This window comes from Rhodococcus sp. Eu-32 (assembly GCF_003336925.1).
Classification (GTDB): Bacteria; Actinomycetota; Actinomycetes; order Mycobacteriales; family Mycobacteriaceae; genus Rhodococcoides; species Rhodococcoides kyotonensis_B.
The window spans coordinates 1-57,671 of the sequence record NZ_QGNK01000013.1; the positions used below are offsets into that span (position 1 = coordinate 1).

The 57,671-nt window shown below is 66.0% G+C and carries 54 protein-coding genes (1 of these 54 running past the window's edge); 21 read left to right on the forward strand and 33 right to left on the reverse strand.

What is annotated here, in order from left to right; genetic code table 11:
- The 4 genes from DK926_RS16310 to phoU all read left to right on the forward strand — a co-directional run.
- A partial coding sequence (locus tag DK926_RS16310) for an acyl-ACP desaturase (protein ID WP_165839594.1) occupies positions 1 to 443 on the forward strand: 443 nt, incomplete at its 5' end.
- 102 nt (positions 444 to 545) lie between these two features.
- On the forward strand, positions 546 to 1,685 hold the full coding sequence (gene dusB / locus DK926_RS16315; RefSeq protein ID WP_068424846.1) for a tRNA dihydrouridine synthase DusB: 1,140 nt from the start codon (positions 546 to 548) through the stop codon (positions 1,683 to 1,685).
- Positions 1,686 to 1,803: 118 nt separating this feature from the next.
- Positions 1,804 to 3,765 carry an LCP family protein gene (locus DK926_RS16320; protein ID WP_114331290.1) on the forward strand — a complete coding sequence of 654 codons (1,962 nt, stop codon included), beginning with the start codon at positions 1,804 to 1,806 and terminating at the stop codon, positions 3,763 to 3,765.
- Between the two features lie 74 nt (positions 3,766 to 3,839).
- Positions 3,840 to 4,514 carry a phosphate signaling complex protein PhoU gene (gene phoU, locus DK926_RS16325; RefSeq protein WP_114331291.1) on the forward strand — a complete coding sequence of 225 codons (675 nt, stop codon included), beginning with the start codon at positions 3,840 to 3,842 and terminating at the stop codon, positions 4,512 to 4,514.
- Positions 4,515 to 4,741: 227 nt separating this feature from the next.
- On the opposite strand, the gene pstB is transcribed toward phoU, so the two are convergent.
- The 6 genes from pstB to DK926_RS16355 all read right to left on the reverse strand — a co-directional run bounded on the left by pstB (position 4,742) and on the right by DK926_RS16355 (position 10,591).
- A complete protein-coding gene (pstB, locus tag DK926_RS16330) occupies positions 4,742 to 5,518 on the reverse strand; it encodes a phosphate ABC transporter ATP-binding protein PstB (protein WP_114331292.1) in 777 nt (258 codons plus the stop codon).
- Between the two features lie 34 nt (positions 5,519 to 5,552).
- Entirely contained in the window at positions 5,553 to 6,461 is a 909-nt protein-coding gene (pstA, locus tag DK926_RS16335) for a phosphate ABC transporter permease PstA (protein ID WP_068424860.1), read from the reverse strand.
- Positions 6,462 to 6,464: 3 nt separating this feature from the next.
- Positions 6,465 to 7,505, reverse strand: coding sequence for a phosphate ABC transporter permease subunit PstC (gene pstC / locus DK926_RS16340; RefSeq protein WP_068424862.1), 1,041 nt, complete (start codon positions 7,503 to 7,505; stop codon positions 6,465 to 6,467).
- 101 nt (positions 7,506 to 7,606) lie between these two features.
- The gene (gene pstS / locus DK926_RS16345) at positions 7,607 to 8,704 is read right to left on the reverse strand and encodes a phosphate ABC transporter substrate-binding protein PstS (protein ID WP_068424865.1); all 1,098 of its coding nucleotides are present in this window, start codon (positions 8,702 to 8,704) and stop codon (positions 7,607 to 7,609) included.
- A 196-nt stretch (positions 8,705 to 8,900) separates the two neighbouring features.
- Complete coding sequence (mshD, locus tag DK926_RS16350) at positions 8,901 to 9,818, reverse strand: mycothiol synthase (protein ID WP_114331293.1); 918 nt, start codon at positions 9,816 to 9,818, stop codon at positions 8,901 to 8,903.
- Between the two features lie 5 nt (positions 9,819 to 9,823).
- Positions 9,824 to 10,591, reverse strand: coding sequence for a response regulator transcription factor (locus DK926_RS16355; protein ID WP_068426095.1), 768 nt, complete (start codon positions 10,589 to 10,591; stop codon positions 9,824 to 9,826).
- Positions 10,592 to 10,757: 166 nt separating this feature from the next.
- On the opposite strand from DK926_RS16355, the gene DK926_RS16360 reads away from it, so the two are divergent.
- The 5 genes from DK926_RS16360 (at position 10,758) to DK926_RS16380 (ending at position 13,858) form a co-directional block, all read left to right on the forward strand.
- The gene (locus DK926_RS16360; protein ID WP_114331294.1) at positions 10,758 to 11,537 is read left to right on the forward strand and encodes an LmeA family phospholipid-binding protein; all 780 of its coding nucleotides are present in this window, start codon (positions 10,758 to 10,760) and stop codon (positions 11,535 to 11,537) included.
- Positions 11,534 to 11,950, forward strand: coding sequence for a thioredoxin family protein (locus tag DK926_RS16365; RefSeq protein ID WP_114331295.1), 417 nt, complete (start codon positions 11,534 to 11,536; stop codon positions 11,948 to 11,950). Before DK926_RS16360 ends, DK926_RS16365 begins: the two co-directional genes overlap by 4 nt.
- A gap of 246 nt (positions 11,951 to 12,196) precedes the next feature.
- Positions 12,197 to 12,664, forward strand: a complete 468-nt coding sequence (locus DK926_RS16370) for a DUF4395 domain-containing protein (RefSeq protein ID WP_114331296.1) — start codon at positions 12,197 to 12,199, stop codon at positions 12,662 to 12,664.
- Between the two features lie 49 nt (positions 12,665 to 12,713).
- Positions 12,714 to 13,550 (forward strand): sulfurtransferase, encoded by an 837-nt coding sequence (locus DK926_RS16375; protein WP_068424880.1) that lies wholly within the window; start codon positions 12,714 to 12,716, stop codon positions 13,548 to 13,550.
- Positions 13,551 to 13,552: 2 nt separating this feature from the next.
- Positions 13,553 to 13,858 (forward strand): DUF1416 domain-containing protein, encoded by a 306-nt coding sequence (locus DK926_RS16380; RefSeq protein WP_068424883.1) that lies wholly within the window; start codon positions 13,553 to 13,555, stop codon positions 13,856 to 13,858.
- 64 nt (positions 13,859 to 13,922) lie between these two features.
- Here DK926_RS16380 and DK926_RS16385 read toward each other — a convergent pair whose 3' ends face one another.
- Entirely contained in the window at positions 13,923 to 15,401 is a 1,479-nt protein-coding gene (locus tag DK926_RS16385; protein ID WP_114331297.1) for a cutinase family protein, read from the reverse strand.
- Between the two features lie 328 nt (positions 15,402 to 15,729).
- On the opposite strand from DK926_RS16385, the gene DK926_RS16390 reads away from it, so the two are divergent.
- On the forward strand, positions 15,730 to 16,404 hold the full coding sequence (locus tag DK926_RS16390; RefSeq protein WP_114331298.1) for an FABP family protein: 675 nt from the start codon (positions 15,730 to 15,732) through the stop codon (positions 16,402 to 16,404).
- Between the two features lie 311 nt (positions 16,405 to 16,715).
- Here DK926_RS16390 and DK926_RS16395 read toward each other — a convergent pair whose 3' ends face one another.
- From DK926_RS16395 to DK926_RS16415, 5 genes are all read right to left on the reverse strand, one after another.
- Positions 16,716 to 18,494: a thiol reductant ABC exporter subunit CydC gene (locus DK926_RS16395; protein WP_114331299.1), complete on the reverse strand. Its 1,779-nt coding sequence runs from the start codon at positions 18,492 to 18,494 to the stop codon at positions 16,716 to 16,718.
- Positions 18,481 to 20,151 carry a thiol reductant ABC exporter subunit CydD gene (cydD, locus tag DK926_RS16400; RefSeq protein WP_114331300.1) on the reverse strand — a complete coding sequence of 557 codons (1,671 nt, stop codon included), beginning with the start codon at positions 20,149 to 20,151 and terminating at the stop codon, positions 18,481 to 18,483. Before cydD ends, DK926_RS16395 begins: the two co-directional genes overlap by 14 nt.
- Complete coding sequence (gene cydB, locus DK926_RS16405; protein WP_114331301.1) at positions 20,148 to 21,188, reverse strand: cytochrome d ubiquinol oxidase subunit II; 1,041 nt, start codon at positions 21,186 to 21,188, stop codon at positions 20,148 to 20,150. Before cydB ends, cydD begins: the two co-directional genes overlap by 4 nt.
- Positions 21,189 to 21,198: 10 nt before the next feature.
- A complete protein-coding gene (locus tag DK926_RS16410) occupies positions 21,199 to 22,656 on the reverse strand; it encodes a cytochrome ubiquinol oxidase subunit I (protein WP_114331302.1) in 1,458 nt (485 codons plus the stop codon).
- Positions 22,657 to 22,754: 98 nt separating this feature from the next.
- Entirely contained in the window at positions 22,755 to 23,633 is an 879-nt protein-coding gene (locus DK926_RS16415) for an aminodeoxychorismate lyase (protein WP_114331303.1), read from the reverse strand.
- 44 nt (positions 23,634 to 23,677) lie between these two features.
- On the opposite strand from DK926_RS16415, the gene DK926_RS16420 reads away from it, so the two are divergent.
- The 3 genes from DK926_RS16420 to DK926_RS16430 all read left to right on the forward strand — a co-directional run bounded on the left by DK926_RS16420 (position 23,678) and on the right by DK926_RS16430 (position 25,833).
- Complete coding sequence (locus DK926_RS16420; protein ID WP_207890847.1) at positions 23,678 to 24,799, forward strand: folate-binding protein YgfZ; 1,122 nt, start codon at positions 23,678 to 23,680, stop codon at positions 24,797 to 24,799.
- Positions 24,796 to 25,434: an MOSC domain-containing protein gene (locus DK926_RS16425; protein ID WP_114331305.1), complete on the forward strand. Its 639-nt coding sequence runs from the start codon at positions 24,796 to 24,798 to the stop codon at positions 25,432 to 25,434. The genes DK926_RS16420 and DK926_RS16425 overlap by 4 nt, the downstream gene beginning before the upstream one ends.
- A gap of 201 nt (positions 25,435 to 25,635) precedes the next feature.
- Positions 25,636 to 25,833: a DUF3073 domain-containing protein gene (locus DK926_RS16430; protein WP_084423698.1), complete on the forward strand. Its 198-nt coding sequence runs from the start codon at positions 25,636 to 25,638 to the stop codon at positions 25,831 to 25,833.
- Between the two features lie 66 nt (positions 25,834 to 25,899).
- Here the strand turns inward: DK926_RS16430 and purM are convergent, their stop codons facing one another.
- Positions 25,900 to 27,000 (reverse strand): phosphoribosylformylglycinamidine cyclo-ligase, encoded by a 1,101-nt coding sequence (gene purM / locus DK926_RS16435; RefSeq protein WP_068424914.1) that lies wholly within the window; start codon positions 26,998 to 27,000, stop codon positions 25,900 to 25,902.
- A 181-nt stretch (positions 27,001 to 27,181) separates the two neighbouring features.
- Between purM and asnB the strand changes: the two genes are divergently transcribed.
- Positions 27,182 to 28,999: an asparagine synthase (glutamine-hydrolyzing) gene (gene asnB, locus DK926_RS16440; RefSeq protein WP_114331306.1), complete on the forward strand. Its 1,818-nt coding sequence runs from the start codon at positions 27,182 to 27,184 to the stop codon at positions 28,997 to 28,999.
- Positions 29,000 to 29,098: 99 nt separating this feature from the next.
- Here the strand turns inward: asnB and purF are convergent, their stop codons facing one another.
- The 5 genes from purF to purL form a co-directional block, all read right to left on the reverse strand.
- Entirely contained in the window at positions 29,099 to 30,664 is a 1,566-nt protein-coding gene (gene purF / locus DK926_RS16445) for an amidophosphoribosyltransferase (protein WP_068424917.1), read from the reverse strand.
- A 137-nt stretch (positions 30,665 to 30,801) separates the two neighbouring features.
- Positions 30,802 to 31,188 (reverse strand): sterol carrier family protein, encoded by a 387-nt coding sequence (locus tag DK926_RS16450; protein ID WP_068424920.1) that lies wholly within the window; start codon positions 31,186 to 31,188, stop codon positions 30,802 to 30,804.
- Between the two features lie 5 nt (positions 31,189 to 31,193).
- Complete coding sequence (locus tag DK926_RS16455; RefSeq protein WP_114331307.1) at positions 31,194 to 31,772, reverse strand: CPBP family intramembrane glutamic endopeptidase; 579 nt, start codon at positions 31,770 to 31,772, stop codon at positions 31,194 to 31,196.
- Entirely contained in the window at positions 31,769 to 33,559 is a 1,791-nt protein-coding gene (locus tag DK926_RS16460; protein WP_114331308.1) for an alpha/beta hydrolase, read from the reverse strand. Before DK926_RS16460 ends, DK926_RS16455 begins: the two co-directional genes overlap by 4 nt.
- A gap of 3 nt (positions 33,560 to 33,562) precedes the next feature.
- Entirely contained in the window at positions 33,563 to 35,854 is a 2,292-nt protein-coding gene (gene purL, locus DK926_RS16465; protein ID WP_114331309.1) for a phosphoribosylformylglycinamidine synthase subunit PurL, read from the reverse strand.
- A gap of 100 nt (positions 35,855 to 35,954) precedes the next feature.
- Between purL and DK926_RS16470 the strand changes: the two genes are divergently transcribed.
- On the forward strand, positions 35,955 to 36,743 hold the full coding sequence (locus DK926_RS16470) for a nucleoside phosphorylase (RefSeq protein ID WP_243636853.1): 789 nt from the start codon (positions 35,955 to 35,957) through the stop codon (positions 36,741 to 36,743).
- Positions 36,744 to 36,878: 135 nt separating this feature from the next.
- Here the strand turns inward: DK926_RS16470 and DK926_RS16475 are convergent, their stop codons facing one another.
- Complete coding sequence (locus DK926_RS16475; RefSeq protein WP_114331310.1) at positions 36,879 to 38,156, reverse strand: M18 family aminopeptidase; 1,278 nt, start codon at positions 38,154 to 38,156, stop codon at positions 36,879 to 36,881.
- Between the two features lie 109 nt (positions 38,157 to 38,265).
- Here DK926_RS16475 and DK926_RS16480 point away from each other — a divergent pair, with 109 nt between their 5' ends.
- Entirely contained in the window at positions 38,266 to 39,099 is an 834-nt protein-coding gene (locus tag DK926_RS16480; protein WP_207890848.1) for a hypothetical protein, read from the forward strand.
- Positions 39,100 to 39,127: 28 nt separating this feature from the next.
- Here DK926_RS16480 and purQ read toward each other — a convergent pair whose 3' ends face one another.
- Positions 39,128 to 39,805, reverse strand: a complete 678-nt coding sequence (gene purQ / locus DK926_RS16485) for a phosphoribosylformylglycinamidine synthase subunit PurQ (protein ID WP_068424940.1) — start codon at positions 39,803 to 39,805, stop codon at positions 39,128 to 39,130.
- The gene (purS, locus tag DK926_RS16490; protein ID WP_068424943.1) at positions 39,802 to 40,038 is read right to left on the reverse strand and encodes a phosphoribosylformylglycinamidine synthase subunit PurS; all 237 of its coding nucleotides are present in this window, start codon (positions 40,036 to 40,038) and stop codon (positions 39,802 to 39,804) included. The genes purQ and purS overlap by 4 nt, the downstream gene beginning before the upstream one ends.
- 89 nt (positions 40,039 to 40,127) lie before the next feature.
- Here purS and DK926_RS16495 point away from each other — a divergent pair, with 89 nt between their 5' ends.
- The gene (locus DK926_RS16495) at positions 40,128 to 40,772 is read left to right on the forward strand and encodes an MBL fold metallo-hydrolase (protein WP_068424945.1); all 645 of its coding nucleotides are present in this window, start codon (positions 40,128 to 40,130) and stop codon (positions 40,770 to 40,772) included.
- A gap of 52 nt (positions 40,773 to 40,824) precedes the next feature.
- On the opposite strand, the gene DK926_RS16500 is transcribed toward DK926_RS16495, so the two are convergent.
- The 3 genes from DK926_RS16500 to DK926_RS16510 all read right to left on the reverse strand — a co-directional run bounded on the left by DK926_RS16500 (position 40,825) and on the right by DK926_RS16510 (position 43,587).
- Positions 40,825 to 41,523: a DUF2334 domain-containing protein gene (locus DK926_RS16500; protein WP_114331311.1), complete on the reverse strand. Its 699-nt coding sequence runs from the start codon at positions 41,521 to 41,523 to the stop codon at positions 40,825 to 40,827.
- Positions 41,524 to 41,578: 55 nt separating this feature from the next.
- Complete coding sequence (locus DK926_RS16505) at positions 41,579 to 42,085, reverse strand: glutathione peroxidase (RefSeq protein WP_068424957.1); 507 nt, start codon at positions 42,083 to 42,085, stop codon at positions 41,579 to 41,581.
- 116 nt (positions 42,086 to 42,201) lie between these two features.
- Positions 42,202 to 43,587 (reverse strand): cation:dicarboxylase symporter family transporter, encoded by a 1,386-nt coding sequence (locus tag DK926_RS16510; RefSeq protein ID WP_114331312.1) that lies wholly within the window; start codon positions 43,585 to 43,587, stop codon positions 42,202 to 42,204.
- Positions 43,588 to 43,779: 192 nt separating this feature from the next.
- Here DK926_RS16510 and DK926_RS16515 point away from each other — a divergent pair, with 192 nt between their 5' ends.
- Positions 43,780 to 45,264, forward strand: coding sequence for a sensor histidine kinase (locus DK926_RS16515; protein ID WP_114331393.1), 1,485 nt, complete (start codon positions 43,780 to 43,782; stop codon positions 45,262 to 45,264).
- Positions 45,261 to 45,941 (forward strand): response regulator, encoded by a 681-nt coding sequence (locus DK926_RS16520; RefSeq protein ID WP_068424965.1) that lies wholly within the window; start codon positions 45,261 to 45,263, stop codon positions 45,939 to 45,941. Before DK926_RS16515 ends, DK926_RS16520 begins: the two co-directional genes overlap by 4 nt.
- 43 nt (positions 45,942 to 45,984) lie before the next feature.
- On the opposite strand, the gene DK926_RS16525 is transcribed toward DK926_RS16520, so the two are convergent.
- A complete protein-coding gene (locus DK926_RS16525) occupies positions 45,985 to 48,108 on the reverse strand; it encodes a S9 family peptidase (protein ID WP_114331313.1) in 2,124 nt (707 codons plus the stop codon).
- A complete protein-coding gene (locus DK926_RS16530) occupies positions 48,105 to 48,989 on the reverse strand; it encodes a phosphoribosylaminoimidazolesuccinocarboxamide synthase (RefSeq protein WP_114331314.1) in 885 nt (294 codons plus the stop codon). Before DK926_RS16530 ends, DK926_RS16525 begins: the two co-directional genes overlap by 4 nt.
- Positions 48,990 to 49,051: 62 nt before the next feature.
- On the opposite strand from DK926_RS16530, the gene DK926_RS16535 reads away from it, so the two are divergent.
- Complete coding sequence (locus tag DK926_RS16535; RefSeq protein ID WP_114331315.1) at positions 49,052 to 50,473, forward strand: MDR family MFS transporter; 1,422 nt, start codon at positions 49,052 to 49,054, stop codon at positions 50,471 to 50,473.
- A gap of 51 nt (positions 50,474 to 50,524) precedes the next feature.
- On the opposite strand, the gene DK926_RS16540 is transcribed toward DK926_RS16535, so the two are convergent.
- The 3 genes from DK926_RS16540 to DK926_RS16550 are packed head-to-tail and all read right to left on the reverse strand — an operon-like array spanning position 50,525 to position 52,823.
- Positions 50,525 to 51,268 (reverse strand): ABC transporter permease, encoded by a 744-nt coding sequence (locus DK926_RS16540; RefSeq protein ID WP_114331316.1) that lies wholly within the window; start codon positions 51,266 to 51,268, stop codon positions 50,525 to 50,527.
- A 26-nt stretch (positions 51,269 to 51,294) separates the two neighbouring features.
- Positions 51,295 to 52,182, reverse strand: coding sequence for a siderophore-interacting protein (locus DK926_RS16545; protein ID WP_114331317.1), 888 nt, complete (start codon positions 52,180 to 52,182; stop codon positions 51,295 to 51,297).
- Complete coding sequence (locus DK926_RS16550) at positions 52,179 to 52,823, reverse strand: AMP-binding protein (RefSeq protein WP_114331318.1); 645 nt, start codon at positions 52,821 to 52,823, stop codon at positions 52,179 to 52,181. Before DK926_RS16550 ends, DK926_RS16545 begins: the two co-directional genes overlap by 4 nt.
- A 186-nt stretch (positions 52,824 to 53,009) precedes the next feature.
- Here DK926_RS16550 and DK926_RS16555 point away from each other — a divergent pair, with 186 nt between their 5' ends.
- Positions 53,010 to 54,482 carry a hypothetical protein gene (locus DK926_RS16555; RefSeq protein WP_114331319.1) on the forward strand — a complete coding sequence of 491 codons (1,473 nt, stop codon included), beginning with the start codon at positions 53,010 to 53,012 and terminating at the stop codon, positions 54,480 to 54,482.
- Here DK926_RS16555 and DK926_RS16560 read toward each other — a convergent pair.
- The 4 genes in view from DK926_RS16560 to DK926_RS16575 are tightly spaced (at most 50 nt apart) and all read right to left on the reverse strand, a layout consistent with a single transcriptional unit that may run on beyond the window.
- Entirely contained in the window at positions 54,469 to 56,265 is a 1,797-nt protein-coding gene (locus DK926_RS16560; protein ID WP_114331320.1) for a siderophore-interacting protein, read from the reverse strand. The two genes, DK926_RS16555 and DK926_RS16560, sit on opposite strands and share 14 nt — an antisense overlap.
- 21 nt (positions 56,266 to 56,286) lie before the next feature.
- Entirely contained in the window at positions 56,287 to 56,514 is a 228-nt protein-coding gene (locus tag DK926_RS16565; protein WP_114331321.1) for a phosphopantetheine-binding protein, read from the reverse strand.
- Positions 56,515 to 56,553: 39 nt separating this feature from the next.
- The gene (locus tag DK926_RS16570; RefSeq protein ID WP_114331322.1) at positions 56,554 to 57,567 is read right to left on the reverse strand and encodes an ABC transporter substrate-binding protein; all 1,014 of its coding nucleotides are present in this window, start codon (positions 57,565 to 57,567) and stop codon (positions 56,554 to 56,556) included.
- A 50-nt stretch (positions 57,568 to 57,617) separates the two neighbouring features.
- On the reverse strand, positions 57,618 to 57,671 hold the 3' portion of the coding sequence (locus tag DK926_RS16575; RefSeq protein ID WP_243636854.1) for a non-ribosomal peptide synthetase. It continues 13,065 nt past the right edge of the window; only the last 54 of its 13,119 coding nucleotides appear in the window; the start codon falls outside the window, past its right edge — the gene reads right to left on this strand; the stop codon is at positions 57,618 to 57,620.

Genomic DNA, 57,671 nt, shown 5'->3' on the forward strand with positions numbered 1-57,671 from the left:
CCGGCAAGGTGTGCGACGACCCGATCGCCGACCGCATGCTCCAGCGCATCGCCGCCGACGAGAACCTGCACATGATGTTCTACCGCAACATCAGCGCCGCAGCCCTCGACATCGCACCCGACCAGACACTCGACGCGGTGTGCGACATCGTCATGAACTTTCAGATGCCCGGCGCCGGAATGCCCAACTTCCGCCGCAACGGTGTCCTGATGGCCAAGCACGGCATCTACGACCTGCGTCAGCACCTCGAAGAGGTCGTCTGGCCGGTCCTGCGCAAGTGGAAGATCTTCGAGCGCGAGGACTTCACCGGCCGCGGCGAGACCCGTCGGGAAGAACTCGCCGCATTCCTCGAAGACCTGGAGAAGCAGGCCACCAAGTTCGAAGAAATGCGCGACCGTTCGCTCGCCCGCGACGCCGCGAAGGCGGCAAAGCAGGCGTCCTGACCTGCGCAGAAACCGCTCCACCTCGATCGTGCCCGGTACCGTGGTCGGTGCCGGGCACCGCTCGTTTGCTCCACACACCCAAGAAATAACGAGGCTCTTTCGATGACATTGCAGATCGGTTCACTCGAACTGCACAGCCCTGTTGTGCTGGCCCCGATGGCAGGGGTCACCAACGTGGCGTTCCGCACGCTGTGCCGTGAGCAGGAGATCGCACGCGCAGGCAGCACCTCCGGGCTCTACGTCTGCGAGATGGTCACCGCCCGCGCGCTCGTCGAGCGTCAGCCCGCGACGATGCACATGACCACCTTCGGGCCCACCGAGACACCCAGGTCGCTGCAGCTCTACACCGTGGATCCGGACACCACCTACGCGGCCGCGAAGATGATCGTCGACGAGAACATGGCCGATCACATCGACATGAACTTCGGTTGCCCCGTGCCGAAGGTCACCAAGAAGGGCGGAGGCGCCGCGCTGCCGTACAAGCGCGCCCTGTTCCGACGCATCGTCGCTGCCGCCGTCAAGGCCACCGAGGGCACGTCGGTACCCGTCACCGTGAAGTTTCGTGTCGGCATCGACGCCGAACACCACACGCATCTCGACGCGGGCCGCATCGCGGCCGAGGAGGGTGCTGCGGCCGTCGCGCTGCATGCTCGCACCGCGTCACAGCGTTACTCCGGCACCGCGGACTGGAACGAGATCGCCCGACTGAAGGAACACGTGACCGACGTCCCGGTCCTCGGCAACGGTGACATCTTCTCCGCGTCCGACGCGGTACGCATGATGAACGAGACCGGTTGCGACGGCGTCGTCGTCGGGCGCGGATGTCTCGGTCGCCCATGGCTGTTCGCGGAGCTGAGTGCACGCTTCGCCGGCCGTCCGGAGCCGACGCCTCCCACCCTCGGCGAGGTCACCACGATCATCCGCCGCCACGCCGAGCTGCTGGCCGATCACCACGGCGAGGACAAGGGCCTGCGCGAGCTCCGCAAGCACGTCGCGTGGTACCTGCGAGGATTCCCCGCGGGTTCCGACGTACGAGTGCAGATGTCGCTGGTCAAGTCTCTCGCCGAGCTCGACGACCTGTTGGCCCTCCTCGACCCGACCGTGCCGTTCCCGAAGGACGCGGAAGGCCCGCGTGGGCGCCAGGGATCGCCCGGCGCAGTGTCACTTCCCGAGGGCTGGCTCGACGATCCCGAGGACGACCGTGTTCCCGTCGGCGCCGACCTGATGCATTCCGGAGGCTGACCTGCGTCGACGGTTCGGCGCCATGATCGAAGTGGACCGCGCCCGTCTCCTCGGTATCATGGCTGGGATCGCCTGACTCGGCGAGCACGATATTTCGCCAGGAAGGCCAGGAGAACACGTGGGTGACGATCGGGACCCGAACGCGCCCGTGCCTGAGGGCAGGGCTCCGTGGGAGCGCCCGATCTCTCGTGTTCGGCCGCAGTCTTCGGGCGCGCCCGAGGCCACACCGCCGCGTCAGGACACGTCCCCGCCGAAGCCACCGATCGCGCCGACGGCACCCGCCGCACCCCGCGTCGAACAGCCCACGAGCGACGACTCCTCGCGCGACGGCGGCCGACTGAGCCGTCTCGTCAAACGAACCCCTCGCTCGGCCGAGGGAGTATCCGTCGCCGAGTTGACGGCCAAGATGGCCGACGGTGACTCCTCCCAGGAATCGGCGGCTCAGGCCGACCGTCCCGACGTCGAGGCCCCGACGGAGAAGATCGACCCCGTCACCGACGCGACGCCCCGCCCGAAGACAGCCCAGCCGGAAGCCGTCGGAGCTCCCGCCGACGAACGGCCCGCGCTCACGCGCCTCGCGATGAGCAAGGTGCGTCGCCGCAAGCGTGCGAGGAACGTCGCGCGCGGATTCGTCTCGATCCTCGCGATTCTGTCCGTGGCCCTGACGGGCGTCGTCTGGGGCTATCTGCGCAGCACCGACCGCGGCTTCGCCCAGGTCGCGGCCCTCGATCCCGATTCCACCGACGTCGTCGACGCCGCAGGCCAGTACGGCGACGAGACGTATCTGATCGTCGGCACCGACACCCGTGCCGGCGCGAGCGGCGAGATCGGCGCCGGAACCGTCGACGACGCCGAAGGCGCGCGGTCCGACACGGTCATGCTCGTCAACATTCCTGCCGACCGCAGCCGCGTGGTCGCCGTGTCGTTCCCGCGTGACCTCGACGTCACCCGCCCTGCGTGCGAGGGCTTCGACAACGACTCGAACACGTACACCGGCGAGATGTATCCCGCAGCCGACGGCGACAAACTCAACGCCACCTATGCACTCGGTGGTCCCAAGTGCCTCGTCAAGACGATCCAGAAGATCTCGGGTCTGAAGATCGGTCACTTCGTCGGCATGGACTTCGCCGGCTTCGAATCGATGGTCGACGAGATCGGTGGCGTCGAGGTCTGCACGCCGCAGCCCCTCGTCGACGGCGAACTCGGAACCGTCCTCGCGAATCCAGGCGAGCAACGCGTCGACGGTCGTACCGCGCTGAACTACGTCCGCGCACGCCACGTCGATTCGGAAGGCAACGGCGACTACGGACGCATCAAGCGGCAGCAACGTTTCCTGTCGTCGCTTCTTCGTTCGGCGCTCTCCAACAAGGTATTGCTCGATCCGGGCAAGCTGAACGGCTTCGTGAACGCCTTCACCAGTGACACGTTCGTCGAGAACGTCAAGACTCAGGATCTCGTCACGCTGGGCCGATCGCTGCAGAACGTCGATGCGGGCGCCGTCACGTTCCTCACGCTCCCCACGTCGGGCACGAACGACTGGGGCAACGAGATCCCCATGGACGACGCCATCTCCGCGATCTTCAGCGCCATCATCAACGACGACCCGCTGCCCGGTGAAGAGCGTCAGACGCCGACCGAAACGTCGGTCGCTCCCCCGGAGCAGGCGGCACCCGTCCTCGCGGTGGATCCGATGACGGTGTCGATCCAGGTCTCCAACGCGTCGGAGATGCCGGGCATGGCGGCAACGGCGTCCGAGGAGCTCTCGACCTACGGCTTCCAGATCGTCGGCGTCGGCAACTTCGTCGGGACCGCCGCACAGACCGTCGTCCGCTACTCGCCCGGGCAGGAATCCGAGGCAGCGACCGTGGCGTCGGCCATTCCGGGTGCCGTCGTCGAGGAGGGCCAGGGTCTCGACAGTCTCGTGGAAGTGGTGCTCGGAGCCGACTACCCCGGCTACACCACCGCCCCCACGACGTTCGGCCAGCCGATCGACGTCACGCGGGTTCAGGGCAGCACCGGATCCGCGCCGCTGCCGACGGATCTGGCGTTCACCAACGCTGCAGACGACACCTGCGCCTAGCCACCGATCCATTCACACCCCGTTCACTCCGGCGTCCATGACTCGGTGCATGTGAGCTACTAAACTCCGAGGTTATGCGCGTCGCCTACAACGAACAGATGAACGAGTTGGCCGATCTCCTCGGCGAGATGGCCACTCTGGCCGGATCAGCCATGGACACGGCCACCCAGTCCCTCCTCCAAGCCGACCTGGTTCTCGCCGAACAGGTCATCTCCGACCACGACAAGATCACCGATCTCAGCGCCCAGTGCGAAGAGAAGGCTTTCTCCCTTCTCGCCCTGCAGGCTCCGGTCGCCGGCGATCTGCGTTCGGTCGTCTCCGGCATTCAGATCGTTGCCGACATCGATCGCATGGGCGCACTGGCACTGCACGTCGCGAAGATCACCCGTCGTCGTCACCCCAACCACACGCTGCCCGAAGAGGTCAACGGCTACTTCGCCGAGATGGGTCGCATCGCCGTCCAGCTCGGTGCGTCGGCACGCGAGGTCCTCGAGACTCGCGACCCCGAGCGGGCCGCCAAGCTCCGCGAAGAAGACGAGGCAATGGACGACCTGCACCGCCACCTGTTCACCGTCCTGATGGACCGTGAATGGAAGCACGGTGTGGCTGCTGCCGTCGACATCACGCTGCTCGGCCGCTACTACGAGCGTTTCGCCGATCACGCCGTCGAGGTCGGACGCCGAATCATCTTCCTCGCCACCGGGGAACTGCCCAACGAGCTGAGCGCCACCCACCTGCCCAGCGCCTGACCTTCCATGGACCGAATGTCCCATTCGGTCACTGAAGGGGCTCGACAGCCCTCGGTGACCGAATGGGGCCATCCGGTCACCTGAAGTGACCGAATGTGGCATTCGCTCCGGTCGCCGTCGCCTTTCGCGCACGAGAAAACCCCCGAACCCAGTGGGCTCGGGGGTTTTCTCGTGTTCGAGTGTGGGCGGTCTGCGGGCGTGGAGCCCGCAGCAACGACCAGGCGGTTCTAGCCGAAGCGGCCCGAGATGTAGTCCTCGGTTGCCTTCTGCGACGGGTTGGAGAAGATCTTCTCGGTGTCGTCGAGCTCGATGAGCTTGCCCGGCTTGCCGGTGGCCTCGAGGTTGAAGAATCCGGTCTGATCGCTGACGCGCGCGGCCTGCTGCATGTTGTGCGTCACGATGACGATCGTGAAGTCCTTCTTCAGCTCGCCGATCAGGTCCTCGATCGCGAGGGTCGAGATCGGGTCGAGGGCCGAGCAGGGCTCGTCCATGAGCAGGACGTCGGGCTGCACGGCGATGGCGCGTGCGATGCAGAGACGCTGCTGCTGACCACCGGACAGTCCGCCGCCCGGCTTGTCGAGACGATCCTTGACCTCGTTCCAGAGGTTGGCGCCCTTGAGGGACCGCTCGGCGACCTCGTCGAGCTCCTTCTTGCTCTTGCCGCCCTGCAGCTTCAGGCCGGCGACGACGTTGTCGCGGATGGACATCGTCGGGAACGGGTTCGGCCGCTGGAAGACCATGCCGATGGTCCGCCGCACACCGACGGGGTCGACGCCCGCACCGTAGATGTCCTCGCCGTCGAGCAGGACCGAGCCTTCGACGCGGGCACCCGGGGTGACCTCGTGCATGCGGTTGAGCGAACGGAGCACGGTCGACTTGCCGCAGCCGGACGGTCCGATGAACGCGGTGACGCCGCGAGGCGGAACAGCGAGGGTGACGTTCTGGACGGCGTGGAACTTGCCGTAGTAGATGTTGACGTCTTTGAGGTCGAGACGTTTTGCCATGGTCGGCTCCTGAAGTTTCTGTGAGGCTCGGCGGTCAGACGTTCTTGGGCGAGAAGAACTTGGAGACCAGCTTCGCGCCGATGTTGAGCAGGGCAATGATCAGGATCAGCGTCAGCGCTGCTCCCCACATGCGCTCGGAGGTGAGCGCGCCGGTTCCTGCCTTCTGCAGGTCGACCATCATGAGCGGCAGCGACGTCTGCGGCCCCGAGAACAAGTTGAAGTTGATCGCCGTCGCGGATCCGACGAGGATCAGCACCGGCGCCGTCTCACCCATGACGCGGGCGAGGGCGAGCATGATGCCGGTGACGATGCCGGACAGGGCCGTCGGAACGACGATCTTGGCGATCGTCTTCCACTTCGGCACACCGAGCGCGTAGGACGCCTCACGCAGATCCTGCGGGACGATGCGCAGCATCTCCTCCGCGGATCGAACGATGACGGGAATCATCAGCAGCACGAGAGCGAAAGCCACCGCCAGGCCGGAGCGTTCGAAGCCGAACGTGGCGATCCAGAGCGCGTAGATGAACAGCGCGGCGACGATGGACGGGACACCGGTCAGGATGTCGACCATGAACGTCGTGGCGCGGGCCAGGCGGGTTCCTGCGCCGTACTCGACCAGGTAGATCGCGACGAAGATGCCGATCGGGATCGAGATCAGCGCGCAGAACAGTCCTTGCGTGAGCGTGCCGACGATGGCGTGATACGCACCGCCACCCTCGATGAACTGGGTGATACCGGCCTGCGACTTCTGCCACCAGTTCGGGTTCACGACGGCCGAGAGACCACGCGAGACCACCGTGTACAGCACCCACACCAGGGGCACGAGGGCGATCAGAACGGCCAGGCTGACCAATGCCGTCGCCGTGGCGTTCGAGAACTTGCGACGCGCACTGACACCCTTGAAGGTCGGTTCCTTGACCGGGCGATCCATGGTTGCGGTCATGGCCTAGTCCTTCTTTCCTGCGATCGCGGCGCGGGCGCCTGCGTTGACCACGAAGGTGAGCACGAACAGCACCAGGCCGGCGGCGATGTAGGCGCCTGCCTGCAGCTGGTTGTTGAACTCACCCGCGGCGAGAGCGATCTTGGTCGCGAACGTGCTACCACCGTCGAACAGGGTCCATCCGAACGTGGACTGCACACTGCGGATGATGATGTACAGCGCGATGGTCTCACCGAGTGCGCGACCGAGACCCAGCATCGAGCCGCTGACGAAGCCGGACTTGCCGAACGGGATGACGGTCGTGCGCACGACCTCCCAGCGCGTGGCGCCGAGGGCGAGTGCCGCTTCGATCTGGCCACGGGGGGTCTGCACGAACACCTCGCGGGTGACCGCGGCGATGATCGGAAGAATCATGACGGCGAGCACGATGCCGCCGGTGAAGATGGTGCCGCCGCCTGCGATCGAGACCGAGCCGGTCGCGAAGAGCGGGAACCAGCTCAGGTTCTCGTTGAGCCATTCGGCGAACGGGCTGATGGCCGGCGCCAGAACGTAGAGACCCCACAGACCGAAGACGATGGACGGCACCGCCGCGAGGAGGTCGATGACGTAGCCCAGCGGGCCCGCGACCCTCTTCGGTGCGTAGTGAGTCAGGTAGATGGCAATGCCCAATGCGACGGGCATCGCGAGGATCAGCGCGAAGATCGACACCGTCGCCGTCACCAGGAACAGGTCCCGAATACCGAAGACCATCGCCGACGTGTCGGAGGTGTTCCACTGACCGTTGTAGGTGAGGAAGTTGACGGTGTTGTTCGACAACGCCGGTATGGCACGCCACAGCAGGAACACGCCGATAGCGGCGATGAGCGCGATGATGAAGACACCCGAGCCCGTGGCGAGGGTGGAGAAGATCCGGTCACCAGGGCGAACGACGGCGCCCTTGGCTTTCTTGTCCGACAATTGCTTGGGTTCTTCCGTATTCCGCGGCGCACCGCCTGCTGTGATGCTCGCCGCAGACGGACCGCCGGTGATCGATGTGGTGTCGCTCATACCGCTCACGTCTCTCGTGTAGTGGCCAGACGACGGGGTCCTACCCGACGCCACGGCACAGGATGTGCCGTGGCGTCGAAGCAGGCTCTCGTCTCATTGAATCAGGCGATGGCGTTGATCGCAGTGACCAGACGCTCCTTGAAGGACTCGGGCAGCGGAACGTATCCGGCGGCTTCGAGGCCTTCCTGTCCTTCGTTGGCTGCGCTGAGCAGGAACGACTTGACTGCGGCCGAGGTGTCGGCGTCGTAGCCCGCGGAGCAGACGATCTCGTAGGTTGCCAGAACCAGCGGGTAGCTGTCGGCAGCGTCACTCGCGTACAGAGCGTCGATGTCGATGGCGAGGTCGTTGCCCTCACCGGAGAAGGTGGCGGTGTCGATGGCCGCGCCTGCGGTCTCGCTGCTCAGCTCGACCGGTCCGTTGCCGAAGTCGACCGACGCCATTCCCAGGCTCTCCTGCTCGGCGAAGCCCTTCTCGACGTAGGTGATCGAGCCGGGGGTTGCCGCGACGGCCTGTGCGACGCCCGACGAACCGTTCGCGCCCTCACCGACGCCACCCGCCCAGTCGGAGCTGTGGTCGAGGGTCCATGCCTCGGGAGCAGCGGCGGACAGGAATCGCTGGAAGTTGTCGCTGGTGCCCGACGAGTCGGAGCGGTAGATCGGCGTGATCGGGGTGGACGGCAGGGTCGCGCCCTCATTCGCCGCCGCGATGGCCGGGTCGTTCCACGTGGTGATCTGGCCGTTGAAGATGCGAGCCGCGATCTCCGGGGTGACGACCAGGTTGTCGACACCGTCGAGGTTGTAGGCGACGGCGATCGGGCCGAACACGAGCGGAAGGTTCCACGCCGGGTTGCCTTCGCAACGCTCGGCAGCCTGTGCGGCCTGCTCGTCCTTGATGGTCGAGTCGGAGCCGGCGAAGTCGACGAGGCCTGCGACGAACTGGGTGCGGCCGTTACCGGAACCGCTGGTCGTGTACTCGACGGCCTGTCCGGAGCAGACGCCGGAGTAGATCGACGTGAAGTTGGACATTGCGTTCTGCTGAGCGGACGAGCCTTCACCCGTCAGCGGGGACTTGCCCTCGCACGTTGCTGCCGAATCCGTGCCTGCGGCCGATTCGACGTTCGCGTCGCTGCCGCATGCAGTCAGCAGCATGGCGCCGACTGCGACTGCGCCTACGAGAGACGCGCTGCGCTTGAGCTTCACCTGTTTCCTCCGAGGATCTCGAGCCGTTCCACGCCAGAGGTCGGGCCGACCTCTACGTGATGGGAAGGTGCCGGCCACGTGGAACCTCGCACCGGGCCGCTCCGGGGCGGCCCAGATGAGAAGGTAGGGGGAGACGGTGGACGGTTACCCCCAGCTCGGTGAACGGAAGATGAACAGCTGGGCCGAATGTCCGGTTCTACCCGCGTGCGTAAGCCGCGTCGACGTGAAATCGGTCGAAACCGAGGCGCTCGTAGGTGTGCACGGCCGCCGCGTTGTCCGCTTCGACGTACAGCAGCACGTCGTCGAGTTGCCGGTTCTCGAGATAGTGCAGTCCGGCGAGCGTCAGGACGCGTCCGAGACCGCGACCCTGCGCGGCGGGGTCGATGCCGACGACGTAGACCTCGCCGATCTCGGCCTCGTCACCCTCGGCGGGATGAACCTTGGTCCAGTGGAATCCGAGGAGGGTGTCGGTACCTTCCTCGAACGCGAGAAACACGCCCGCCGGATCGAACCACGACTCGTCACGGCGCTCGGCGATGTCCTTGTCGGTCCAGCCACCTTGTTCGGGGTGCCACGAGAACGCCGCATTGTTGACGCGAAGGAGCTCCGCGTCGTCCTGATGGCCACGATAGGTGCGCAGCGAAACCCCTTCGGGCACAACGACATCGGGCAATTCTGGGGTAGCGAGCGAGCGACGCATCTGCAGCAGCTCCCTCGCCACCTCCAGCCCGAGGTTCGACGCGACGGCGCGCGCGGGCGCCAGATTGCCGTGCGCCCAGACCCGTGCGTCGTCGCCACCTTCGGTGAGGGCACGTTCGACGAGCATGCGACCGATCCCCCGACCTCGGAACGTCGGGTCGACGACGACCTCCGCCATCGCGGGCGCATTCTCGTTCGACGGGACGACACCCGCGTAGCCGACGACCGTCGCTCCGTCCGTCGCGACGAGGTGGACGGAATCGCCGTCGGCCGTGACGGCCTTGACCGCCTGCTCCGAGATCGGAGCGGTGCCGTCGGCCACCGTTGCGCGGGAGACGATCGCGAGGATGTCCTCGGCCATGGCCTCGGTGATCGACGCGAACTCGGCCTTGGCGATGTCGAACGACACAGTCATGTTCTCTACGCAGTACTTCCGTTGGTGGAGCTGAATTCGATGTCGTCACCGTCGGCGAAATCGTCGCCGGTGGTGTCGGCGTCCGGCGCGACCGGCCCGCCTTTCCTGCTCGGCCGGACGGCCTTGTATCCCACGTTCCGGACGGTCCCGATGAGCGACTCGTACTCGCTACCGAGTTTGGCGCGGAGGCGTCGCACATGCACGTCGACGGTTCGGGTGCCGCCGAAGAAGTCGTAGCCCCAGACCTCCTGCAGCAGCTGCGCGCGCGTGAAGACGCGACCCGCATGTTGCGCCAGGTACTTGAGCAGCTCGAACTCCTTGTACGTGAGATCGAGCGGACGCCCGCGCAGGCGGGCGGTGTAGGTGCCCTCGTCGATGACGAGCTCACCGAGGGTGATCTTGCCCGACGCTTCCGGGCTCGCGACGCCACCGGATCGACCGGCCAGCAGCCGGAGCCGGGCGTCGAGTTCCGCCGGTCCCGTACCGGGGAGCAGGATGTCGTCGAGACCCCATTCCGAGTTGACCGCGACGAGGCCGCCTTCGGTCAGCACCGCGACGACCGGGATCGCGGAGCCGGTGCTGCCGAGCAGCCTGCACAGCCCGCGCGCCGCCGCGAGATCGGTCCGCGCGTCGACGACCGCGATGTCCGCCGAGCCTGCCTCGAGAAGCGACGACACCTCGGTGGGGGCGGGCCGCACGTGATGCGCCAGAAGCGCGAGCGACGGTAGAACAGCCTCCGGATTGGGATCGGAGGTCAGAAGCAGAAGCTCCACACCGCCTCCATTCTTGCCGCTGTCGTGCCGAGATCGCATCGAGTCGACGTGTCAGGTCACCAGCTCACCCAAGACGGAGTGAGCTGCTTGTTCAGGGGTTCAGACTAGCGTGCCCGCGGCTACCTCCGTTCGACGCACCGACCGATTCGTCGGTCACAATGGTCGAATGCGGAAACTCATCATCGGTCTCGTGAGCCTCGTGGCGCTCGCCCTCGTGGTCGACTTCGGGGTGGCCGCCTATTCGGAGTATCGAGTCTCGCGTGCCATCCGCCAGGGCGGCGACCTGCCGTCGGATCCACAGGTGACCGTGCACGGATTCCCGTTCCTGACGCAGGCCGTCGACGGCCACTATCGAAACGTCGAGATCAGGGCACAGGACGTACCGAACGACTACGTGCGCGCGACGACCATCGAGGCGAACCTGCGCGGCGTCTCGATTCCGCTGTCGGACCTGTTCGACGGCTCGGTCCGCACTGTCCCGGTCGACGAACTGGACGGGCGGGTCCGCATCGAGGCGACCGACCTCGGCCGGTTCCTGGGCATCGTCGACCTGCAGGTATCCGCTCCCCCGGCCGACAAGTCGGATGGAACGGGCGGTTCGGGCGGCTCCGGTATGACGACCAACGGCGGTGTCGTTCTTACCGGCACCGTGCCCGTCGGGCCGATCGAGACGGAGGTCAGCGTCCAGGCGGACCTCATCCTCGACGGCGACAGCGTCGACATCGTCGCGAGCGACTTCTACTTCGGACCCGAAGGCAGCGCCGACTTCTCCATCCCCGATGTCGTCAAGCCTGCCGTGCTCGGTCTGTTCACCAAGACCATCGATCGCCAGACCCTGCCGTTCGGAGTGCTGCCGACCGACGTGTACGCCGAAGGCTCGCAGATCGTCATCGAGGGCACCGCGGAGAACACGACGATCGACCTCGACCAGATCGACGCACCATGACGGGAATCACAGTCCTCGTCATCGCGGTGATCGTTGCGGTGTCGCTCGGACTGGCGATTCGCCACCGGTCCGGACGCGTGATCGACACGTCCGGCGCCACCGTCCCTCAGGAGCTGCACACTCTCCTCGAGAGCGCAGGTGCCAGGCCTGGCGCACCGACGGTCCTGCACTTCTCCGCGGAGTGGTGCGGGCCGTGCGCCGCGGTGCGCCGCGTCGTCGGGCAAGTTCTCGCGGACACGGACGGGCCGGTGGATCTCGAGGTCGATATCGACGACCACCCCGAGCTCGCGCGAGAGCTCGGGGTGCTGTCGCTGCCGACGACGTTCGTGCTGGATCGCGAACTGGCGCAACGCGCCCGCATTCCCGGCGTCCCGACGGCGGCATCGCTGCGATCCGCCCTGCTCGACCTGTAGTTTCGACCGGTCGCGTTCTCCGCTAGAATCCTCTCCTGTGTCCCACCGCCAGGAGCTGTTGCTCACCAGTCGACGCACGGTAGATCTGTGCCGACTGGGCGGTTGTTGCTGTCGCTGCCGCTGATCGTCCGAACCCTGGGGCGCCGTCGCGCCCTGGCCCGAAGTTCGAGATGACCACTGCGAACCGTCGTTCGCGGGTCCTGCAGATCGTCCGTTTGTCAACGAACGCTGGAGCACGCACACACCATGTCTTCCGATACCCGTTCCACCGTCGACCAGGTCGACGTTCGTGGTCCACGGTTCGCCGCCTGGATCACCACGGTGGTTCTCGCCGCTGTCCTCGTCCTGTCCACCGTCGACGTGACGGTCGCTGCGATCCTGCTCGCAGCGCAAGCCGTCGTCTTCGCGATCGGGGCCGCTGTCGGTCCGCGCCGTAGTCCGTACGGCCGCGTGTTCGCCGCTGCGATCGCGCCACGCCTCTCACCCACCACCGAGCGCGAGCCCGTTGCGCCGCTGAAGTTCGCACAGCTCGTCGGCTTCGTCTTCGCAGCCGTCGGCGTCGTCGGCTTCGTTGCCGGCGTGCCCGTACTCGGTACCGTCGCAACCGGATTCGCTCTCGTCGCCGCCTTGTTGAACGCGGCGTTCGCGATCTGCCTCGGCTGTCAGATCTACCCCTTCGTGGCACGACTGCGGACACAATCCTCCAGTGCCTGACCGCTCGACCCCCCACCGACCGAAGTAAAGAAAGATCGAAAGGAAACCCATGGCTCGCTCCGACGTCCTGGTCTCTGCCGACTGGGCCGAGCAGAACCTGAACGCCCCGAAGACCGTCTTCGTCGAGGTCGACGAAGACGCAAGCGCCTACGACGGCGGTCACATCGAGGGCGCAGTGAAGCTCGACTGGCGCAAGGACCTCCAGGATGCCGTTCGCCGCGACTTCCTGAACCAGGACCAGTTCTCCGACCTGCTGTCGGCCAAGGGCATCTCGAACGACGACACCGTCGTTCTGTACGGCGGTAACAACAACTGGTTCGCCGCCTACGCCTACTGGTACTTCAAGCTGTACGGCCACAAGGACGTCAAGCTGATCGACGGCGGTCGCAAGAAGTGGGAACTCGACGGTCGTCCCCTGTCGAAGGACGTCGTCACCCGCGAGACCACGCAGTACCGCGCCGAGGCTCCCGACCTGTCGATCCGCGCATTCCGCGACGAGGTCATCGACGCCATCGGTAACAAGAACCTCGTCGACGTGCGTTCGCCCGACGAGTTCTCCGGCAAGATCCTCGCTCCCGCACACCTTCCGCAGGAGCAGGCGCAGCAGCGTGGACACGTCCCCGGCGCCATCAACATCCCGTGGAGCACCACCGCGAACGAGGACGGCACCTTCAAGGACGACGACGCCCTCGAAGCCCTCTACAAGGAAAAGGGCTACGACGAGGACAAGGCGACCATCGCCTACTGCCGCATCGGCGAGCGTTCGAGCCACACCTGGTTCGTGCTCAAGGAGCTGCTCGGAAAGTCGGACGTCAAGAACTACGACGGAAGCTGGGTCGAATACGGCTCGCTCGTCGGAGCACCCATCGAGTTGGAGGTTCACTGATCATGTGTGGAGCACCCGTACAGGGCCAGACCATTCCCGCAGGCGTCGACGTCGAGAAGGAGACGGTCATCACCGGCCGCGTTCTCGCGTCCGACGGTGAGCCCGTCGGCGGCGCGTTCGTGCGTCTGCTCGACGGCACCGGAGAGTTCACGGCCGAGGTCGTGGCATCCGGAACCGGCGACTTTCGCTTCTTCGCGGCTCCCGGCAACTGGACGCTGCGCGCGCTGTCCTCGTCCGGCAACGGACAGGCAGACATCGCCCCCGAGAGCGCAGGCATCCACTCGGCGAACGTGACCGTCGGAGTCTGATCCTCGAAACATCAAAAGCCCCACACCTTTTCGAAAGGTGTGGGGCTTTTGCGGCTTCGCCGTCCTACTCCGGGGTCCGGGCGTTGTGCGGCGGGAAGATCCCCTCCGGTACGACGACACCGAGCGAATCGAGAAACGCTCCGAGATCGCTGTCCCGGGTGACCGTGCCGGGCTCGGGAACGAGCGCGGGCACGGGCGCGGGCATGGGCGCAGGCACAGGGGTTGCCTCCGGTCGTGGTTCGGGGGCTGCATCGGCCGGTGCAGCGCTCTCCGCTGCCTTCCGATCCCGCTCGGTCTTCGCCAGATCGGTCACCCACGCGACGATCTTCTCGCTCTCCCACTCGCGTCCGTCGTTCGGATTGTTGTTCCAGTAGAGGAGGTGCTGGAGGAAGCCGATGAAGATGTACGGCTCGACGACGACGTCGACGATTCCCTTGTTGTTCTCGACGAGGCCTTCACCTTCCGCCCGCAGCTTGTTCCTGACCGTCTCGGCTCCGGGCCCTATGGCCCAATTCAGGTCCGCGAGAAGCTGATCCGGGCTGAGCGCGTCGACGGCAGCGCCTTCGTCGACACGGTAGGTCTGGTCGGAGACCTTCAGCAGAACTTCGAGCAGTGTCTCGTCAGATTCGAGCCAGTTCTTGTTCGTGGCGATGTCGATGATGGCCCTGGTCGCGATGTTCGCGACCGTGCGTCCGAAGTCCGCGACGGTCTGGACGGGGTTCAGGACGGTGAACCGCATTTGGCCGAGCACTCCGAGAGCGAGATTCAACGCCAGGATGTTGTCCGGGGCGTCGCATGCGAGGTCGTACGGACGGCACGACCACGTCACCTTGTCCCGAAGAGTGCCGTAGTCCCTCGGCGCCTGCGCCTGGAAGCCGCCACCGGACGGGCCGGGTTCGTCGAAGTTGGGCGCGCCCGCAGGACGGTACGGCGCGCCGATCATCACGACGCCTGCGATGTCGTCGCCGGTCACCGACGCGTTCGAATCACGGTGTCCGAGTTCGACGGCCACCCGTTCGACGACCTCGCCGCCGACGCTGTAGCCGAGCAGCACGAACTTCGTCGCGTCGCCGCACTTGGTCTTGTACTCGTCGAGCAGCCGGTTGGTCGACGCCACCCCGTCGGCGACGGACTGCTGGTACGTCTCGACGTCGTTCAGCACCCCGAGCCCGTACGTCGACGGGTACGGCACGTAGAGCCAGCCGACGCTGCCGGGACTCCCCGCATTGACCTGGCCGACAGGGAGTGTGACGTTTCCCACCCAGTTCGACGCCACCGATCGGGGCTCCTCGTTGAGCGGATCACGGTCGGAGTCCGAGTCCGTGGCGCCGGACACCGCGAGCATCAGCACGTCCGGGCAGTCCTGCGCGTAGTTGTTCGGGTCGATGTTCGGTTCGTCCGAGGAACCGGTGCCGGACGAACCGCTGTCGGCCGAACCCGAGTCCGGAGCAGCCGAAACTGCTGGTGGGGCCACTAGAAGCACAACCGCGGCAAGTGCCACGGACGCAGACAGCAACGAGCCTGCACGCAATCGGCGACGCATGGATTGAAGGTCCTTCCCCAGAATTCGAAACACTCGAACACACCAGTAGCGCCGGGCATTTCACACCCCGGGCCCGACGCCACGAGGGAAAGGTACCGTGCCGAACGAGATAACGAGCTAATCGAGGGCCAACCGATAAACCGCGCGGCCGATCGTTGGGAAAAGACACTATTGCGTGTGGCCGCCCGGGACCGCTCTGCGACCGAGAAGAACCCTGGGTCTAAACTGGCGTCGTGGTCATCTTCTTCGAGGTCCTCCTGGCGCTCGCCGCAGTCGCCATCATCGCGTTCTCGCTGTACGTCGTCTACCGCCTGGTCACCGACGAATCGTGAGTGATCGCGCCGCCGACCAGCCGGACGAGACTCGGTCGGGCAACGAGGCGATCGCCGAGGCAGCCGAGAAGTTCGCGTCGACGTCGGCGCGCAACATCCCGACGCTGCCCGATCTGCCGCACCCGGACGACACCGCCAACCTACGGTTGGGCCCGGATCTGAACCCTGCGCTGCTCGCGCTGCTCCCGCTCGTCGGTGTGTGGCGCGGCGAGGGCGAGGGTCGCGATCCGGAATCCGGCGTCGAGTACGCGTTCGGTCAGCAGATCGTCGTCTCGCACGACGGTGGCCCGTACCTGGGCTGGGAATCACGCTCCTGGCGGCTCGACTCCGACGGCAACTACGCCCATCCCGACCTTCGTGAGGCCGGATTCTGGCGCGTGAGCGGCGGCGACGGCGTCAAGGGCAGCGAGAACGAGGAAGTTCTCGAACTGCTGCTGACGCACAGCACCGGCGTCGTCGAGCTGTACTACGGCCACGCACTCAACCAGTCGTCGTGGGAACTGGCCACCGATGTGGTCATTCGCTCGACGTCCGGCGCACTCGTCGGCGGCGCCAAGCGTCTGTACGGCATCGTCGAGGGTGCCGATCTCGCCTACGTCGAAGAGCGCATCGGCGCCGACGGCGAACTCACGCCGCGCCTCTCCGCTCGCCTCTCCCGGTACATCGGCTGACTTCGTACAACACTGCCGCGCGTTCACACCGAAGATGTCGGTTGTGAGCGCGCGGCAGTGTTGTGTGTCGGCCTTCGAAACGGAACAGCCCCCGAGCCGTACCTGCTGGTGCAGGTCCCGGTCGGACGGACCGGGGGCTCGGGGGCCGGGTAACTGCCGTGGATTCGCTCGCCGCGTGCGCGGGGGTGAATCCGTCAGCGACAGCGGCTAGCTGGCAGCCACCTCACGCGTCCTAGAGTTCTTCAACTTCAGACCACCTCCTCTCTCGTGTACTCAACAAAGTACGCGGAGATTCGTTGCTCGGCAAAGGATTATTCGAGCGCCGGATCCTGCGCGGCGTCGGACAGGTCGACGACCAGGTCAGCGCCGGTTCTCTCGGGCAACTGGTGCGTGACCAGCACCACGGTGCGTTCCGGATCGACGAGCCCGGATCGCGCGTCCAGCAACGCCCGCAGCAGCTGTGCCCCGCCTTGGTCGTCGAGGTGCTCGGTGGGCTCGTCGAGCAGCAGGACCGGGGCCTCGGACAACAGAGCCCTCGCCAGCAGGATGCGACGACGTTGGCCACCGGAGACTGCGTCGGCGCCTCCGGCGAGCACCGTATCGACGCCGTCGGGCACGCTGTCGATCCACTGTCCCAGTCCGACCTTGTCCAGCACCGCACGTGCAGTGTCCGCGTCGACGTCCCCTCGAACGACCCTCAGGTTCTCCAGGATGGTCGTCTCGAACAGGTGCGCGTCTTCGGCGAAGAACACGGCACCCGCGGCGTCGACGCTTCCCGCGACGGGTGAGAGGAGTCCCGCCAGCGTCATCAGCAGCGTCGTCTTACCCGAGCCGCTCGGACCGACGACGGCGACGCGGCTGCCCGCGGGAGGGTCGAGATCGATCTGTCGCGTGACGACGGTCGATCCTGGCCAGCCGCAGTGCAGCCCGACGGCACCGACGCGGTTCTGCGGCCCATCGAGCTTGCGCGGCGGGAGTGGAGCCTGCAGGAACGACCCGGTTGGCGCGAGTGGAGCCTGCAGGAACGACCCGGTTGGCGGGAGTGGAGCCTGCAGGAACGACCCGGTTGGCGGGAGTGGAGCCTGAAGGAACGACCCGGTTGGCGGGGCGGGCTGGCCTGCCTCGTCGAGCAGCGCCACGATGCGCGACGCCGACAGCCGTGCTCGGGTCAGGGCCGTCGCCGCGGCAGGCAGCGCCGACGTCGCCTCGAACGCCGCCAGCGGGACCAGCACGATGATCGCGAGGGCCATCGGCGTCATCCCGCCCGGGGCGCCGCCGCTGGGACCGTACAGTCCGATACCGACGAGCAGCGACCCCAGCACGGACGCGCCGATCGACAGCGGGAGCGCCGCGTCGGCGAATGCTCCGGACGTCGCCGCGCGGTCCTTCGCGCGTACCGCACGCCGGTTGGCGGCCGACATCTCGTCGAGCGTCTCGGTCAGGCGTCCCGCGACTCGGAGCTCGGCACCGTGGTCGAGCGCACGCACGGCGGCGTCGGCGAACTCCGAACGCGAACGGACGCCCTCGGACTCGTGGATCGACGCCGATCTCGCAGCCAGGATCGGCGCCAGCACTCCGGCGATCACCAACGCCCCGAACAGGATCGCTGCGGCGCCGATCGACACGAACCCGAGCAGTACGACGGCCGCCACCATCAGGATCGTCGACACCAGAATCGGAACGACGGCCTTGACGACGACGTCACCGAGCACGTCCACGTCGGCGCCGGTACGCGTCATCAGGTCTCCACGGCGAAGCCCTGCCGCAGCGGCAGGCTGCCCGGACGCCAGACGCTCGTAGAGCCGTGTGCGCGCCGCCGTCGTGCCCCGCAGGGCCGTGTCGTGCGTCGCGAGCCGTTCGAGGTAGCGGAACACCCCTCGCGAGATGCCGAGGGCTCGCACCGCGACGACGGCGACGGTCAGATCCAGTACCGGCGGCATCTGCCAGGCGCGGGTGATGAGCCACGCGGAGACCGCCGCGAGCGTCAGGGCGCTGCCGAGGGTGGCGACGCCTGCCGCCACCGACAGTGCAACGCGCCTCGGCTCGAGTTCGAGCAACGACGTTGCCCGACGCAGGTCACGGAAGCTCATCGAACGTCACCTCCACCACGACGTCGGCGGAGTCCAGCACTGCGCGCCGGTGTCCGACCATCACGACGGTTCTTCCCTGTGCCGCGAGCCGGCGCACCGACGCGAGCACTGTTCGTTCGCTGTCGGCGTCGAGGTGTGCGGTCGGCTCGTCGAGCAGAACGACGGGCGCCGACGACGTCAGTACCCGTGTCAGGGCCAGCCGTTGACGCTGCCCCAGTGACAGACCGAGGCCACCGGTCCCGACGACCGTGTCCCATCCCGACGGCAGCTCGCCCAGCACCGTATCGAATCCCGTTGCGGTGCATGCCGATCGGAGTACTTCCGGATCCGGACGCGCACCGGTGAGAGCGAGATTGTCGTCCAACGTCCCCGGCAGGATCACCGGATGCTGCGGCAGCCACGCGACCTGACTCCACCACGAGGGGCTGTCCAACTCCGCGAGATCGACGTCGCCGATCGTGACGTGACCGGACGACGGCGTCGTGAGACCCAGAATCACATGCAGTGCAGTCGATTTGCCGGATCCGTTCGGGCCGGCAAGCACCGTCACGGCCCCGGGACGGAACGACGCGTTCAGGTCGTGCGGCGCCGACCGATCCCGCGCGTCGGCCGAGATGCCGGTCAGGGTGATTGTCGCGCCTGCCGCATCGATCGCACGCGTTCCTGCCTGCCGCGCAGGTGCCCGATCGAGCACGGCGAACGCCTTCACCGATGCCGCCACACCGTCTTCCGCGGCGTGGAACTGCGCGCCGACCCGTCGCAGCGGCACGTACACCTCGGGGGCCAACACGAGTGCGATGATGCCTGCTTCGAGCGCCATGTCGCCGAACACCAGCCGCAGTCCGATGCTGACGGCGACGAGCGCAACACACAGTGTCGCAAGCAGTTCCAGCACCATCGAGGACAGGAACGCGATACGTAGCGCTCGCATCGTCGCCCGACGGTGTGCGTCGCCGAGTGCCCTGATGCGTTCCGCTGGTCCACGCTCACGGCCGAGCGCTCGCAGCGTGGGAAGTCCGGCGATCAGATCCAGCAATTGCGAGGACAGACGCGTCATCGACACGAGCGTCTTCTCCGCCCGCCCCTTCGTCAGCAGCCCGATCAGGATCATGAAGATCGGGATGAGAGGAAGCGTGAACACGATGATCAGGGCCGACGTCAGATCCTGAAACAGGATGACCAGCAACGTCGCCGGTGTCAACGTTCCCGCCAGGATCAACGATGGCACGTAGCCCGTCAGGTACGGCGCGAGGCCGCCGAGCGCCCGCGTCGCGACCGTCGCGACATCGTTGCGCTCCGATGCGAGCACGCGGGGATCGCCGAGGGACGCGGTGCGGACGACGTCGTTCTCCAGTTCCTCGACGACGCGCGACGCCGCACGGTGCCCGTAGCGCGACTGCAACCAGGTCGCCGCAACCCGAACGACGATGGCGACAAACAGGATCCACAACCGGGTCGACCACTGCGCGATGGACCGCGCATCGGTGGTGATGACGCCTGCGAGAACCTCGCCGATCATCACCGCCGACACGATGATGCCTGCGGTGTCGACGATCGAGAACAGAACCGTCAGAACGAGATACCGTCGCGCAGACTTCGAGTATCGCCACAACCGCGGGTCGATCGGGCCGCGCGACGGCTTCTCGGTGGTGGTCATCGCGGCCTGACCGTCAGTCCGATCGACTCCGGGATGTGTGCGGTGGAGATTCGCTTGCGGAAGACCCAGTACGTCCACGCCTGGTAACCGATGACGACGGGAGCCACGAATGCTGCCGCCCAGGTCATCACCTTCAACGTGTACGGGCTCGACGACGCGTTGGCGATGGTCAAGCTGAAGCTCGGGTCCGTCGTCGAGGGCATCACGAAAGGGAACAGCGAGCCGAACAACAGGACCACCACGGCGACGACGGCCACCGTCGTGAAGACGAAGGCCCAGCCCTCTCGGACGCGGGCGGTGAGTGCGACGACGGCGATCAGCGAGACCGCGGCGATCGCGACCATGATCCACGTCCAACTCTTGCCGTGCGCCAGCTGTGTCCACAGAGCGAATCCGCCGCCGACGACGACGGCCGGAACCGACAGTCGCACAGCCATCTTCACTGCGTCCTCGCGGACGTCACCCGACGTCTTCAGAGCGATGAAGACGGCACCGTGCAGCGCGAACACCAGGGCCATCGTCACCCCACCGAGAAGTGCGTACGGCGACAGCAGGTCGAAGAACCCGGCCGTGACCTTCTTGTTCTCGTCGATGGCCACCCCGTCGACGATGTTCGCGAACGCGACGCCCCACAGGATCGACGGCACCCACGAACCGATTCCGATGCCGAGGTCGCACCGACGTCGCCACACCGGGTCGTCGATCTTGCCGCGGTACTCGATCGCGCAGATTCGCAGAATCAACGCGACGAGGATGAGCAACAGCGGAAGGTAGAAACCGCTGAACAGCGTTGCGTACCACTCGGGGAACGCCGCGAACAACGCCCCGCCTGCCGTGATGAGCCAGACCTCGTTGCCGTCCCACACCGGTCCGATGGTGTTCAGGACCGCGCGACGCCGCTTCTCCCCCATCTCGGGATCGGCATGTCGGCCGAAAATCGGCATGAGCATGCCCACTCCGAAGTCGAAGCCTTCGAGGACGAAGTAGCCGACGAACAGTACTGCGATTGCGACGAACCAGAATTCCTGCAGTCCCATGATCGTCTCCCTAGTACGCGAACGAAAGCTGGGCAGTGTCGTCGTCGGCGTCGGACTCGTCGACGGCGTGTGGGTGGGCGTCGTGTTCGAGCGGGCCTTCGAGAACGTAGCGCCTGATCAGGAAGAACCACACGCAGCCGAGCGCGGCGTACAGCAGTGTGAAGGTGGTGAGCGACGCGATCACCAGCGAGACCGGATGATCCGACACACCCTGGTCGACGGTGAGTCTGATCTGGTCGATCCCGTTCAGATTCGGTGCGACGACCCAGGGTTGGCGTCCCATCTCGGTGAAGATCCACCCTGCGCTGTTGGCGAGGAACGGCGTCGGGATCGCCGCCAACGACAGCCACGAGAACCACCGTTGATCAGGTATCCGCCCACCCCGGGTGACCCACAGGCCCGCCAGCGCGAGGAGCGCAGAACCGGCCGCCAGGCCGATCATCATGCGGAACGCCCAGTACGTGACGAACAGATTCGGACGGTAGTTGCCCGGTCCGAATTGCTGCTCGTACTGCTCCTGCAACTGGTTGACACCCTGAACCGTTGCGCCGAAGTCGTTTTCGGCGAGGAACGAGGTCAGGCCGGGGATCGAGATGAGATGTTCGACGGATTCGCAGTTGTTGTGCGTGCCGACGGTCAGCAACGAGAACGATGCACCGGTTTCGGTGTTGCACAACGATTCCGCCGACGCCATCTTCATCGGCTGCTGCTCGAACATGAGCTTGCCCTGGACGTCGCCGGTGACGGCGAGCGCAACGCCCGAAACGATCATGACGACGAACGACAACCGCGCCGCAGGACGGAACATGTTCCGCGAGTCGACGTCTCGATTCCTTCGTGCCTCGCGGACCATCCACCACCCCGAGATGCCTGCGACGAACGTCGCCGCGGTCAGGAATGCGCCTGCCACCGCGTGCGGGAATGCGGCGAGCGCCGTGCTGTTGGTCAGCAACTCCCAGATACTCGTCAGTTCGGCGCGACCGGTCTCGGGGTTGTAGATCGCCCCGACGGGATGCTGCATCCACGAGTTCGCGGCGATGATGAAGAAGGCGGAAGCGTTGACACCGATCGCGACGAGCCAGATCGTCGCCAGGTGAACCACTTTGGGCAACCTGCCCCAGCCGAAGATCCACAGTCCGAGGAACGTGGATTCGAGAAAGAACGCGACCAGACCTTCGAGCGCGAGTGGCGCACCGAACACGTCGCCGACGAAGCGAGAGTACTCACTCCAGTTCATTCCGAACTGGAACTCCTGGACGATGCCGGTAGCGACGCCCAGCGCGAAGTTGATCAGGAACAGCTTGCCGAAGAACTTGGTGAGCCGATACCAGGAATCCTTCTTGGTGACGACCCACATCGTCTGCATCGCAGCAACGATGGGCGCCAGACCGATGGTCAGCGGAACAAGGATGAAGTGGTAGACAGTCGTGATTCCGAACTGCCACCTCGAGACGTCCAAGGCGTCCATGAGCAACTCCGAACTCGCGGGAGGGCAACAACGCTGTTGCCGCTGCACAAGAGGCTTGCCGCAGCGAGTTCGAATGTACTACTACGCGTAGTAGTAGCTCAAGAGTCGGCGGCCTCGGCGTCGGCCGTTTCGACGGCCGTGTCGACCATGGAACGGACGTCCTCGGCGATCTCCGGGACACCCAGTTTCACTCCGTTCAGCGTCACGACACGAGCCGCGAGCGTGATGGACGAGACGAGCCAAACACCATCGGCCGCAACGAGATCCGCGGGGTAGACATCCGCCCGTTCGCAGGTGAATCCCTTGCCCTCCGCAACCCGGAACAACGCGTCGACGGTGGTACCCGCAAGGATGCCGTGCTCGGCCGGCGGTGTGACGAGAGTCTTACCGCGCGCGAGCACGACGGTCGACCGCGGGCCCTCGAGAACGCGTCCCTCGCTGCTCGTGTAGACGACGTCGTCGGCACCCATGCGGGCCGCGTGCCGTAGAGCCGCCATGTTCGTCGCGTACGACAGCGTCTTGGCGCCCATCAACTGCCACGGGGCGTCGGCCGCGAAATCCACCGAATAGCCGCGCGCGAGGGTGATCGCGGACACCCCCTCCGAGCGAGCTTTCGACACCCGCGCGTGCACTGGCCCGACCGTCGCGAAACCCGTCGGGTCGCCGCCGCTCTCGCGGCCACGACTCAGCACCAGCCGCAGCGCACCTTCGTCCGTGGACAGCGACGACCACTCGTCGACGGCCTGAGCGACGAGCAGACGCCACTCGTCGAGGTCGGGTGTGGGCAGGTCGAGTGCCGCTGCCGACGCCGTCAACCTGGCCAGATGGGCTTCGACGCCACAGGGCGCCCCGCCGCGCACGAGGAGTGTTTCGAATATTCCGTCCCCTCGAACGACCGCGAGGTCGTCGGCACACAGAAGCGGAGTGTCCGCGTCGTGAACTTGCCCGTCGAGGGTGACTACTACGCGTTCCGACATGGAGGCAGCTTAGCCACGCGGGTCGTGCTCCTACTATGGAGAACGTGTCCGATACCGTCGCGATCTCACCGAGCCCTCTGCTCACTCTCCCCGACGCAGTGCCTTCTCCCGAAGATTCGCCCGACCATGCTGTGGCGTGGCACTACGGCAACCCGTTCGGCGAGCAACGCGACGCGGCGACAGGCGCGGCCGTCGTCGATCGGTCACACCGCTTCGTCATCGCCATCGCGGGCGACGAACGGTTGACCTGGCTCGACACCATCTCCAGTCAGCTCGTGAAGACCTTGGCCGACGGCACCTCCGCCGAGAATCTGTCTCTCGACGTCAACGGCCGCGTCGAGCATCACTTCGTGCAGACCGACCTGGACGGCGTCACCTGGATCGACACCGAGGCCGCGTCGGGACCGGCGTTGCTCGCGTTCTTGAGGAAGATGGTGTTCTGGTCCAAGGCCGAACCACGCGACGGCAGCGAACTGGCCGTCCTGAGCCTCCTGGGTCCTACTGCCGCCACGGTGCTCGAGGCCGTCGGTGCACCTGTCCCGGACGGCATCTACGACGCGGTCGCCCTCGACGGCGGTGGGTTCGTGCGCCGCATGCCGTGGCCGGGCGAGAACGCGTTCGACCTGCTGGTCCCCCGGGCCTCGTCGACGACCTGGTTCACGTCGTTGCGCGACGCGGGTGCCACCCCGGCCGGCACGTGGACGTACGACGCGCTGCGCGTCGAATCGCTACGCCCCAGGATCGGGATGGACACCGACGAGAAGACGATCCCGCACGAGGTGCGCTGGATCGGCGGTGTCACCGAGCACGGCGCGGTGCATCTGGACAAGGGCTGCTATCGCGGGCAGGAAACCGTCGCGCGTGTCCACAATCTCGGCCGGCCACCTCGCCATCTCGTGTTGCTGCATCTCGACGGGTCCGCCGACGGGCGTCCCGTCACCGGCGACGACGTCACTGCCGGAGGGCGAGCCGTCGGACGTCTGGGTACCGTCGTCGATCACTTCGAATTGGGCCCGATCGCTCTCGCGCTTCTCAAGCGCACCATTCCCGTGGACACCGAACTCGTCGCGGGCCCGTGTGCCGCGTCGATCGATCCCGACTCGGTGCCCAGTTACGACGACGTACAGGCAGGCCGTGCGGCCGTCGATCGCCTTCGTGGCCGATGACCGGCCGGATCGAAGCCGTCTGCGTCGTGCACGCGGACGTTCCCTTCGGGCGTCGCGCAGTCGTGGATTCGGCGATCGACAAACGGCCCGCAGTCGGCCCCGTCGACGTCGGTGAGCACGGTCTGTCGGGTGACTACAGCCGTGACACGAAGTTCCACGGTGGCGGCGATCAGGCCCTCTACGCGTACGACGAGAGCGAGGCCGCGCGCTGGGCGTCGGAACTGAATCGCGACGTCCCGGCCGGCTGGTTCGGCGAGAACCTGCGGACGTCGGGCGTGCTTGTCACCGACGCCGTGATCGGATCGCGGTGGCGCGTCGGCACGACGCTGCTCGAGGTGACCATTCCCAGGCGCCCGTGCGGCACCTTCGCCCGGTGGGTCGACGAGCCCCGTTGGGTCCGACGGTTCACCGAACGCGGCGACGTCGGCGCGTATCTGAGGGTGATCGAGACCGGCGTGTTGACTGCAGGTGACGCGGTCGTCGTCGAGGACGTGCCTGCACACGGCGTCACGGTGAGACACCTCTTCGAGGGCACCGACGTCGACGGCCTGACGCGACTTCTGGAGTCGCCGAACCTCGCGACGAAGGTCGAACGCGACGTCAGAGCGGCATTGGGCGTCGGATCCAAATCGTGATCCTTACCCGGCCTCACGACGTTTATGCTGGTAGTTACCGTGCAGACACATTCTGAGATGAAGCGAACAGGCGCCATACGGAGTCCGTATGAGCATCTGAGCCATTCGCGCGCTAGAGTGTGTGCCAGGAAGAAATACCAAATCTAACGGGGCGCCCAAATTTCCCCAGGCCGCCCCGCAAGTCCGCGAGGGGGCAACGCCATGGGCCGAGGCAGGGCTAAGGCAAAGCAGACAAAGGTCGCTCGTGAGCTGAAGTACAGCTCGCCGACAACCGACTTGGAGAGTCTGCAAAGAGAGCTCTCCGGTCATTCGTCCAACTCCCATCGTGGCGGCATCACCTCGGACTCGGACGGATATTCCCGAGTCGAGGAAGACGAGTACGAGGACTGGCGACGCTGAACAGCGATACATGACAAGTGAGGGGGAGCCGCACTGCGGCTCCCCCTCACTTGTTCTTGTCGTTTCTCAGAAACGCGGGTGATTGCCCACCAGGTGCGCACGTTCGACGGTCTCCGACTTGTCCGTCGACTTCTTGACGGTTCCCAGAGTCCAGCAGTCGATGTGGCGTGCCGTCAGCACGGCAAGAGCGCGGTCCACGTCCTCGGGTGCGACGATGGCGACCATTCCGACGCCCATGTTGAACGTCTGTTCCATCTCTGCACGCTCGACTCGTCCACGCTGCGCGATGAGCGAGAACACCGGCGCCGGGCTCCACGTCGCGCGGTCCAGTTCGGCGACGAGACCGGCAGGCATGACGCGGGCGAGGTTGTTGGCCAGTCCGCCACCGGTGACGTGGCAGAACGTGCGCACGTCGGTCTCCGCGGCGAGTGCGAGGCAATCCTTGGCGTAGATCTTCGTCGGCTCGAGCAGTTCCTCACCGAGCGTGCGACCGAATTCCTCGACGTGTCCGCCCAGGTCCATGTGGTTGATCTCGAGGAGGACCTTGCGGGCCAGCGAGTAACCGTTGGAGTGCAGACCGGACGATCCCATCGCGATGACGACGTCACCGGGACGCACACGATCGGGTCCGAGCACCGCATCGGCCTCGACGACGCCGACGCCCGTCGCGGACAGGTCGTAGTCGCCGTCGGCCATCAGTCCCGGGTGCTCGGCCGTCTCGCCGCCGAGCAGGGCGCAGCCGGCGATGACGCAGCCTTCTGCGATGCCCTTGACGAGTTCGGCGACCATCTCGGGAACGACGCGGCCGACCGCGATGTAGTCCTGCAGGAACAGCGGTTCCGCGCCACAGACGACTAGGTCGTCGACGACCATCGCCACGAGGTCCAGGCCGACGGTGTCGTGCTTACCGAGTGCCTGCGCGACGGCGATCTTCGTGCCGACGCCGTCGGTCGAGGCGGCGAGGATCGGCTCGCGGTAGTCGCCCTTCAGCGAGAAGAGGCCCGCGAATCCACCGAGGCCACCCATGACCTCGGGTCGCGAAGCCTTCTTGGCAAGTGGTGCGAAGAGTTCGACCGCGCGGTCGCCTGCTTCGATGTCGACGCCTGCCGCGGCGTAGGAAGCACCGCCCGAAGATGCTGCGTGGGGTGGTCGGGAATCCTCGGTCATGCGCTCCAGCCTTGTATTCGTAATTCGGTTGCGCGGTGACGCGCACAGTTGCGCACTAACGGTACCGGAGCCGGTCTTCGGTGGGCGCACTCGCAGGCCCTCGAAAATGTTAGTTAGCGGGCGTAACGTTTACGTTTGCATCGTCCGAGCGGTCTTCGGACCACGAACTGGGAGGCAGAACATGTGCGGAATCACGGGGTGGGTGTCCTACGGACGCGACCTGCGGAACGAAACCGGGACACTGCGTGCGATGACGGACACGATGAGCCGGAGGGGCCCCGACGACGAGGGCCTGTGGACGGCCGAGCATGCCGCGCTCGGCCACCGACGCCTCGCGATCATCGACATCCCCGGCGGTCACCAACCCATGACGCTGACGCGACCGGACGGCTCCGAGGCCGTCATCGTCTACAGCGGCGAAACCTACAACTTCCGGGAATTGCGTCGGTCGCTCCCCGACACCTTCACCACGAACAGCGACACCGAGGTCGTGCTGCACGCACACGAGGAATGGGGCCAGGGCGCCGTCGAACATCTCAACGGGATGTTCGCGTACGCGCTGTGGGATTCACGCACACAGGAACTTCTCCTCGTTCGTGACCGCCTCGGCGTCAAACCGCTCTACTACCTGGAAACCGAGGACGGCGTCCTGTTCGGGTCCGAACCGAAGGCGATCCTCGCCAATCCCCTCGCATCGAAGAACGTCGGTGTCGACGGCCTCCGCCGGCTGCTCGGCTTCGTGGCCGACCCGTCGAACGCGGTGTTCGACGGCATGAAGGAGGTACCGCCGGGCCACGTCGTCCGCGTATCCGCGCACGGGCTTCGGGAAGTACGGTACTGGGGCCTCGACGACCACGAGCACACCGACGACCTCGACACGACGATCGCCACCGTTCGAGAGTTGTTGGACGACACAGCCTCTCGCCAGTTGATCGCCGACGTACCGCTGTGCACGTTGCTGTCGGGCGGGCTCGACTCGTCGGCGCTGACGGCTCTCGCAGCACAGCAGTTGGCTGCGGCGGACAAGGGAGCGGTGCGATCGTTCGCCGTCGACTTCGTCGGCTACGCAGACAATTTCGTCGCCGACGGACTTCGCGACGCGCCCGACACGCAATTCGTCCGCGATGTCGCCGACCACGTGGCCGCCGATCATCGCGACATCGTCCTCGGCAACGACGACCTGCTCGATCCCGCGCACCGGGCCGCGGTCTTGGCCGCCCGTGACTACCCGGGTCTCGGCGACATGGACACATCGCTCTACCTGCTGTTCCGAGCGGTGCGAGAGCAGTCGACGGTCGCACTCTCGGGTGAGTCCGCCGACGAGGTCTTCGGCGGTTACGCCGACTTCCACGATCCGAAAGTCGTTGCCGCCGATACGTTCCCGTGGCTCGCAGGCGGTATGGCCCAGGGACGCGACACGATGGCTGCGTTCGCGCCCGATGTTCGCGCGCAACTGGACATGGACTCCTACTACGAGGCGCAGTACCGTCGCGCACTCGCCGAGGTGCCCACGCGCACGGGCGATGTGGGCCTGGAGGCGCGGATGCGGCAGATCTCCTACCTGTACCTGACGCGTTTTCTGCCGTTGCTCCTCGAGCGCAAGGATCGAATGAGCATGGCCGTCGGCCTCGAGGTTCGCGTGCCGTTCTGCGATCACCGACTGGTGCAGTACGTGTTCGGGACGCCATGGGCCTTCAAGACGTTCGACGGTCGAGAGAAGAGCCTGTTGCGGGCAGCGACGGCGGATCTATTGCCGCAGTCGGTGGTGCAGCGCGTCAAGAGCCCGTATCCGAGCACGCAGGATCCGCACTACGCGAAGACGATTCTTCAGGAACTCGGTGCGGTGCTGGACGATTCGAACGCACCCGTCAGCGCCCTTCTGGACCGGACGGAGGTCGAGAAGCTCCTCGGGGCGCAGGACGATGTGCATGCCCGTCACGCGGCGGAGCGAGTCGTCGGCATCAATTCCTGGTTGGCCGACCATACGATCAGCCTGTAAGCGGCTCCGCCGCCCGTGCGTGGGAATGTATAGCCGGCAGGAGCGGAGCCCGCAGGAGCGACCAGAAGGCGCTTGTACATTCCCACGCACGGGCAGGTGTCAGGGCCTGCTCAGTGCACTCACGTTCGCGTTGTCGCCGTCGACGGGCTGACCGGCTGCCGTCGCCAGCAGACCCTCCAGAACATGCTTGCCCAGCGCGTTGTCGGCGGGAAGCTTGATCGGGTATTTGCCGGTGAAGCATGCCGTGCACAGACGCGACTCCGGCTGCTCGGATGCCGCGATCATGCCCTCGGTCGAGATGTATCCGAGGGAGTCGGCGCCGATGGCCTGGCGCACGCCTTCGAGAATGCCGTCCTCGGCGTCGACGCCGTTCGCGATCAACTCGGCGGGCGACGCGAAGTCGATGCCGTAGAAGCATGGCCAGCGAACCGGCGGCGACGCGATGCGGACGTGGATCTCGAGTGCCCCCGCTTCTCGCAGCATGCGGATGAGCGCACGCTGGGTGTTGCCGCGAACGATCGAATCGTCCACCACGACAAGCCTTTTGCCTCGAATGACCTCTTTGAGAGGATTCAGTTTGAGGCGAATACCGAGCTGACGGATGGTCTGCGACGGCTGAATGAAGGTGCGTCCGACATACGCGTTCTTCATCAGACCCTGGCCGTACGGGATGCCCGAACCCTGCGCGAAGCCGACCGCAGCAGGTGTACCCGACTCGGGTACCGGGATCACCAGGTCGCCCTCCGCGGGATGTTCCTGTGCCAGGCGACGCCCGATCTCGACGCGCGTCGAGTGGACCGAACGCCCGCCGATGACGCTGTCGGGACGCGCGAGGTAGACGTACTCGAACACGCAGCCCTTGGGCTCGGGGGCTGCGAACCGCGACGAGCGGACACCGTCGGCGTCGATCGCCAGCAGCTCGCCCGGCTCGATGTCGCGCACGAACGCGGCGCCGACGATGTCGAGCGCGGCCGTCTCGCTGGCGACGACCCAACCGCGATCGAGACGTCCGAGCGACAGCGGACGGATTCCGTGCGGATCGCGAGCCGCGTACAGCGTGTGCTCGTCCATGAACGTGAGACAGAACGCGCCCTTCAGCGTGGGCAGCAGTTCCATCGCGGCCTGCTCGATCGTGCGGTCGGCTGCCTTGTGCGCGAGCAGCGCGGTGACGACGTCGGAGTCCGACGTCCCATTGCCCTGCAGTCGATCGCTGATGAGGCCTTCCTCGCGAGCCCGCGAGGCGAGGTCCGCGAAGTTGACGAGGTTGCCGTTGTGGCCGAGCGCGATGCCCGTGCCCGCGGTCGTGGTGCGGAAGATCGGCTGCGCGTTCTCCCAGGTGACCGAGCCACTGGTCGAGTAGCGGCAGTGTCCGACGGCGACATGCCCCGGCATGGCGCCGAGGGTCTGCTCGTCGAAGACCTGGCTGACGAGACCGAGATCCTTGAACACCAGGACCTGGGAACCGTCGGAGACCGCGATGCCCGCAGCTTCCTGGCCGCGGTGCTGCAGCGCATAGAGCCCGTAATACGAGAGCTTGGCCACATCCTCCCCCGGAGCCCAGACTCCGAATACGCCGCACTCTTCTCGCGGCTCGTTCTCGGGTTCGTCGAGGGGCTTGCCTACCAGAAGATTTGGACTGTCGACCGACAAATCGGCAGAGGTCACAGCACTGCTCCCTTGGGGGATGGGGCGGGGGGCCGTGCCCAGTCTACGGGCACGCGAGACATGTCAACGCATCGACGGTCCTGCGCCATTCCCGAACCGAGCACTTTCTCGTCACCCGCTGTCCACCTCGGGGGCGTTCAGGCACGCAGGATCGGCAACCAGTGCCCTACCTCGGACGCCCTACTTCCCGACGCGCTGATCGCCCCGTCGCGGAGTGCGTCGTCGAACGACCGGACTCCCAGCGCGATCTCGAGCCAGGTCCGTGCGTCGGTCTCGACGACGTTGGGCGGCGTCCCCCGCGTGTGCCGCGGGCCGGTGATGCACTGCACCGCGACGAAGGGCGGCACCCGCACCTCGACGCTCGATCCCGGCGCCACCTGGGCCAGCGTCCTCGCGGTGGTGCGGACGGCGTCGGCCAACGCTGCCCGCGGGGGCTTGTCCAGGGACCCGTCGCGCACCCAGTCGGCGACGGCCAGCACGGCGGTGCGGACCTGTTCGGGGGTCACGGTTTTCGTCGGAGCCACGTCGTTCAGCCTAATTCCGTGTCGTAGCGACGCGCGCGCACGGCCGACACCGCTCCCGACGCGTTGATCGCGTAGTGCAGCAACGCCGGCGCGAGCACACTGCCACTACGACGGCGCAGCCACGAGAACAGCACGCCCGCGGCAGAGGTGGCGGCAATGGTTCCGAGAACGGAGTCGCCCGCCGCACGGGCCGGATGAATGTGCCAGAGGCCGAAGAAGATCGGCGACCATCGCGGCGCCACCGCGTCGAACACTCCGCGAAAGATCAACTCCTCGGCGACGACGGTTCCGACGGGGATGCGAAAAAGGATCCACTCGGCGAGGTCGTCGTCCGACGGCCTGACGTTCGCGGCGAGGGCGGGTACCGCCGCGACGACCGCAGCACCGGCGACAGGAACGGCAGCAGCCGCGAGCCCCCATCGCAGTCCCCCGCGCCACGGCCCCAGGGGTGATCGGGTGACGGCAGCCAGCGACACCCCGAACGCTGCGTTCACCACGGCCCGACGGCGGGGCGACAGACCCAGCGCAGGCACGACGACCGTGCTCCAGGCCGTCGTCGCGGCCCCCAGGAGGACGGCCCTCACTTCTCCGGACCGTCGCGGCCGGCGAACTTGTCCATGACTGCGCGGACCTTCTCGGTGTCCTCGGCCGTCCAGCCCTCGGGCGCGGCGACCGATACCCAGCCGTCGAGGACGAGGGTTCCGTAGTTGTGGCCGTGTCCGTCCGGCACGCCTGCCGCATTGGTGAGGTCGGCCGCGACCTGCCAGAACGTGACGATCGGGAACCACCGCATGTCGGGTAGACGGTCCGGCCCCGGCGCTTCGGCGAGCCAGTCCGGGCGTTCGAACAGCAGGTCGGGCGACCACCACACCACCGGATCGGACGCGTGCTGCACGTAGAGGACCCGCGGACTGAGCCACGGTTCCGATTCCGGCGGGATGCCGCTGGAGTTGTCGGCGAACCGCACGACGAGGCCGTCGGCGTAGACCGGGCGCACTTCGGGCGTGCCGGGATCGCGTCGCGTCACGAATTGCGACCACAACCGGTTCGCGTTGGGCGGGCCGACCCACAACACGCCGTCGACGCTGTCGCGGATCTCGGCGAGGCCGTCGAACGCACCTTCGCCCGCCTGCGTGCCGAGGCTCTCGCCGTAGACGTACAGCCGGGGACGCGTCGCCTCGGGCTCTTGAAGCCAGCGCTGGCGAACCTTGTCGATCAAGGCCTTGCCGGCCTCGGCGGCCTTGTCGCGCTCGGCGAGAAACGAGATCCAACTCGGCAGATACGAGTACTGCGCGGCGACGGTAGCGACGTCGCCGGCGAACATGAGCTCCTCGGCTTCGATCGCCGTCGGGTTGACCCAGCCCGTCCCGGTCGTCGGCACGACGACCAGCGCCTGCCGCTGGAACGCGCCGGTCCGTTCGAGCTCGCGGACGACGATGTCGAGACGTTCGTCCTGGGTGTCCGCGGTCTCGAGGCCCGCGTACGCACGAATTGGCTCGAGCGCGGGCCGGCCGAGACCGTCGGAGATCTCGTCCGCGCTCAGTCCGCTGGACACGAAGTTCCGGCCCTCGAAACCGAGGGTGTCCCACGGCGCCAACGACACCGGGCTACCAGACCGTTCCGGCCGCAGGGGCTGGACAGCGCCGTCGCGAGTTTCGTTGTTCTGCAGGCTGAACACGGAATTGGTGACGTCGGACACCGCCCGCAGCAGCACGCCCTGCACGAGCGCGATGACGAGAACCACGACGAGGACGACGCCGATGACGTTGGCGACCTCGCGCGGCATCTTGACGATCTTGTTGACCTGACGCGCCACGAAGCGCACCAGGTCGCGGAGCACGCGCATACCGGAGATGAACAGCGCGGCGACGCCGATGCTCAACGCGCCGGTGCGGAAGTAGCCGGTTGTCGTCGTGCCTTCGGCATCCATCAGTGCGGCGAGCTCACGCTGCCAGCCGGCCGAGAGATACAGCATGTACAGCGAGGCGAGAACCGCGATCGGAACGATCGCGAACTTGACGTACAGCTCGACCTTGCGCGGCAGCGGCCACCAGGACTTGCTGCCCAGGAACCACCGACGTACCGCCCACCCGACGACGACGCCGAAGCCGTAGCCGATGGCGGCGTTGATACCACCGATCAGCCCCTGGAACAGCCAATCGCGCGGCAGCAGCGACGGCGTCAGCGACCAGCAGAAGAACAACGCGCCGAACGCGATTCCGGTGAAGTCGAGTTTCAGCAGCCCCCACAGCCACATGACGAAGGGGTGCTTGTCCGGGGAGGGCACCGACAGTTCGATCGGGAGACGGTAGTGCGAGTGTTCGCGCTCTACCGTGTCGACTGTCCCCTCCGATGCTTCTCCCCCGGACATGGCCTACCCGAAGAGTCTGGGAAGGGTGCCCTCGAAGGTTTCACGGAGTTCGGTCATGGAGACCGAGAACTGACCCTGAACTTCGATGTCGTCCGAGCCTTCGTCGACGACGCCGATGCGTGTCCACGGCAGACCACGGGCGCTGCACATGCCGGTGAAACGAGTCTCCTCGGTGCGCGGCACGGCGACGAGTACGCGGCCGGAGGACTCGGAGAACAGGGTGACGAACGGATCCGCGCCCTCGGGAAGCAGGATGCGGCAACCGGTTTCACCGGCCAACGCGGCTTCGACGACGGTCTGCGCGAGTCCACCCTCGGACAGATCGTGCGCGGCGCTGATCAGGCCGTCGCGCGATCCGGCGAGCAGGATGTCCGCGAGGAGCTGCTCGCGTGCAAGGTCGACCTTCGGCGGCACGCCACCGAGGTGATCGTGCTCGACCTGCGCCCAGATGGAACCGTCGAACTCGTCGTGGGTGTCGCCGAGCAGGATCAGCGTCTCGCCGGGCTCGAGGCCGAGGCCGGTCGGGATCCGGCGGTGGACGTCGTCGATGACGCCGAGAACGCCGACGACCGGGGTCGGGAGGATCGCTTCCGAGCCGGTCTGGTTGTAGAAGCTGACGTTGCCGCCGGTCACCGGGATGCCGAGGGTGGCACAGCCGTCGGCCAGGCCGCGGACGGCCTGCTGGAACTGCCACATGACACCCGGGTCCTCGGGGGATCCGAAGTTGAGGCAGTTGGTGACGGCCTTCGGGGTCGCACCGGTGACGGCGACGTTGCGGAAGGCCTCGGCCAGCGCGAGCTGAGCACCCTGGTAGGGATCGAGCGCGGTGTAGCGGCCCGACGCATCGGTGGCCAGCGCGATGCCGCGGCCGGACTTCTCGTCGATGCGAATCACACCGGCGTCAGCGTTCTCGGCGAGGACGGTATTCCCGCGGACGTAGCGGTCGTACTGCTCGGTGATGAACTTGCGGCTGCACAGCTGCGGCGAACCGATCATCTTCAGCAGCGTGGCCTTCAACTCGTCCGGCGTCCGCGGACGGGTCAGCGATGCAGTCGAATTCGCGACGAGTGCGTCCTGGGTGTCGGGACGCTGCACCGGGCGGGTGTAGACCGGGCCCTCGTGCGCAACGGTCTTCGGCGGAACGTCGACGACGGTCTCACCGTGCCACGTGATTTCGAGGTGATCGCCGTCGGTGACCTCACCGATGACCGTCGCGAGCACGTCCCACTTCGTGCAGACGGCCATGAACGCGTCGACGTTCTCAGGCGTGACGACGGCGCACATGCGCTCCTGCGACTCGCTCGACAGCACCTCTGCCGGAGTCATTCCGGTGGCGCGCATCGGAACCTGCTCGAGCGCGATGTGCATGCCGCCACTACCCGCGGACGCGAGTTCGGAAGTGGCACAGGACAATCCGGCACCGCCGAGGTCCTGGATACCGACGACGAGCTTGTTCGCGTACAGCTCCAGGCAGGCCTCGATGAGGACCTTCTCGGTGAACGGGTCGCCGACCTGGACTGCAGGAAGCTTCTTCCGCGTAGTTCCCTTCTCGCCGTCGGCTGCGACATCGCCGTCGAACGTCTCCGACGCGAGGACGGACACGCCGCCGATACCGTCGAGGCCGGTGCGCGCACCGAACAGGATGATCTTGTTGCCGACACCCGACGCGAACGCGAGGTGCATGTCCTCGACGCGCATGACGCCTGCGCACAGCGCGTTGAGCAGCGGGTTGCCGGCGTAGGACGCGTCGAACACCGTCTCGCCGCCCACGTTGGGGAGACCGAGTGAGTTGCCGTAGCCGCCGACGCCGGAAACGATGCCGGACAGCACGCGGCGCGTGTCGGGCGCATCTGCAGCACCGAAACGCAGCTGATCCATGACGGCGATGGGACGTGCGCCCATGGCCATGATGTCGCGGACGATGCCGCCGACGCCCGTCGCGGCACCCTGGTAGGGCTCGACGTACGACGGGTGATTGTGGCTCTCGACCTTGAACGTGACGGCCCAGCCGTCACCGACGTCGACGACGCCTGCGTTCTCACCGATACCGGCGAGCATCGACTGGCGCATCTCGTCGGTGGTGGTCTCGCCGAAGTACTTCAGGTGCACCTTGGAGGACTTGTACGAGCAATGCTCGCTCCACATGACGGAGTACATCGCCAGCTCGGCGTCGGTGGGGCGACGGCCGAGAATCTCTTTGATTCGGGCGTACTCGTCGTCCTTGAGTCCGAGTTCCTTGTACGGCTGCGCCACGTCCGGTGTGGCGACTGCGGTTGACACTGTATCGACGGACACGAGGAGTGAGTCCTTCCCTGGAGCGAATTGCCGAGGTCAGTCTATCCGTGCAGGCCGACAGGCTCTAATCAGTGTTCGTCGTTTGTGCGAACATGGCCTGGTGCATGACGAATTGGTCACTTCTGCCGGCTCCGCTCCCATCCCCCTGACCGAGAACGATCTGGACTTTCCGGGCGTCATCACGCCTCAGATGGTGGTCAAGGGGGTGGACGTCCCCAAGAAGGCCGTCGTCTGCTTCTTCGCCGAGGTGATCGAGTCCATAGCAGGTGACGGCAAGGCTCGGGTGCTGTCGATCCTGCGGTCCGAGCACGGCGAACACCCGGTCTACGAGATCGAACGCGCAGGTGAGCGTCTCGCGGTGTTCCATCCGGGCGTCGGTGCGCCGCTTGCCGCCCTCTTTCTGGAAGAAGCGATCGCACTCGGGTGCGAGGAGTTCGTCGCCGTCGGCGGTGCGGGCGCGCTGACCGATCAGCTCGGGATGGGCCACGTCATGGTCGTCGACAGCGCCGTACGCGACGAGGGCACGTCCTTCCACTACCTCCCGCCGGGTCGCGTAGTCGATGCGGACCCCGACGGCGTCGCGCTGCTGCAGCAAGTGCTGACCGAGGCGGGCATCGACCACGTCACCGGTCGGTCGTGGACCACCGACGCGCTGTACCGGGAAACGCGCAGCCGGGTGTCGCGACGCGTCGACGAGGGGTGTCTGACGGTCGACATGGAGGCGTCGGCGTTCTGTGCCGTCGCGAAGTATCGCGGCGTGCGCTTCGCGCAGTTGCTGTATGCCGGTGACTCGCTGGCCGCCGACTGGGAGCACCGCGGCTGGACCAAAGCGGGCACCGTCCGCGAGCAGTTGTTCTGGCTCGCAGCCGATGCCTGCGTGCGCTTCTGATTCCGCCGGCACGTCGCTTGTGGAGCTAGCACCCTTTCTGCCGAGTAAACCCCCTTCTTGCGGAGCTAGCCCCCGAATCCGCGGCTGATGTGGGGTGTCGGCAGTGCAAGAAGGGTGTCAGCTCCCCCGGAATTGCTATGCCGCAGGCGCCAAAAACGCCGCCAGTGCATCGGCGTACGCCGTGATGTCCGACGCGCCCATGAGCTCACGTGAGCTGTGCATCGCGAGCTGCGCAGCGCCGACGTCGACGGTCGACAGACCGGTGCGCGACGCGGTGATCGGCCCGATCGTCGAGCCGCACGGCAGGTCGGCCCGGTGGACGTACCGCTGCAGTGGCACGCCCGCCTGATCGCACGCCAGCGCGAACGCGCCTGCACCCGCGGAATCCGTTGCGTACCTTAGGTTTTGATTGACCTTCAGTACCGGTCCGCCGCCGAGTTCGATGCGGTGCGCCGGCTCGTGACGGTCGGGATAGTTGGGGTGCGTCGCGTGCGCCATGTCGCCCGACGCGCAGATCGAGCCCGCCATCGTGCGCAGGAACTCCTCACGCCCGCCGCCGCGTCCGAGCACGATCCGTTCGAGCACCGTGTTCAGCAGATCCGAGAACGCACCGCGGTCGGACATGCTGCCGACCTCCTCGTGGTCGAACAGTGCAAGCACCGGCGTGACGTCCGTCGGCGCGGCGACCGCTGCGATCAGCGCCTGCGTCCCGGCGTAACAGGTGCCCTGATTGTCGAGCCGGGGCGCGCTGACCAGCTCGGATCCGACGCCGACGATCGCGCTCGGGGCCAGATCGTGCGTCATCAGCTCCCACCCGAGAACGTCGGTCGGTTCGACGCCTTCCAGTGCGGCCACGTAGTCCACGAACGAGCGAGGTGAATTCCCGACTCCCCATATGGCGTTGACGTGTCGCTGCGGGTCGAGCGTGACGCCTTTGCGGTCCTCGGACAGGTGAATGGCCAGCTGCGGCACACGCAGAATCGGCTCGTCGACCTTGACGAGTACTTCACGCAGACTGCTGCCGTCGCGCACGCTGAGTCGACCGGAGATTCCGAGATCCCGATCGAGCCACGAGTTCAGCCAGGCGCCCCCGTACGGTTCGAGCCCGACCATCTGCCAGCCCGCCGACTCGAGGTCCGGGTTCTGCTTCACGCGCAGGTTGGGGCTGTCGGTGTGTCCGCCGACGATCCTGAACGGGCCATCGGCGTGAGTACTCCAGGCCACGAGAGACCCACCGCGGATCAGGTAGTACTTCCCCGGTTCCGTCGGCCACGCCTCGGTCTCCTCGACACGGACGAATCCGACCTCCTCGAGCTGTACCGACACCGTTCGGCACACATGGAAAGGCGACGGAGAGACGTCGACGAAATTGCACAGACCGGCAGCAGTGGCGTTGGAGGACATGGGAACCATTGTGTCAGCCACTGCGTCGAACAGAACAAGACCACATCGACCGTCGGGGGATTATATGAATTACCTTGCGCAACAACCGTTTACCGCAACATCTGTCGCGATCATCCGAATGAAGGTGATCGCCGCGTGCAAGAGCCGCGGGGTCGAAGTGACGACGATCGACGGGATGACGTTGAGGATGGAGTCGGGATTCACGATGGGACTGCACAACCTGGTGCAGCGGTGCAGCGTCAACGATCCCCGACATTGGGACGACATGATCGAGTTCCACGTGACGACGACGCTCGAATCGCAACGCCTTTCGGACCCCGAATACCTTCTCGGCATGCCCGACGACGAGTTCTACATGCGGCTTCGTGAACGAGTGGTTCCGCCCGAGATCTTGTCGATCGTGAACGAGTACTCGTACTCCAGCCCGTTGGTCGACGCGCCCGGTTCGCCACGGCGGGTACTCAACCTGTCGTTTCCGAACTTGGCCCTGAACGTGGCCGACCGGTTTCTCGCCAACCGAGATCTGTCCGCTGCGTGGGCATTCGGCCGCGAGAACACTGCGGCCGTGAAGTTCGAGACGCACGAGAGCATGCTGAAGGACGACGTCGCCGTCGAGGTTCGGCGTGGCGATTCGATCTACCTGGCGTCCAAGGTGGCGAACATGCCGCGCTTCCTCGCCGACGAACTGGGTGACGCCCCGTTCGGCGTGCTGTTCGCCGTACCGAGCGCATACGAAATCGATTGCCACCGCCTACGCTCGCACGACGAAGCGCTACGCGCGGCGGACCTGCTGCTCGAGCTCGCGGTCATGCTGTCGACCGACACCCCCAGCCAGCTCTCGAGCGAGGTGTTCTTCTGGCGCGACGCCGAGTACTGCCAGGTGTCCCGCAACGGCGTCGTCGAGCCGACAGGGCGTTTCGCCGACACGCTGCGCGAACTTGCCGACGGCTAGTGCGTTCCGGCCACCGACACCATGTGGGTCAGGCGTTGACGACCGCGTCGAGAGCCGAGTAGAAGATGCCGAGGCCGTCGTCGCTCGGGCCCGTCAGGGGCTCGGTGGCGTGCTCGGGGTGCGGCATGAGTCCGACGACGCGGCCGTTGGGCGAGCAGATGCCCGCGATCTCGCGCTGCGAACCGTTCGGGTTGGATCCGCTGTAGCGGAACACGACTCGGCCTTCGCCCTCGAGCTCGTCGAGGACGTTCTGCGGCGCCTGGTAGCGGCCCTCGGCGTTCTTGACCGGGATCAGGATCTCGGCGCCTACGTCGTAGCGCGACGACCACGCGGTGTCGGTGTTCTCCACCTTCAGCCACTGGTCGCGGCACACGAAGTGCAACGCTTCGTTGCGGGTGAGCGCGCCGGGAAGGAGGCCGACCTCGCATAGGACCTGAAAACCGTTGCAGATGCCGAGCACGGGCATACCGCCCTGAGCTGCGGTGACGACCGATTCCATGACGGGCGCGAATCGGGCTATGGCACCCGCGCGCAGGTAGTCACCGTAAGAGAAGCCGCCGGGCACGACGATGGCGTCGACACCCTTGAGATCGGCGTCGGCATGCCACAGGCTGACGGGCTCACCGCCGGCGAGGGAGACGGCGCGCGATGCGTCGACGTCGTCGAGGGTTCCGGGGAACGTGATTACACCGATGCGAGCGCTCATGCGAGACGGGTGACCTTCCAGTCCTCGATCACCGTGTTCGCGAGAAGCGACTCGGCGATCTTCTCGAGCTCGGCGTCGTCGACGCTGTCGTCGACCTCGAGCTCGAAACGCTTGCCCTGACGCACGTCGGACACTCCGGCGACGCCCAGCCGACCCAGCGCACCCGCGATGGCCTGACCTTGCGGATCGAGAATTTCGGCCTTGGGCATGACATCGACAACTACTCGGGCCACGAGGAAGCTCCTAGGAAAAGATGTTTACCGGCGGAAGAGAGTTTACGCAGGCCCTGCGACAGTCGCGAAACTGCGCATATGTTGAGTACATGCGACTGACACACTTCGGACATTCCTGTGTACTCGTCGAACTGAACGGCACGACCGTGCTCTTCGACCCCGGCAACTTCTCGCACGGGTTCGAGGGCATCACGGGTCTCGACGCCATCCTCGTCACCCACCAGCATCCGGACCACGTCGATCTCGAGCGGCTTCCTGCTCTGCTGCAAGACAATCCGGGTGCCGCGCTGTACGCCGATCCGATGACGACGTCTCAGCTCGGTGAGCGCTGGACGGCCGCGCACGCGGGCGACGTCTTCTCGATCGGCGGCATCCAGGTCACCGGCGTCGGCGGCACGCACGCGGTGATTCATCCCGAGCTTCCCGTGATCGACAACACGGGCTATCTCCTCGGCACACCCGAGAATCCCGGTCAGCTTCTGCATCCGGGCGACTCGTTGTTCGTGCCGGAACAGAAGGTCGACGTGCTGGCACTCCCGACGGCGGCGCCATGGTCGAAGCTGTCGGAGAACGTCGAGTTCCTGCGTGCGGTCGCGCCGCGGGCGGCATTCCCGATCCATCAGGCGGTCGTGGCCGAGCAGGCACGCGGCATCTACTACGGACGGTTCACGGACATGGCCGACGACGCCACCGAGTTCCGAACGTTCGACGCCGAAACCAGCGTCGAGATCTAGCCCACGTGCGCGCGAATGTATAGCCCTCTATACATTCGCGCGCACGGGGCCGTCAGGCCGCCCGGCGAATCCGGCGCACGTGCTCGTACACGGCAGGCTCGGCGCCGCTGTACAACGCGAGATCGACGGCGTCGAGCATCGCCTGATGCGGCCCACTACGGCCCAATTGCTTTGCGCTGACCGACAACCGGATCAGGCCGTCACGTCGCGCGGTGCGGCCGGCCCCGATGACGAGGGCGCGGCACCACCACGGTTCGGTCTTGAACCCCTCACCGATGCCGAGAACGCGCCCGCGCTGCACGGCCCCGGTCTCGAGGTCGTGGATTGCGCTGACACCGGCGATCATGCGGAACCCGGCGTCGGGCAACGCGGCCACAGCTCCGGGCGACGCGATCCACCGCGGCGCAGCGAAAACGCGCGTGCGCAGTCCGATCTCCTCCATCACGCGATCGGCGGCCATCAGGCGCAACCGCGCCTCGTGACGAGGCAGCGCCGCGAACTCCGCTCGCCGACGCTTCGTCGCAGCCTGGTCGTAGCCGTGCAGCACGATGGCATCACCCCGGTCGCGACGGCTACGCAGCCAGTCCTGCGTCTGCTCGTCCTGCGTCAGACGGTATTTGTCCTTCAGTCGTGGTGCGACGAGGAGTGACATCGCGACGCCGCGCTTGTCGAGTTCCTGCGCGAACTCGACGACGTTCTCGCAGGTGTCGTCCCTGATTCCGCTCACCGACACGATCAGTCGTCCAGACATGGCTCGAGCCTCGCACACCAGGGTGAACGAGGCTCGACAGTCGCGTGGCGACAGGCTAAACGGCGATGGTTTCCTTCGGCAGGATCTTGTCGATCGCGGCCAGGACCTCGGGCGCATCGGGTTCGGTGCGAGGACGGAAACGGTTGGTGACGACGCCGTCGGGCGAGATCAGGAACTTCTCGAAGTTCCACTGGATGTCGCCCGCTTCACCGTCGGCGTCGGCGGTCTTGGTGAGCTCGGCGTACAGCGGGTGCCGGTTCTCGCCGTTGACCTCGATCTTCTCCATCATCGGGAAGGTGACGCCATAGGTGGTGGAGCAGAAACTTTCGATCTCCTCGGCAGTGCCGGGCTCCTGGCCGCCGAACTGGTTGCACGGCACGCCGATGACCGTGAGTCCCTTCGACGAGTACTCGGAGGCCAGCTTCTCGAGGGTGGAGTACTGGGGGGTCAGGCCGCATTTCGACGCGACGTTGACCACGAGGACTGCTCTTCCTGCATATTCATCGAGCGAGGTGGGCGCTCCGCCCAACGTGTTGATGCCGATGTTCTGGACTTCAGTCATTCCCCGAACCTACCTGTGCGTTACCGCAAAAGGAGAACGACCCCGCTTGTAAGCGAGGTCGTTCTCCTGTTCTTCCGAACCGGGCGCCGGGGGGATTCGGCAGCGCCCGGCAGGTCTCACGCCTTCGCAGGCTCCTTCTCGAGGGACGGACGGTCGTCCTCGGGCAGATGGTCGTCGACCATCGTTGCCTCGTCGAACGGCAGGCCGCCGTCGAGGACGGTCTTGACTCGGGAGGCGTCGACGGTCTTGGTCCAGGTGCCGATGAGCAGGGTCGCGACGGCGTTTCCGGAGAAGTTCGTGACCGCGCGGGCCTCCGACATGAACCGGTCGATGCCGACGATCAGGCCGACGCCGTCGAGCAGCTCGGGACGGTGGCTCTGCAGACCGCCTGCCAGCGTGGCCAGACCGGCACCGGAGACTCCGGCCGCACCCTTCGACGCGATGATCATGAACAGCAGCAGCGAGAACTGCTCCGGGATCGACAGCGGCATGTTCATGGCGTCGGCGATGAAGATCGACGCCATCGTCAGGTAGATGGCCGTGCCGTCGAGGTTGAACGAGTAGCCGGTCGGAACCACGATGCCGACGGTGGTGCGCTCGACGCCGACGTGCTCCATCTTGGCGATCAGACGCGGCAGAGCGGACTCGGACGACGACGTCGCAACGATCAGCAGGTACTCGCGAGCCAGGTACTTGACCAGCTTGAAGATCGAGAAGCCGGAGACGAACCGCAGGATCAGGCCGAGGAAGCCGAACACGAAGATCGCGCAGGTGATGTAGAACGCGAGCATGAGCGTGCCGAGCTGGATGACCGCGTCGAATCCGGTCTTACCGACGACACCCGCGATGGCACCGAAAGCACCGATCGGGGCGACCCACAGGATCATCGTCAGGACACGGAAGACCAGCTTCTGCACCGCGCCGATGCCCTTGAGGATGCCTTCGCCCGACTTGCCCATGGCCTGCAGCGCGAAGCCGACGAGGATGGCGACGAACAGGGTCTGCAGCACACTGCCCGACGTCAGCGACGACAGCAGCGTCTCCGGAATGATGCCTGCGATGAAGTCCATCGTGCCGCCGGCCTCGTGCGCGGCATTCGCGTACTGGTCGCCGGAACCGCTGGCGGGGATGTCGAGGCCGGTACCCGGCTGAATCAGGTTCCCGACGACCATGCCGACCGCGAGGGCGATCGTGGACATCGCGATGAAGTAACCGAGGGCGAGGCCACCGACCTTGCCGACGCTGGCCGCGGCACGCACCGATCCGATGCCGAGGACGATCGTGCAGAAGATGACCGGGCTGATCATCATCTTGATCAAGCTGACGAACAGAGTTCCGAGAACTGCGAGCTCGACCGCGAAGTCCTTCGCCGTCAGACCGACGATGACGCCGCCGACGACGGCGATGATCACCGCGATGTAGAGCCAATGCGTCTTGTCGCGCTTCTTCTTGGGTTCGGGAACCGGGTTGCGGCTTCCGTCAGCATCGATGCTGGTAGTCATGGGTATGTCCTTTGTGACTAATGGAGTGAGTTGGATCACGCCTTGCTAGAGGACGATGGTGGTAGATGCCGTGACCGATGTCACGAATACGTTCATTCTGTTCACAGGTTCGAGTTACGAAAGAAGGCACCGCACGTGGCCAAGCGCCCGACGAGCGTCGCAGGACAGGTTCTGGTCCTGCAATTGGTCGTCATGGCCGTCGTCGTTCTCGCGGGCGGCGTGCTGACGGTCGTCCACGAGCGCTCGAACAGCGACGACGCGACCCGACGCGAGGTTGTCGCGATCGCCGCGAGCATCGCGAACGAGCCGTCGACAGCCGAGGCCATCTTGTCGGACGATCCGACCGGCCGATTGCAGCCCGAGACCGAGAAGATCCGCAGCGTCACCGGCGTGGACTTCATCGTCGTCATGGCGCCGGACCGCACGCGGTTCACGCACACCACCGTCGATCTGATCGGCAAACCGTTCAGCGGGAACATCGACCGAGCGCTGCAGGGCGAGACGTTCACCGAGACCTACGTGGGTTCGCTCGGCCCGTCGATTCGGGCGGTGACGCCGGTGACCGACTCCGCGGGCACGATCGTCGGACTGGTGTCGGCCGGAGTCACACGAGCCAAGATCAGCGACCAGTTCTTCCAGGGCCTACCGCTGATCGTCGGTGTCGTCGTCGCTGCGTTCGTCGTCGCGACTGTCGGGTCCGTTCTGCTCGCGAGAAGGTTGCGACGCCAGACCCTCGGACTCGCTCCCGACGAACTGCGCTCGATGTACGAGCATCACGACGCCGTGCTGCACTCGATCAGCGAGGGCCTCGTCGTGTTCGGCCGCAAGAGCAGCGCGGAGATCGTCAACGACGAGGCGCGACGGCTCCTCGATCTCCCCGACGGCCCGGTCCACCGGGCCGATCTCCCGGAATCGTTGCAGCAGATGAAGTCCGGAACCGTGCACGGCGAGCTCCACGTCACCGACAACCGGATACTCGTCGTCAACCAGGACCCCGTGATGTGGGAGGGCCACCGTCTCGGAGATGTTCTGACCGTGCGAGATCGCACCGAACTGCAGGCCGTCATGGGTGAACTCGACTCGGTGCGCAGTTTCGCGGAGTCGTTGCGCTCACAGGCGCACGAGTCGGCGAACCGCCTGCACACCGTCATCACGATGGTCGAACTCGGGCGGCCGCAGCAGGCCGTCGAATTCGCGACGGCCGATCTCGAACTCTCCCAGCATCTGATCGACCGGCTGATGACGGCAGTGAGCGAACCCGCCCTCGCGGCGTTGCTCCTCGGCAAGGTGAGTCAGGCCGCCGAGCAGGGCGTGGAGCTGTCGGTCACCGAGGACACGGCGCTCGATCACGCGGGTTCGGTGACGCCTCGCGAATTGGTCACGCTGGTGGGCAATCTGATAGACAATGCAATCGATGCGTCGAAGGAAGCCGAACAACCGTGGGTCGAAGTGACCGTGCGCGATTCGGCGTCCGAACTACTCGTGCGAGTCTCCGACAGCGGGCCGGGAATGCCCTCCGACGTTCTCGAAAGAGCGCTGACGCGAGGCTATTCCACCAAGTCCGGGTCGCGCGGCCTGGGCCTCGCGCTCGTCACCCAGGTCGTGCGTCGCTATCACGGCACGCTGACGTCCGAGATCACGTACGGGTCGGTCCTGACGGCGAGGATTCCATTGTGATCCGGGTGCTGATCGTCGAGGACGAGGTGCTGATCGCCGAGGCACACAAGAACTACGTCGAGCGCGTGCCCGGGTTCACCGTCGTCGGCATGGCGCATACCGGACAGGCAGCTTTGAAAGCCGCCACCGAGGCCGAGGAGCCCGTCGACCTCGTGCTTCTGGACATCGGACTGCCCGATTCCAACGGCATCGACGTCGCCGCCGCTCTGGGTGGTCTGCGGCCGAGCCCCGACGTCATCGCGATCACGTCGGAGCGAGATCTGTCCGTGGTGCGGTCGGCCGTCGCGCACGGCGTCGTGCTGTATCTGCTGAAGCCGTTCACGTTCGCGGCGTTTCGCGACAAGCTCGAACGCTATCGCGAGTTCCACGACGCGTTGCCCGCGGGTGAGAACGCGGCGAGCCAGCGCGACATCGACCGCGCGATGTCGCGTCTTCGCACGGCCGACGAGCGGGCGTCGTCACCGAAAGGCATTGCGCCACAGACGATGGACGGCGTCACCGCCATCGTCCGTGACGCGCCGGGCGGTTTGAACGCGTCCGAGGCCGCCAAGCTCGTCGGCGTCTCGCGCGTCACGGCGTGGCGCTATCTCGAACGCCTCGCCGACGACGGACTCGTCACGCGCAACACCGAATACGGCCGCGCCGGGCGCCCGCAGGTGCGGTACGTCTGGCGCTGACGCGGTCGTGAGTGCGAATGTACAGCGGGCTGTACATTCGCACTCACGATGCGCCGGTCTGCTCCACGATCCAGGCGTACTCGAACGCCGCTTCCTTCCACTTCTCGTACCGCCCGCTGACGCCGCCGTGACCCGCGCTCATCTCGGTCTTCAGTAGCAGCTCCGAGTCACCGGTCTTCGTCGCGCGCAGCGCCGCAACCCATTTCGCCGGCTCGACGTACAGCACACGGGTGTCGTTGATCGACGTGATCGCGAGAATCGACGGGTAGTCCTTGGCTTCGACGTTCTCGTAGGGGCTGTAGGACTTCATGTAGTCGTACACCTCCTTGTCCGCCAGAGGGTTTCCCCACTCGTCCCATTCGATGACCGTCAGCGGCAGCGACGGGTCGAGGATCGACGTGAGCGGATCGACGAACGGCACGTTCGCGAGAATGCCGTTGAACAACTCGGGGGCGAGGTTGGCGACGGCACCCATCAGCAGTCCGCCCGCGCTGCCGCCGTCGGCGACCAGATGTTCCGGCGACGTACGTCCGGTGGAGATCAAATGCTGTGCCGCGGCGACGAAATCGGTGAACGTGTTCTTCTTCGTCAACGTCTTGCCGTTGTCGTACCAGTGCCGGCCCATCTCGCCGCCGCCTCGGACATGCGCGACGACGAACACGATGCCGCGGTCCAGTAGCGACAGCCGCGCCACCGAGAACGCCGGATCCATCGACGCCTCGTACGAGCCGTAGCCGTACAGCAACGTCGGCGCCGGGCCGTCGGGCACGTCCTTGCGGCGCACGATCGACAGCGGTATCCGCGTGCCGTCCGACGCGACCGCCCAATCCCGTTGCTGCACATAGTTCGACGCGTCGAAGTCACCGAGTACCGGCTGCGACTTGCGGAGCAGCAGCTCCTTTGTCGACAAGTCGTAGTCGTACACCTGCCCGGGCGTGATGAACGACGTGTACGCCAATCGCAGCAGAGGCTGCGTCCATTCCGGGTTCGATCCCGATCCGACGGCGTAGAGCTCCTCGTCGAATTCGAGCTCGTGGTACGTGCCGTAGCCGGTGGAGTCGAGCGGCCAGACAGCCAGACGCGTCAACGCTTCCCGGCGGTAACCGAGTACGAGATGATCGGCGTAGGCGTCGACGTCTTCGAGCCGGACGTCGGCGCGGTGCGCAACGAGCGTCGTCTGCTGCGTCGGGTCGTCGACGGGTGCGTCGGCGAGGATGAAGTTCTCGGCCTTGGCTCCGTCGGTGCCCCACCCGTTCACGGATCCGTTGTGCAGGACGAGGAATCGATCCTCTCCCTTCACGACGGCGTGCTCGATGCTGTACTCGACGCCGTCGACGCGCGGGAGCACGACACGGAATTCACCCTCGGGGTTGTCGGATTCGAGGACGAGGCATTCGGACGTGATCTTCGAGCCGACCCAGATCATCAGGTACTTCTCGCTGCGCGTCGATCCGAAGCCGACCCAGTAGCTCTCGTCCGGCTCGTGGAAGACCGTGACGTCCTCGTCGGTCGACGTCCCGAGCTTGTGACGCCACACCGTGTCGGGCCGCCACGACTCGTCGACGGTCTGATAGAAGACGTAGCTGTGGTCGAACGACCAGGTCGCGCCGGGTGCTGTCTTCTCGATGACGTCGGGCAGCATCTCGCCGGTACGAAGATCCTTGAACCGCATCGTGTAGCGCTCGTCGCCCTCGACGTCCACCGAGAAGGCCAGCAGGTTGCCGTCGCGGCTGATGGAGAACGCGCCGAGCGCGAAGAACGAGTGCCCTTCGGCTTCGACGTTGGCGTCGAGCAGGACCTGCTCGCCCGGCACGTTGTCGGACAGTGAAGGCGGCGTCCAGTCGTCGGGAGAGTCGACGGGACAACGGCATTGGAGGCCGTACGACTTGCCCTCCTGCGTGCGGGAGTAGTACCACCAGTCCCCCATGCGCGTCGGCACGGACAGGTCGGTCTCCTGGGTGCGTGACTTGATCTCGTCGAAGATCGCCTGGCGCAACGGTTCCAGACCGGCGGTCTGCTGCTCGGTGTACGCGTTCTCGGCTTCGAGGTAGGCGATCACTTCGGGATCGTCTTTGTCGCGCAACCATTCGTAGTTGTCGACGAAAGTGTCACCGTGGTGCGTCCGCTCGTGCGGAACCTTCTTGGCGACGGGAGGAACGAGTGTCACGGGTGTACCCAATCGTCGAAGTTGAGGCCCGAGATGCGTTCGTAGGCCTCGATGTACCGTGCGCGGGTCGCCGTGACGACGTCGTCCGGCAGGGCCGGAGGCGGAGTGTCGCCGTGGCGGTCCCATCCGGACTCATCCGTCAGCCAGTCGCGGACGAACTGCTTGTCGAAGCTCGGCTGCACCTTGCCCTCCTCGTAACCGTCGGCGGGCCAGTAACGTGAGGAGTCCGGAGTCAGAACCTCGTCGGCCAGAACGAGATTGCGGTCCGCATCGAGACCGAACTCGAACTTGGTGTCCGCGAGAATCACGCCGCGGTCCAATGCGAAATTCGCTGCACGCGTGTAGATCTCGAGGGTGTCCTCACGCAGCTTGAACGCGAGTTCTTCCCCGACCTTGTCGACGACGGCCGCGAAGTCCACGTTCTCGTCGTGCTCACCGAGGGCAGCCTTCGCCGCCGGGGTGAAGATCGGTTCGTCGAGCTTGCTCGACTCGACGAGCCCTGCGGGAAGCTCGACGCCACACACCGCGCCGGTGCGCTGGTAGTCGGACAGTCCCGATCCGGTCAGGTATCCGCGGGCGACGCACTCGATCGGCACCATCTCGAGCCGCTTGACGACGAGAGCCCGTCCGAGAAGTTCCGCCGGGATGCGTTCGTCGCGCGGGTCCCCGGCAAGATGGTTGACGCCACCCAACTCCTCGAAGAAGAACACGCTCATTGCCGTCAGGACGCGGCCCTTGTCCGGGATGGGTGTCTCGAGAACGTGGTCGTAGGCAGAGATTCGATCGCTGGCGACGAGGAGAAGATGGTCGTCGTCGATGACGTAGAGATCGCGGACCTTACCCCCGGCGAGGTGTTCATAGCTGCTGAGTTGTGGACGCACGAGACCAACCCTATCTGGGTGTGCTCGCACGGTCTGCCCGTGTCGAGGAACAATGGTTGGTGATGGCAACGAACCAAGAAGTGCCCGATGTCGGTTTCCGGTCCGAGCGAGGGCCGATTCTGATCGCCCTGATGCTCAGCACGTCACTCGTCGCGCTCGACTCGACGATCATCGCGACGGCGGTGCTGACGATCGTCGGCGATCTCGGTGGGTTCGGTCAGTTCCCGTGGCTGTTCTCGATCTACCTGCTGGCCCAGGCCGTGTCCGTCCCGATCTACGGCAAGCTGGCCGACCTGTTCGGGCGGAAGAAGGTCATGCTGTGGGGCATCGGGGTGTTCCTTCTCGGATCGATCCTGTGCGGCCTCGCGTGGTCGATGCCCGCCCTCATCGCGTTCCGCGCCGTGCAGGGACTCGGCGCAGGCGCGGTGCAGCCGATGTCCGTGACGATCGCGGGTGACATCTACACGTTGCAGGAACGCGCCAAAGCGCAGGGCTATCTGGCCAGCGTCTGGGCGATGAGCGCGGTCCTGGGGCCTGCACTCGGCGGAGTCTTCTCCGAGTTCCTGTCCTGGAGGTGGATCTTCTTCGTCAACATTCCGCTGTGCCTGCTGGCGGGGTGGGTGCTGATTCGTCGCTTCCACGAGGGCGCACTCGACAGAACGAAGCCGAAGATCGACTACGCGGGTGCCGCCCTGCTGACGATCGGCGCCGCCGCGGTGTTGCTCGGCCTCCTCGAAGGCGGCCAGTCGTGGGCGTGGGCGTCACCGATCAGCATTTCCATCTTCGTCGGTGGCGTCGTCGCGCTGGCGTTGTTCACGTGGCAGCAGACGCGCGCCGCCGAGCCGATCCTGCCGCTCTGGGTCTTCACGCGTCGTGTACTCGTCGTCAGCAGCCTCATCTCGCTGCTGGTGGGCGCCATCGTGCTGGGTCTGACCTCGTACGTTCCGACGTTCGTCCAAGGCGTCCTCGGTACCGGTGCCATCGTGGCGGGTTTCGCAGTGGCGACGCTGACGCTGGGTTGGCCGATCGCAGCGTCGCTGTCGGGCAGGTTCTATCTGCGCTTCGGGTTTCGCGCGACGGCCATGACGGGTGGAACGATCGCGGTCGTCGGCGCAGGGGCGACCACGCTGGTCGGCTCCGAATCCCCGATCTGGATGATCGCGGCGGTCTGCTTCGTCGTCGGCCTCGGCATGGGTCTCATCGCCAGCCCGACGCTCATCGCCGCCCAGACGAGCGTCGAGTGGGAAGAGCGTGGTGTTGCGACGTCGACGAACATGTTCGCGCGTTCGATCGGAAGTGCCGTCGGAGTCGCGGTGTTCGGTGCCGTCGTGAACTCGCGAGTGTCGGGCGACCCGGATCCGGCGCAGCTGTCCGACGCCGTTCATCTGGTCTTCGTGGGTGTCTTCGTGACGGCGGTCGTCATGCTCGCCGCGGCGGCGCTGATGCCCAAGGCGGCTTCGCCGCACGTGCGCGCGAATGTTTAGTGCCTTCGGGTCATTCCGCAGGCTCCACTCCCGCCCGCTGTACATTTCTACTCACGACCGGTGCACGTACCCGCGCGACACGAATTCGACCGTCAGCACGACGGCCAACGTCTGGGCCAGCAGCAACCCCGTCAGTACGAGGATCTGCACCGCACCTGCTTGAATCGCCGAACCACTGGCCAGCAGCACACCGACGAACGCGCCGGGCAGTGTCACGAGTCCGACGGTTCGCGTCTGGTCCAGGCCAGGCAGCAGCGCGTCGCCAGCCGTCGGCCGGACGACCTCGAGCCGTGAATCTCGTTCGGACAGGCCGAGGCTGAGCGCGGCCTCGACTTCACCGTGACGCTCGGTCAACGCGTCGAGCGAGCGTCGCGCAGACAGCGACGTCGCAGTCATCGTGCCGCCGAGGATGATTCCGCCGACGGGAACGATCGCGATACCCTCGGCCGGGACCACGCCGGTCAGCAGGCACAGCGGGACCACGACGCCTATGCCCACCGCGAGTGGAATCGTGAGCCACAGGCCGGAGCGACCTGCTTCCGAGCGCCGGATCGACGTGAACGCTGCGGCCCCGAACATCACCAGCAGTACGAGCAGCGACGACCACAGGTGTGCCAGTGCTGCAGCAAGAATCAGCGAGATCGCTGCCAGTTGTACGAACCCACGCAGCGCAGCCGTCGGAACCGTGGATATCCGCCCGATCGACGACCACCAGTAGACCGATGCCGCGAGCAGCACCATGACGACGCACAGAACGGCAAGCGGGAGACCGGGTTCGGCCAGTGAAGAACTCACGCGGGCATTGTCCCTCGTGAAGTCGCCTACAGCCCCACCCGCTCCAGCATCGCGTCGAATTCCTCGCTTGCCTCGGCCTGACTGCGGCCGGCTTCGAGGGCGCCGTTGTACACGGCCAACGCCTCCTCCTGATACTTCTTGTACTTCTCGAGCCACTGTTCGGAGTTCGCGCGCCAGTAGCCGATGATCTCGAATTGCCGCACGGGATAACCGAGTTCCTTGCGGAAGTACTTGCGCACGACGCGTGACGACGACGCCTCGCCCGCGAACCAGACGTAGCCTTCGCCGTCGGGTAACGCGTAGTCACGGACTGCGCCCTCGAGCACGCTCGCGCAATCGCCGTTGCCGGAACCGATCCGCCAGTCGTAGGTGACGTCGCCCTCGGTCTCGAACTCCTGGATGTCGCCGCGTTCGAGCACCTCGACGATGGCGTGCGCCTTTGCCCCACTGGGCAGTTCCTCGACGATCCGACCCAGCGCGGGCAGTCCCGTCATGTCGGCCACGAGCAACTGCCACTCCGCGGTCTCGGGTAGGTCGTACCAGCAGCGGGGGCGCGTCCACAGCACGACCTGACCGACGGTGGCATTCAACGCCCACGTGGCTGCGACGCCTCCTTCGTGTGCAACGAAGTCGATCACGAGAGTGCTTGTCGCCGAATCGATTCGACGCACCGTGTAGTTGCGGCCGTCTGGCACGGGTTCGACGTCGTGGTACCACCATTGACCGTCGACCTCGGTCATCGCAGGTGGGCGGTCCTCACCGTCGCGCGGGAAGAAGATGGTGACGCATTCGTCGGGCTTGCCGTTGGAGACGTACTGCGCGACGTCGCCGCCGCCGAACGTCACCCGGACCATGTGCGTGGTCAACTGCTCGACCGCGACCACTTCGGCGAAGTAGTACCCCTTGCCCGTCATCGAACCTCGTCTTCGGTAGATCTGCGCGTGTGCATGGTTAGCCTACGCTCACTATCGATGCTCGGTACACGAGGACCTCGGTCGACGGCCACGGTCGCGCCGGCATACAGACCCGCCACCAACGCCGTGACAGCCGCGCGACCCTGGTCGTCCTCGAAGAACACGATCTCCCGTACCGGACGACTCTCGACGACGTCGGACACCACAGTGAGGGAATAGTCGCCCGCGACGATCGTCGGCAGTTCCGTCACGTCCGCTTCGACCAGTACGTCGTCGAGGACGTGTTCCGTGCCGACGTGACCCAGCACGCGTTCGACGTCGCCGCGACGGAGCTGGTCGACCAGCACATCCGGCATGCCCGAGTGATCGAGGAGCACGATGCTCGCACCCAGCCGTTCCAGCGCACAGAACGCGACGGCGAAGTCGACGGCACCGGCTACCAGGACACCCACTCGAGTTCCGTGGTCGACGCCCGAGCGGTGCAGACAGGCGGCGAGATAGTGAGCCGAGTCCGACAACGAGCCGTAGTCGACGGCGTTGCCGTCGGCAATCAGAGCGACGACGTCGTCCGGTGCGTCGTCGAGACACTGTGTCAGCGAGCGACGAACGGCCGTCGTCGGTGCACCGCCGGGATCGTTCACTCCTCGTCCTCACACTCGATGAGCCGCTGTCGACGCATCCGAGTGTGACACATAGGGAAGGCAACCTTAACTTCCCGGGCTTCATCGCGACGCTCGCGAACGCCATCGAGGTTGAAGCTTGGAGCGTATAGTCGAGGTGTTGCATTTCGCACCGACCTGTCACGACGCATTCGAGGATCCACCCCAGTGTCCACTCCCCTGCCGCCGGTCGACGAGGTCGAGTCCTTTCTCGCCACCTGTTCCGAGATCGAATCGATCACGTTGCGCGACAGGATCTTTGCGACCGATCCCGTGCCCGTCCACGACATGGCAGCGCGCCTTCGTGTCGACCCGGAACACGCTGTTCGGATCGAACACCGCTCACGCACCCGGGCATTCGACGAGCTTCGACGGCTCCCGAGCCTGCGAGCGCTCGGGGACTGCATCCTGAAGGTCGCCCGTCCCGTCGCCTCCCTGTCTCGCGTCACCCACACGATTCCCGACACGAATCGCACGATTCCCTCATTGCGTATTCCGCTGTGGTCTTTGATCTCTCGGATCGACGATCGCCTGTCCGTCGAATCCGGCTGGGTCTTCTCACCCACGCGCGACGCCGCCCGCGACGAACTCTCCGCCGTCGTCGCCCGCAACTCGACGATCGACGGCATCACGCCTCTCCGCGCCGTCGCCGAGCACTTCGGTATGCCTGCAGCGGAATTGGAGGACTTCGCAGCCGGGTACCGTGTGCTCGACGGCAATCTCGTCCCGCTCGACCTGCCGGTCGCCGGTCAGCTGGCGTCGATCCTGGCGTCGACGGGCACGCCGACGTCCATGCCGGACCTGATGGACCGTATGCAACCGACACGGTCGGCCTCCAGTGTCCGCAACGCCCTCGTGACCGATGCACGATTCGTCAAGACCGACCGCACCCTGTGGGCGCTGACACGCTGGGGTATCCCGCCGTACGTACCCATCCACCGCCAGATCGCGAGCATCGTCGACGACCGCGGCAGCATCGAGATCGACCGCCTCGTCGCGGAGATCACGGGTTCGTACGACGTCAAGGAACAGAGCATCCGAACCTATGCGTCCACAGGCGATTTCGTGACCGAGAACGAGATCGTCACCCGCCGTCGACATTCCTACACGCCGCGCAAATCGCCGTCGAAGACCAAACACCTGTACCGCGGTCACGGCGTCGTGCGATGGCGTACCACCGTCACGGCAATCCATCGCAAAGGATCGGCGTTCAATCTGCCGTCGGCACTCGCGGCGCTGCTGAACGTCGGGCCCGGCACGCCCCGTTCGTTCGACTCTCGGCTCGGTAGTCAGTCGGTCATGTGGGTGTCGGTGCAGGCCCGATCGGGGACGATCAAGCGTTTCGTCGACGACCTGGGTCTCACCGAGGGCGAGGACATCTTCCTCGAATTCGGCGACGACGGGACCTTCGACGTCGTCAGAGCCGACCTGCCCCATACCGATCCGGCAACCCGAATTCTCGGTCTGATCGGCCGCCGCGCCCACGACGCCGCCGACGACTCGACGGTTCTGGCCGAGGTCGCCGACGCCGTGTGGCTTCCGAACGACGCAACGCGCGACGAGTTGATGTCGATCTTGTCCTCGCGCAAGGAATTCGAGCTGCGGGGTGCGGTCGAACACCTACCCATCAGCCACGCGTAGCGAATTCCACCACCGTCGATCCCCAACCGAGCGAGCCGAATCGCGGCTCTCCGTAACCACTCTCGGAGACCAGCGCCCGAAGTTCGCTTTCGGTACGTCGGCCTGTGCCGTGCAGACACAGCTGCAGCAGATCGCTTTCGGTGTCGTGATCGTCGGTCGTCGCCGGATCCAGCAGGTCGGTGATGACGACGACCCGCATCGCCGACGCGCCGATCGCGCGTAGCAGCACCTGCGCGTCGGCGTCGGGATGCAGGTCGAGGACGTCGACGACGATGGCCAGATCCACTCGGTCACCCAGGACGGTGAACTCGCTGGCGTCGATACGGACGACGCCGTCGCGACGGGCCTCGGACACGTCGGCGTAGTTTCGCGCATTCATCGCGGGCAGTCCGACCAGATTGATGCGCAGGTCGGGCCGTAGCCGCGTGAGCGTGTCGGCGTAGACCCCTGCACCTTCACCGTAGATCGCGACGACCTCGACCCCGTCGAAATCGACGGCATCCGGCAAGGCCGGCGCACGGTACACGGCGCCGAATGCTGCCTCCTCGTGGAAGTCGTCGAGAAAGCCCGGCTCGCGCTGCTTGTCGACGAAACCGTGCCCGACGGCAGCCGATCCCGTGCGCACCGACTCGAGCAATCCGAGAAACGCCATGTCGAGGCGGGTATGGATCTTGTCGAAGTGCAGTGCCTGGCTCAGGAACGTGTCCTGATCGGCGAGAACGGAACCCGTGTCCGTCAACGCGTACCGACCGTTGTCGACGGTCATCAACCCCATCACCGCGAGATGCCGGAGCAACTTCGCCGTCGCGCGTGCGTCGGTGGAACATTCGACAGCGATCGCCTCCGCAGAGTCCGCACCTGCGTCCACCGCAGCGAACACACCGACGGTCACGGCAGTGCGAAGCGCAAGCGGCGGAAGCAGTTCCGACATCTCGTGTACGGCGTCCGCCGGATCGGATTCCACCGCGAGCGGTTCGCGATACCGCCAGTACCCGGCGATCTCGACGAACTGCTTGTCGATCTCGCGGTCCTGCTTGGCCCAGCGTCGCAACGGCTTGATCGTCGACGCCTCCCCGGCAACCCACAGATACGGCTGCCCGGACCGCCACTGCGCGCCCTGCACGGTCTCGACGAGGCGCGACCGACCGTCGGCCTCCGACCGGTACAACCACGTGATATCCACGTCCGCAGCACAATTCAGCTCCTGCCGGTGCGACGGTTCGGCAACCTCGACGACGACGGTCGCCGGCATGTCGGCAGGAAGTTTTTCCAGACAGTGCGCGATGGCCGGCAACGCCGTCTCGTCCCCGGCCACGAGCATCCAGTCCGCACCGATGGGCAACGACGACGAATGCTTCGGTCCCGCAACGAGAATTTTCTCCCCCGGCTGGACGCTGTACGCCCAGTCCGATGCAAGACCTCCCTTGTGCGCGGCGAAGTCGACGACCAGTTCACCTGCCGCCTCGTCGAACCGGCGAACCGTGTAGGTGCGGCTGTACTGGAACGACCCGGCAGGCCAGTCGACGGTTCCGTTGTCGAGGTTGCGCGGAACCTCGAAAGGCAATGCACCCGTGGAAGGGTCGACCGGCAGGACCTTGATGTCGTCGTCGAACCCGTTGCTCCGCACCGGAGGAAGCTCGACACCGTCTCGCACATGGCGATCCAACGACGGACCTCCGAGAACGACGCGACGCATCCCGGGCGTGACGTCCTCCACCGTCAGAACATCGAACTCTCGCATGCAGATCGGAAAGATCTCGACCTCGCGTACGGTCCCCGCCATCGAACTTCCTCTCGTGTGTTCTCAGTACTCGCCGAGCGCAACCGCGACCCAGTGGGACACGGTCGGATCGGCTGCGAGCGTCGGGAAATCGACGTCCGCAGCGCCCGCGGACCGCCATCGTTCCACAAGGCCCATGATGCGGATCGAGTCCAACCCTTCGTCGAGCAGATTCAGCTCGTCGTCGATCTTCTCGGGTGACCGGTCGAGTGCGGTGGCGATGTCGCCGATGACGGTCTCGCGGGTGAGCACAGTGGTGAGTCCTTGTCTTTCGGGACTGAAACAGTCTTCTTACTTGGCGAACATGGTCTGGACCTGGTCCAGCGTCGAGATCACTCCGTCGTAGTCCGGCCGGTAGCTCGTCGCCGGAAGCTCGAACACATTGCCCGACGCGAATGCAGGCAGGTTCGCGTACGCCGGGTCCTGCTTCAGCTCGTTCAGGCCGCGTCCGGCGACCGGAACGACGATGACGACAGGCGCGGTGGCGACGTTCCCGAGCAGCTCGTTGCTGATGATGAACGAGTCACCCGATCCGTAGAGTTCGGGGTTGTCCGCCTTGGTCAGCACGTCGTCGGGCTCGAAGCCCACGGTCTTCAGCAGTTCCGGCAACGTCGCGGTCTGCGGAATGAACGCCGGCTCGTTCGTGCTCAGCGACAGGAAGTACGCGACGGGGGAACCCGGAACCGTGATGGCATCCTCGACCTCGGCCACCTTGTCCTCGTAGGCGTCGAGCAGGCCGTCCACCTTGTCGGATTCGCCGGCCGCGTCGGCCACTGCCTCGAGCTGCCCCTGCCAGGTGTTGACCGACGACGGGATGAGGACCGTCGGGGCGATCGCGGTCAGCTGATCGTAGGCCTCGTCGGCCTGTACCGCCGAGATACCCTGCCCGCCACCGATGATCAGGTCGGGCTCGGCCTGCGCGATGGCCTCGATGTTCAGCGCTTCACCTGCGGGAAGTTCCTGGGTGCCTTGCGCCTGCGCCTTCTCGGCCCACTGCGGCGGGAAGCCGCCGTCGAGGTTGGTGACGCCGAGCAACCGGGTGTCGGTGATCGCGATCGGCGCGTCGAGGGTGAAGAGGTAGCCCGCCAACCCTGCCGACAGCACGGCGATGCGCTGCGGATCGGCGGGAACGGTGACGTCGCCCTTGTCGGTCGAGACGACGCGCGTGTCGCTGCTGCTCTCGTTCGTCGTGGCGCTGCCGTCGGATTCGGCATCGCTGCTGCTGCACGCCGTGAGGCCGATGGTCACCGCAGCCAATGCCGCGACGGCCCGTAGACCACGTCGTCGAAACTGTGTGTCAGACACTGAAAGATCCTTCCGAGATCATCGTTGTGTTCGTGTTCCCCGACCGGCTTCTAGTGCCCATCGGAATCCTTCTCGTGTGCCAGCAGCGGCACGATCGAACTCCA

Bases quoted from the DNA above. Each gene is read 5' to 3' on its own strand.
- dusB (WP_068424846.1), top strand. From the start codon at position 546: ATGACATTGCAGATCGGTTCACTCGAACTGCACAGCCCTGTTGTGCTG.
- phoU (WP_114331291.1), top strand. From the start codon at position 3,840: ATGCGCGTCGCCTACAACGAACAGATGAACGAGTTGGCCGATCTCCTC.
- pstB (WP_114331292.1), bottom strand. From the start codon at position 5,518: ATGGCAAAACGTCTCGACCTCAAAGACGTCAACATCTACTACGGCAAG.
- pstA (WP_068424860.1), bottom strand. From the start codon at position 6,461: ATGACCGCAACCATGGATCGCCCGGTCAAGGAACCGACCTTCAAGGGT.
- pstC (WP_068424862.1), bottom strand. From the start codon at position 7,505: ATGAGCGACACCACATCGATCACCGGCGGTCCGTCTGCGGCGAGCATC.
- mshD (WP_114331293.1), bottom strand. From the start codon at position 9,818: ATGACTGTGTCGTTCGACATCGCCAAGGCCGAGTTCGCGTCGATCACC.
- DK926_RS16360 (WP_114331294.1), top strand. From the start codon at position 10,758: ATGCGGAAACTCATCATCGGTCTCGTGAGCCTCGTGGCGCTCGCCCTC.
- DK926_RS16365 (WP_114331295.1), top strand. From the start codon at position 11,534: ATGACGGGAATCACAGTCCTCGTCATCGCGGTGATCGTTGCGGTGTCG.
- DK926_RS16370 (WP_114331296.1), top strand. From the start codon at position 12,197: ATGTCTTCCGATACCCGTTCCACCGTCGACCAGGTCGACGTTCGTGGT.
- DK926_RS16375 (WP_068424880.1), top strand. From the start codon at position 12,714: ATGGCTCGCTCCGACGTCCTGGTCTCTGCCGACTGGGCCGAGCAGAAC.
- DK926_RS16380 (WP_068424883.1), top strand. From the start codon at position 13,553: ATGTGTGGAGCACCCGTACAGGGCCAGACCATTCCCGCAGGCGTCGAC.
- DK926_RS16385 (WP_114331297.1), bottom strand. From the start codon at position 15,401: ATGCGTCGCCGATTGCGTGCAGGCTCGTTGCTGTCTGCGTCCGTGGCA.
- DK926_RS16395 (WP_114331299.1), bottom strand. From the start codon at position 18,494: ATGAGCTTCCGTGACCTGCGTCGGGCAACGTCGTTGCTCGAACTCGAG.
- cydD (WP_114331300.1), bottom strand. From the start codon at position 20,151: ATGACCACCACCGAGAAGCCGTCGCGCGGCCCGATCGACCCGCGGTTG.
- cydB (WP_114331301.1), bottom strand. From the start codon at position 21,188: ATGGGACTGCAGGAATTCTGGTTCGTCGCAATCGCAGTACTGTTCGTC.
- DK926_RS16410 (WP_114331302.1), bottom strand. From the start codon at position 22,656: ATGGACGCCTTGGACGTCTCGAGGTGGCAGTTCGGAATCACGACTGTC.
- DK926_RS16415 (WP_114331303.1), bottom strand. From the start codon at position 23,633: ATGTCGGAACGCGTAGTAGTCACCCTCGACGGGCAAGTTCACGACGCG.
- DK926_RS16425 (WP_114331305.1), top strand. From the start codon at position 24,796: ATGACCGGCCGGATCGAAGCCGTCTGCGTCGTGCACGCGGACGTTCCC.
- DK926_RS16430 (WP_084423698.1), top strand. From the start codon at position 25,636: ATGGGCCGAGGCAGGGCTAAGGCAAAGCAGACAAAGGTCGCTCGTGAG.
- purM (WP_068424914.1), bottom strand. From the start codon at position 27,000: ATGACCGAGGATTCCCGACCACCCCACGCAGCATCTTCGGGCGGTGCT.
- asnB (WP_114331306.1), top strand. From the start codon at position 27,182: ATGTGCGGAATCACGGGGTGGGTGTCCTACGGACGCGACCTGCGGAAC.
- DK926_RS16460 (WP_114331308.1), bottom strand. From the start codon at position 33,559: ATGTCCGGGGGAGAAGCATCGGAGGGGACAGTCGACACGGTAGAGCGC.
- DK926_RS16475 (WP_114331310.1), bottom strand. From the start codon at position 38,156: ATGGTTCCCATGTCCTCCAACGCCACTGCTGCCGGTCTGTGCAATTTC.
- DK926_RS16480 (WP_207890848.1), top strand. From the start codon at position 38,266: ATGAAGGTGATCGCCGCGTGCAAGAGCCGCGGGGTCGAAGTGACGACG.
- purQ (WP_068424940.1), bottom strand. From the start codon at position 39,805: ATGAGCGCTCGCATCGGTGTAATCACGTTCCCCGGAACCCTCGACGAC.
- DK926_RS16495 (WP_068424945.1), top strand. From the start codon at position 40,128: ATGCGACTGACACACTTCGGACATTCCTGTGTACTCGTCGAACTGAAC.
- DK926_RS16500 (WP_114331311.1), bottom strand. From the start codon at position 41,523: ATGTCTGGACGACTGATCGTGTCGGTGAGCGGAATCAGGGACGACACC.
- DK926_RS16505 (WP_068424957.1), bottom strand. From the start codon at position 42,085: ATGACTGAAGTCCAGAACATCGGCATCAACACGTTGGGCGGAGCGCCC.
- DK926_RS16510 (WP_114331312.1), bottom strand. From the start codon at position 43,587: ATGACTACCAGCATCGATGCTGACGGAAGCCGCAACCCGGTTCCCGAA.
- DK926_RS16515 (WP_114331393.1), top strand. From the start codon at position 43,780: ATGGCCGTCGTCGTTCTCGCGGGCGGCGTGCTGACGGTCGTCCACGAG.
- DK926_RS16535 (WP_114331315.1), top strand. From the start codon at position 49,052: ATGGCAACGAACCAAGAAGTGCCCGATGTCGGTTTCCGGTCCGAGCGA.
- DK926_RS16545 (WP_114331317.1), bottom strand. From the start codon at position 52,182: ATGACGGGCAAGGGGTACTACTTCGCCGAAGTGGTCGCGGTCGAGCAG.
- DK926_RS16560 (WP_114331320.1), bottom strand. From the start codon at position 56,265: ATGGCGGGGACCGTACGCGAGGTCGAGATCTTTCCGATCTGCATGCGA.